Annotated in this window: 61 protein-coding genes (1 of these 61 running past the window's edge); 16 read left to right on the top strand and 45 right to left on the bottom strand. The window is 42.6% G+C overall.

All coding sequences use genetic code 11. The features are described 5' to 3' along the window. Nucleotides 1-91, top strand: partial view of an MFS transporter gene (locus tag ACFPRA_RS04060; RefSeq protein WP_381431038.1) — the final stretch only. It extends 1,085 nt beyond the left edge of the window; 91 of the gene's 1,176 nt are visible here — the last part of the coding sequence; its start codon lies beyond the left edge, outside the window; it ends in the stop codon at nt 89-91. 56 nt (nt 92-147) lie between these two features. Here ACFPRA_RS04060 and ACFPRA_RS04055 read toward each other — a convergent pair whose 3' ends face one another. Then, nucleotides 148-1,473, bottom strand: coding sequence for an L-cystine transporter (locus ACFPRA_RS04055; protein WP_381431092.1), 1,326 nt, complete (start codon nt 1,471-1,473; stop codon nt 148-150). A 228-nt stretch (nt 1,474-1,701) separates the two neighbouring features. Between ACFPRA_RS04055 and cls the strand changes: the two genes are divergently transcribed. Beyond that, nucleotides 1,702-3,153 carry a cardiolipin synthase gene (cls, locus tag ACFPRA_RS04050; protein ID WP_381431037.1) on the top strand — a complete coding sequence of 484 codons (1,452 nt, stop codon included), beginning with the start codon at nt 1,702-1,704 and terminating at the stop codon, nt 3,151-3,153. 105 nt (nt 3,154-3,258) lie between these two features. Here cls and ACFPRA_RS04045 read toward each other — a convergent pair whose 3' ends face one another. The 5 genes from ACFPRA_RS04045 to ACFPRA_RS04025 form a co-directional block, all read right to left on the bottom strand. Then, entirely contained in the window at nt 3,259-4,119 is an 861-nt protein-coding gene (locus tag ACFPRA_RS04045; protein WP_381431035.1) for a M15 family metallopeptidase, read from the bottom strand. Nucleotides 4,120-4,260: 141 nt separating this feature from the next. After that, the gene (locus ACFPRA_RS04040; RefSeq protein WP_381431034.1) at nt 4,261-4,509 is read right to left on the bottom strand and encodes a hypothetical protein; all 249 of its coding nucleotides are present in this window, start codon (nt 4,507-4,509) and stop codon (nt 4,261-4,263) included. A gap of 50 nt (nt 4,510-4,559) precedes the next feature. Next, on the bottom strand, nt 4,560-5,381 hold the full coding sequence (gene yidC / locus ACFPRA_RS04035) for a membrane protein insertase YidC (RefSeq protein ID WP_381431032.1): 822 nt from the start codon (nt 5,379-5,381) through the stop codon (nt 4,560-4,562). A 151-nt stretch (nt 5,382-5,532) separates the two neighbouring features. Continuing rightward, nucleotides 5,533-6,318 carry a helix-turn-helix transcriptional regulator gene (locus ACFPRA_RS04030; RefSeq protein ID WP_381431030.1) on the bottom strand — a complete coding sequence of 262 codons (786 nt, stop codon included), beginning with the start codon at nt 6,316-6,318 and terminating at the stop codon, nt 5,533-5,535. A gap of 172 nt (nt 6,319-6,490) precedes the next feature. Beyond that, on the bottom strand, nt 6,491-6,841 hold the full coding sequence (locus ACFPRA_RS04025) for a hypothetical protein (protein WP_381431028.1): 351 nt from the start codon (nt 6,839-6,841) through the stop codon (nt 6,491-6,493). Between the two features lie 232 nt (nt 6,842-7,073). On the opposite strand from ACFPRA_RS04025, the gene ACFPRA_RS04020 reads away from it, so the two are divergent. Next, the gene (locus tag ACFPRA_RS04020; protein ID WP_381431026.1) at nt 7,074-7,568 is read left to right on the top strand and encodes a GNAT family N-acetyltransferase; all 495 of its coding nucleotides are present in this window, start codon (nt 7,074-7,076) and stop codon (nt 7,566-7,568) included. 54 nt (nt 7,569-7,622) lie between these two features. Here ACFPRA_RS04020 and ACFPRA_RS04015 read toward each other — a convergent pair whose 3' ends face one another. The 5 genes from ACFPRA_RS04015 to mntR form a co-directional block, all read right to left on the bottom strand. Then, a complete protein-coding gene (locus ACFPRA_RS04015) occupies nt 7,623-8,096 on the bottom strand; it encodes a DUF4064 domain-containing protein (RefSeq protein WP_381431024.1) in 474 nt (157 codons plus the stop codon). A 541-nt stretch (nt 8,097-8,637) separates the two neighbouring features. Then, the gene (locus tag ACFPRA_RS04010; protein ID WP_381431022.1) at nt 8,638-8,919 is read right to left on the bottom strand and encodes a GNAT family N-acetyltransferase; all 282 of its coding nucleotides are present in this window, start codon (nt 8,917-8,919) and stop codon (nt 8,638-8,640) included. Between the two features lie 145 nt (nt 8,920-9,064). Next, on the bottom strand, nt 9,065-9,955 hold the full coding sequence (locus ACFPRA_RS04005; RefSeq protein WP_381431020.1) for a DUF1002 domain-containing protein: 891 nt from the start codon (nt 9,953-9,955) through the stop codon (nt 9,065-9,067). Between the two features lie 58 nt (nt 9,956-10,013). Beyond that, nucleotides 10,014-10,871 (bottom strand): CvfB family protein, encoded by an 858-nt coding sequence (locus ACFPRA_RS04000; protein WP_381431018.1) that lies wholly within the window; start codon nt 10,869-10,871, stop codon nt 10,014-10,016. After that, nucleotides 10,871-11,296, bottom strand: a complete 426-nt coding sequence (gene mntR / locus ACFPRA_RS03995) for a transcriptional regulator MntR (RefSeq protein ID WP_381431016.1) — start codon at nt 11,294-11,296, stop codon at nt 10,871-10,873. Before mntR ends, ACFPRA_RS04000 begins: the two co-directional genes overlap by 1 nt. A gap of 178 nt (nt 11,297-11,474) precedes the next feature. Between mntR and ACFPRA_RS03990 the strand changes: the two genes are divergently transcribed. Then, on the top strand, nt 11,475-11,630 hold the full coding sequence (locus tag ACFPRA_RS03990) for a lmo0937 family membrane protein (protein ID WP_381431014.1): 156 nt from the start codon (nt 11,475-11,477) through the stop codon (nt 11,628-11,630). 47 nt (nt 11,631-11,677) lie between these two features. Here the strand turns inward: ACFPRA_RS03990 and ACFPRA_RS03985 are convergent, their stop codons facing one another. From ACFPRA_RS03985 to ACFPRA_RS03975, 3 genes are read right to left on the bottom strand one after another with little or no spacing between them, the layout of a single operon-like run. Further along, entirely contained in the window at nt 11,678-12,790 is a 1,113-nt protein-coding gene (locus ACFPRA_RS03985; protein ID WP_381431012.1) for a GNAT family N-acetyltransferase, read from the bottom strand. Nucleotides 12,791-12,820: 30 nt separating this feature from the next. After that, nucleotides 12,821-14,929, bottom strand: coding sequence for a heavy metal translocating P-type ATPase (locus ACFPRA_RS03980; RefSeq protein ID WP_381431010.1), 2,109 nt, complete (start codon nt 14,927-14,929; stop codon nt 12,821-12,823). Next, on the bottom strand, nt 14,916-15,284 hold the full coding sequence (locus ACFPRA_RS03975) for an ArsR/SmtB family transcription factor (protein ID WP_381431008.1): 369 nt from the start codon (nt 15,282-15,284) through the stop codon (nt 14,916-14,918). Before ACFPRA_RS03975 ends, ACFPRA_RS03980 begins: the two co-directional genes overlap by 14 nt. Nucleotides 15,285-15,661: 377 nt before the next feature. On the opposite strand from ACFPRA_RS03975, the gene ACFPRA_RS03970 reads away from it, so the two are divergent. From ACFPRA_RS03970 to ACFPRA_RS03960, 3 genes are all read left to right on the top strand, one after another. Next, the gene (locus ACFPRA_RS03970) at nt 15,662-16,081 is read left to right on the top strand and encodes a universal stress protein (protein ID WP_381431005.1); all 420 of its coding nucleotides are present in this window, start codon (nt 15,662-15,664) and stop codon (nt 16,079-16,081) included. 146 nt (nt 16,082-16,227) lie between these two features. Further along, nucleotides 16,228-16,794 carry a sigma-70 family RNA polymerase sigma factor gene (locus ACFPRA_RS03965; RefSeq protein ID WP_381431003.1) on the top strand — a complete coding sequence of 189 codons (567 nt, stop codon included), beginning with the start codon at nt 16,228-16,230 and terminating at the stop codon, nt 16,792-16,794. Further along, the gene (locus ACFPRA_RS03960) at nt 16,791-17,894 is read left to right on the top strand and encodes a DUF4179 domain-containing protein (protein ID WP_381431001.1); all 1,104 of its coding nucleotides are present in this window, start codon (nt 16,791-16,793) and stop codon (nt 17,892-17,894) included. The genes ACFPRA_RS03965 and ACFPRA_RS03960 overlap by 4 nt, the downstream gene beginning before the upstream one ends. A gap of 164 nt (nt 17,895-18,058) precedes the next feature. On the opposite strand, the gene ACFPRA_RS03955 is transcribed toward ACFPRA_RS03960, so the two are convergent. From ACFPRA_RS03955 to ACFPRA_RS03925, 7 genes are read right to left on the bottom strand one after another with little or no spacing between them, the layout of a single operon-like run. Beyond that, nucleotides 18,059-18,448, bottom strand: coding sequence for a Na+/H+ antiporter subunit G (locus ACFPRA_RS03955; protein ID WP_381430999.1), 390 nt, complete (start codon nt 18,446-18,448; stop codon nt 18,059-18,061). Then, nucleotides 18,426-18,698 carry a Na(+)/H(+) antiporter subunit F1 gene (locus ACFPRA_RS03950; RefSeq protein ID WP_381431090.1) on the bottom strand — a complete coding sequence of 91 codons (273 nt, stop codon included), beginning with the start codon at nt 18,696-18,698 and terminating at the stop codon, nt 18,426-18,428. Before ACFPRA_RS03950 ends, ACFPRA_RS03955 begins: the two co-directional genes overlap by 23 nt. 11 nt (nt 18,699-18,709) lie before the next feature. Continuing rightward, nucleotides 18,710-19,192, bottom strand: a complete 483-nt coding sequence (locus tag ACFPRA_RS03945) for a Na+/H+ antiporter subunit E (RefSeq protein ID WP_381430997.1) — start codon at nt 19,190-19,192, stop codon at nt 18,710-18,712. A gap of 45 nt (nt 19,193-19,237) precedes the next feature. Further along, nucleotides 19,238-20,722 carry a Na+/H+ antiporter subunit D gene (locus ACFPRA_RS03940; protein WP_381430995.1) on the bottom strand — a complete coding sequence of 495 codons (1,485 nt, stop codon included), beginning with the start codon at nt 20,720-20,722 and terminating at the stop codon, nt 19,238-19,240. Further along, nucleotides 20,715-21,053, bottom strand: coding sequence for a Na(+)/H(+) antiporter subunit C (locus ACFPRA_RS03935; RefSeq protein ID WP_381430992.1), 339 nt, complete (start codon nt 21,051-21,053; stop codon nt 20,715-20,717). The genes ACFPRA_RS03940 and ACFPRA_RS03935 overlap by 8 nt, the downstream gene beginning before the upstream one ends. A 3-nt stretch (nt 21,054-21,056) precedes the next feature. After that, the gene (locus ACFPRA_RS03930; RefSeq protein WP_381430990.1) at nt 21,057-21,479 is read right to left on the bottom strand and encodes a Na(+)/H(+) antiporter subunit B; all 423 of its coding nucleotides are present in this window, start codon (nt 21,477-21,479) and stop codon (nt 21,057-21,059) included. Beyond that, complete coding sequence (locus tag ACFPRA_RS03925) at nt 21,469-23,877, bottom strand: Na+/H+ antiporter subunit A (protein WP_381430988.1); 2,409 nt, start codon at nt 23,875-23,877, stop codon at nt 21,469-21,471. The genes ACFPRA_RS03930 and ACFPRA_RS03925 overlap by 11 nt, the downstream gene beginning before the upstream one ends. 1,010 nt (nt 23,878-24,887) lie before the next feature. On the opposite strand from ACFPRA_RS03925, the gene ACFPRA_RS03920 reads away from it, so the two are divergent. Continuing rightward, nucleotides 24,888-25,562 carry a histidine kinase gene (locus tag ACFPRA_RS03920; RefSeq protein WP_381430986.1) on the top strand — a complete coding sequence of 225 codons (675 nt, stop codon included), beginning with the start codon at nt 24,888-24,890 and terminating at the stop codon, nt 25,560-25,562. A gap of 286 nt (nt 25,563-25,848) precedes the next feature. Here the strand turns inward: ACFPRA_RS03920 and murB are convergent, their stop codons facing one another. Continuing rightward, complete coding sequence (gene murB / locus ACFPRA_RS03915; protein WP_381430984.1) at nt 25,849-26,760, bottom strand: UDP-N-acetylmuramate dehydrogenase; 912 nt, start codon at nt 26,758-26,760, stop codon at nt 25,849-25,851. A gap of 482 nt (nt 26,761-27,242) precedes the next feature. Here murB and ACFPRA_RS03910 point away from each other — a divergent pair, with 482 nt between their 5' ends. Next, nucleotides 27,243-27,770, top strand: coding sequence for a YceI family protein (locus tag ACFPRA_RS03910; RefSeq protein WP_381430982.1), 528 nt, complete (start codon nt 27,243-27,245; stop codon nt 27,768-27,770). A gap of 164 nt (nt 27,771-27,934) precedes the next feature. Here ACFPRA_RS03910 and ACFPRA_RS03905 read toward each other — a convergent pair whose 3' ends face one another. After that, nucleotides 27,935-28,570 carry a DsbA family oxidoreductase gene (locus ACFPRA_RS03905; protein WP_381430980.1) on the bottom strand — a complete coding sequence of 212 codons (636 nt, stop codon included), beginning with the start codon at nt 28,568-28,570 and terminating at the stop codon, nt 27,935-27,937. Between the two features lie 100 nt (nt 28,571-28,670). On the opposite strand from ACFPRA_RS03905, the gene ACFPRA_RS03900 reads away from it, so the two are divergent. Next, nucleotides 28,671-30,047: an FAD-dependent oxidoreductase gene (locus tag ACFPRA_RS03900; protein ID WP_381430978.1), complete on the top strand. Its 1,377-nt coding sequence runs from the start codon at nt 28,671-28,673 to the stop codon at nt 30,045-30,047. A gap of 121 nt (nt 30,048-30,168) precedes the next feature. Here the strand turns inward: ACFPRA_RS03900 and ACFPRA_RS03895 are convergent, their stop codons facing one another. Together ACFPRA_RS03895 and ACFPRA_RS03890 are read right to left on the bottom strand one after the other, a co-directional pair. Beyond that, complete coding sequence (locus tag ACFPRA_RS03895; RefSeq protein WP_381430976.1) at nt 30,169-31,095, bottom strand: manganese-dependent inorganic pyrophosphatase; 927 nt, start codon at nt 31,093-31,095, stop codon at nt 30,169-30,171. A gap of 46 nt (nt 31,096-31,141) precedes the next feature. Beyond that, the gene (locus ACFPRA_RS03890) at nt 31,142-31,585 is read right to left on the bottom strand and encodes an Rrf2 family transcriptional regulator (RefSeq protein ID WP_381430974.1); all 444 of its coding nucleotides are present in this window, start codon (nt 31,583-31,585) and stop codon (nt 31,142-31,144) included. Between the two features lie 161 nt (nt 31,586-31,746). Here ACFPRA_RS03890 and hmpA point away from each other — a divergent pair, with 161 nt between their 5' ends. Further along, nucleotides 31,747-32,934, top strand: coding sequence for an NO-inducible flavohemoprotein (gene hmpA, locus ACFPRA_RS03885; protein ID WP_381430972.1), 1,188 nt, complete (start codon nt 31,747-31,749; stop codon nt 32,932-32,934). 67 nt (nt 32,935-33,001) lie between these two features. Here hmpA and ACFPRA_RS03880 read toward each other — a convergent pair whose 3' ends face one another. The 3 genes from ACFPRA_RS03880 to ACFPRA_RS03870 form a co-directional block, all read right to left on the bottom strand. Next, nucleotides 33,002-34,057: a YkvI family membrane protein gene (locus tag ACFPRA_RS03880; RefSeq protein ID WP_381430970.1), complete on the bottom strand. Its 1,056-nt coding sequence runs from the start codon at nt 34,055-34,057 to the stop codon at nt 33,002-33,004. Nucleotides 34,058-34,279: 222 nt separating this feature from the next. Further along, nucleotides 34,280-34,795, bottom strand: a complete 516-nt coding sequence (locus ACFPRA_RS03875; protein ID WP_381430968.1) for a type 1 glutamine amidotransferase domain-containing protein — start codon at nt 34,793-34,795, stop codon at nt 34,280-34,282. A 59-nt stretch (nt 34,796-34,854) separates the two neighbouring features. Beyond that, complete coding sequence (locus ACFPRA_RS03870; protein WP_381430966.1) at nt 34,855-35,448, bottom strand: DNA-3-methyladenine glycosylase; 594 nt, start codon at nt 35,446-35,448, stop codon at nt 34,855-34,857. Nucleotides 35,449-35,543: 95 nt separating this feature from the next. Between ACFPRA_RS03870 and ACFPRA_RS03865 the strand changes: the two genes are divergently transcribed. Continuing rightward, entirely contained in the window at nt 35,544-35,834 is a 291-nt protein-coding gene (locus ACFPRA_RS03865) for a nucleotide pyrophosphohydrolase (RefSeq protein WP_381430964.1), read from the top strand. A gap of 104 nt (nt 35,835-35,938) precedes the next feature. Here ACFPRA_RS03865 and ACFPRA_RS03860 read toward each other — a convergent pair whose 3' ends face one another. Both ACFPRA_RS03860 and ACFPRA_RS03855 read right to left on the bottom strand, forming a co-directional pair. After that, complete coding sequence (locus tag ACFPRA_RS03860) at nt 35,939-36,586, bottom strand: uracil-DNA glycosylase (RefSeq protein WP_381430962.1); 648 nt, start codon at nt 36,584-36,586, stop codon at nt 35,939-35,941. 156 nt (nt 36,587-36,742) lie between these two features. Further along, nucleotides 36,743-37,090 (bottom strand): DUF6054 family protein, encoded by a 348-nt coding sequence (locus tag ACFPRA_RS03855; protein WP_381430960.1) that lies wholly within the window; start codon nt 37,088-37,090, stop codon nt 36,743-36,745. An 837-nt stretch (nt 37,091-37,927) separates the two neighbouring features. Here ACFPRA_RS03855 and ACFPRA_RS03850 point away from each other — a divergent pair. Then, complete coding sequence (locus ACFPRA_RS03850; protein WP_381430958.1) at nt 37,928-38,215, top strand: DUF3219 family protein; 288 nt, start codon at nt 37,928-37,930, stop codon at nt 38,213-38,215. A gap of 6 nt (nt 38,216-38,221) precedes the next feature. After that, nucleotides 38,222-39,217, top strand: a complete 996-nt coding sequence (locus tag ACFPRA_RS03845; protein WP_381430956.1) for an LLM class flavin-dependent oxidoreductase — start codon at nt 38,222-38,224, stop codon at nt 39,215-39,217. A gap of 45 nt (nt 39,218-39,262) precedes the next feature. Here the strand turns inward: ACFPRA_RS03845 and ACFPRA_RS03840 are convergent, their stop codons facing one another. Both ACFPRA_RS03840 and ACFPRA_RS03835 read right to left on the bottom strand, forming a co-directional pair. After that, nucleotides 39,263-39,709 (bottom strand): hypothetical protein, encoded by a 447-nt coding sequence (locus ACFPRA_RS03840; RefSeq protein ID WP_381431088.1) that lies wholly within the window; start codon nt 39,707-39,709, stop codon nt 39,263-39,265. Between the two features lie 262 nt (nt 39,710-39,971). Beyond that, the gene (locus tag ACFPRA_RS03835) at nt 39,972-41,405 is read right to left on the bottom strand and encodes an alanine/glycine:cation symporter family protein (protein WP_381430954.1); all 1,434 of its coding nucleotides are present in this window, start codon (nt 41,403-41,405) and stop codon (nt 39,972-39,974) included. Between the two features lie 427 nt (nt 41,406-41,832). Between ACFPRA_RS03835 and ACFPRA_RS03830 the strand changes: the two genes are divergently transcribed. Then, nucleotides 41,833-43,152 (top strand): ATP-binding protein, encoded by a 1,320-nt coding sequence (locus tag ACFPRA_RS03830; RefSeq protein ID WP_381430952.1) that lies wholly within the window; start codon nt 41,833-41,835, stop codon nt 43,150-43,152. A 5-nt stretch (nt 43,153-43,157) separates the two neighbouring features. Further along, nucleotides 43,158-44,090, top strand: coding sequence for a response regulator (locus ACFPRA_RS03825; protein WP_381430950.1), 933 nt, complete (start codon nt 43,158-43,160; stop codon nt 44,088-44,090). A gap of 99 nt (nt 44,091-44,189) precedes the next feature. On the opposite strand, the gene ACFPRA_RS03820 is transcribed toward ACFPRA_RS03825, so the two are convergent. From ACFPRA_RS03820 to ACFPRA_RS03760, 13 genes are all read right to left on the bottom strand, one after another. Beyond that, nucleotides 44,190-44,705, bottom strand: a complete 516-nt coding sequence (locus ACFPRA_RS03820) for a hypothetical protein (RefSeq protein WP_381430948.1) — start codon at nt 44,703-44,705, stop codon at nt 44,190-44,192. A gap of 111 nt (nt 44,706-44,816) precedes the next feature. Then, nucleotides 44,817-45,479 carry a response regulator transcription factor gene (locus ACFPRA_RS03815; RefSeq protein ID WP_381430946.1) on the bottom strand — a complete coding sequence of 221 codons (663 nt, stop codon included), beginning with the start codon at nt 45,477-45,479 and terminating at the stop codon, nt 44,817-44,819. Then, nucleotides 45,476-47,818 carry a sensor histidine kinase gene (locus ACFPRA_RS03810; protein WP_381430943.1) on the bottom strand — a complete coding sequence of 781 codons (2,343 nt, stop codon included), beginning with the start codon at nt 47,816-47,818 and terminating at the stop codon, nt 45,476-45,478. Before ACFPRA_RS03810 ends, ACFPRA_RS03815 begins: the two co-directional genes overlap by 4 nt. A 50-nt stretch (nt 47,819-47,868) precedes the next feature. After that, nucleotides 47,869-48,030: a competence pheromone ComX gene (gene comX / locus ACFPRA_RS03805; RefSeq protein WP_381430941.1), complete on the bottom strand. Its 162-nt coding sequence runs from the start codon at nt 48,028-48,030 to the stop codon at nt 47,869-47,871. 17 nt (nt 48,031-48,047) lie between these two features. Beyond that, complete coding sequence (locus tag ACFPRA_RS03800) at nt 48,048-48,962, bottom strand: polyprenyl synthetase family protein (protein WP_381430939.1); 915 nt, start codon at nt 48,960-48,962, stop codon at nt 48,048-48,050. 456 nt (nt 48,963-49,418) lie between these two features. Next, nucleotides 49,419-50,174 (bottom strand): tetratricopeptide repeat protein, encoded by a 756-nt coding sequence (locus tag ACFPRA_RS03795; RefSeq protein WP_381430937.1) that lies wholly within the window; start codon nt 50,172-50,174, stop codon nt 49,419-49,421. A 335-nt stretch (nt 50,175-50,509) separates the two neighbouring features. Further along, complete coding sequence (locus ACFPRA_RS03790; RefSeq protein WP_381430935.1) at nt 50,510-50,719, bottom strand: hypothetical protein; 210 nt, start codon at nt 50,717-50,719, stop codon at nt 50,510-50,512. Between the two features lie 246 nt (nt 50,720-50,965). Next, nucleotides 50,966-52,108 carry an MFS transporter gene (locus ACFPRA_RS03785; protein WP_381431085.1) on the bottom strand — a complete coding sequence of 381 codons (1,143 nt, stop codon included), beginning with the start codon at nt 52,106-52,108 and terminating at the stop codon, nt 50,966-50,968. A gap of 510 nt (nt 52,109-52,618) precedes the next feature. Beyond that, entirely contained in the window at nt 52,619-53,428 is an 810-nt protein-coding gene (gene zupT, locus ACFPRA_RS03780) for a zinc transporter ZupT (RefSeq protein ID WP_381430933.1), read from the bottom strand. Between the two features lie 186 nt (nt 53,429-53,614). Next, the gene (locus ACFPRA_RS03775; RefSeq protein WP_381430931.1) at nt 53,615-54,589 is read right to left on the bottom strand and encodes a siderophore ABC transporter substrate-binding protein; all 975 of its coding nucleotides are present in this window, start codon (nt 54,587-54,589) and stop codon (nt 53,615-53,617) included. 63 nt (nt 54,590-54,652) lie between these two features. Next, complete coding sequence (locus ACFPRA_RS03770; protein WP_381430929.1) at nt 54,653-55,414, bottom strand: iron ABC transporter ATP-binding protein; 762 nt, start codon at nt 55,412-55,414, stop codon at nt 54,653-54,655. Next, entirely contained in the window at nt 55,411-56,361 is a 951-nt protein-coding gene (locus tag ACFPRA_RS03765; RefSeq protein WP_381430927.1) for an iron chelate uptake ABC transporter family permease subunit, read from the bottom strand. Before ACFPRA_RS03765 ends, ACFPRA_RS03770 begins: the two co-directional genes overlap by 4 nt. Then, complete coding sequence (locus tag ACFPRA_RS03760; RefSeq protein WP_381430925.1) at nt 56,354-57,304, bottom strand: ABC transporter permease; 951 nt, start codon at nt 57,302-57,304, stop codon at nt 56,354-56,356. The genes ACFPRA_RS03765 and ACFPRA_RS03760 overlap by 8 nt, the downstream gene beginning before the upstream one ends. Between the last annotated feature and the right edge of the window lie 367 nt (nt 57,305-57,671).

Raw genomic sequence — 57,671 nt, 5'->3', positions numbered from 1 at the left:
CTCCATTCTTGCAGTCCTTTCCATCGGGCTCATCATGGCGTTCAGGAAAACTGCCAAATCACTCCGCAATTTTGAGACTGTTTCAGAATAAAAATGAACCGCCGGAAACGAGGTTTCGTCCGGCGGTATGTTTAGGCTCAAATTCGATTATACTTCCACCGTCTGCTTTTCAAGCGGTTCGTTGTAGATCTTTTTATCGAGTTCCCCCGTCACACGGGCTGTCGTTACACCCGCTGTCATTGAGCCGCTGACGTTCAATGCGGTACGGCCCATGTCGATAAGTGGTTCTACGGAAATGAGCAACCCTGCTAACACAACGGGTAGGTTCATAGCTGATAGTACGAGGATCGCTGCAAATGTCGCTCCCCCTCCGACACCTGCAACACCGAATGAGCTAATCGCTACAATAGCGATCAACGTAAGCAAGAATGTTGGTTCCAATGGATTTTGTCCGACTGACGGCGCAATCATCACCGCTAGCATCGCAGGATAAATGCCTGCACAGCCGTTTTGGCCGATCGACAATCCGAATGAGCCGGCAAAGTTGGCTACTCCATCAGGCACCCCAAGACGCTTTGTTTGCGTATCAATGTTAAGCGGCAATGCACCGGCACTTGATCTTGAAGTAAAAGCGAAAATCAATGCCTCCCCAGCTTTTTTCACGTAGGTGATTGGGTTTAATCCGGATAGGGTAATGATAAGTAGGTGAATACCGAACATGACCAAGATAGCCACATAAGATGCCAACACAAATTTACCAAGGCTGTAAATGGCCGCAAAGTCAGATGTCGCCACTGTTCTTGCGATAATCGCCAAGATGCCATAAGGCGTCAAACGTAAGACGATCTTCACTACTCCCATGATTAGTGAATAAATGGCATCGATCCCTTTTTTCACGGTAGCTGCATTTTTCTCGTCCCTTTTCGAAAGGGCCAAATACGCAAAACCTAGAAATGCGGCAAATATGACCACGCCGATTGTAGAAGTTGGACGTGCGCCTGTAAAATCAAGAAATGGATTCGCGGGCAAGAGATCAATGAGTTGATCAGGCAATGCGCGGTCCGCAACACCTACGGAACGCTCTTCAATCGCCGCACCACGAGCGGTCTCTGCTTCCCCTTGAACAATTTCAGAGGCGTCCAAACCGAACAGAAGCGTCGCTGCGATTCCGACGGCTGCGGCAATAGCTGTCGTCCCGACAAGAATCCCTAAGATCATTCCTGCCATTTTCCCAAAGTTTTTACCGATTGTCACTTTTGTAAAGGCAGCCAAAATCGAAATGAAAACGAGAGGCATGACAATCATCTGAAGCAACTTGACATATCCTGTACCAATCAAGTTGAACCATGGCATCGAATCATTCAACACTGTGGAATCCGCTCCGTAAGCGAAGTGTAAAATGAGACCATAAGCAATTCCAAGACCGAGTCCCGTAAATACACGTTTTGAAAATGAAACCTTTTTACGGTGCATCCCATATAATATACCGACAAGCAGAAGTAACCCTGCTATATTTAACAAAAGAAATAATGTATCCAAATTAATGTTCCTCCTAGCTTCTCAAATCAATACAGTATAGATATTATATCTTCAATACCAATCAGTCAAGTAGGTTTTCTCACCAATAAGCAGATTATCATTATTTCCAAACGATAATTAGGTATACTAATAGAGAAGTACGTTTTGTAAAGGAGGATGCTTATGACCCCATTAATCAACCTTATCGTGACAGCCATTCTAATCTCCAATATCGGCTTGGCCATCGCACTCATTTTTCTTGAAAGAAGAGACCCTACTTCCACATGGGCTTGGCTCCTCGTACTCTTTTTCATCCCCATATTCGGGTTCTTCATTTATCTCCTTCTCGGTAGGCAGCTAAGAGAAAAACATCTTTTCCGTTGGGAAGGAAGACATAAAATTGGTATCGATCAATTGATCGATTATCAGATTGAAGCGATTGAACAAGGTACATTCGATTTTAGGTTGGACGACACGGCCCATTACCGAGATATGATTTACCTTCATCTCAGAAATAACCACGCTGTATTGACCCAAGACAATGATATCCAAATTTTCAATGATGGCAGAGCGAAGTTCGACGCACTTATCCATGACCTTGAACAGGCTAAAGATCATATCCATTTCCAATATTATATTTTGCGACTAGACCATCTTGGGAAAAGGATTTACGACGTATTAATCCGGAAGGCGAAACAAGGCGTTAAAGTTCGCGTTTTATTTGACGATATCGGTTCCCGCGGGTTACACAAGAGACACTTGAAGGAACTCGTCGCGCACGGAGGGGAAGTTGAAGCATTTTTCCCAGCCACCCTCCCACTGATCAATCCGCGCCTCAACTATCGAAATCACCGAAAAATCGTCGTCATTGATGGGCGGATCGGCTATGTCGGCGGCTTTAATGTAGGCGATGAATATCTAGGTCTGAATAGGAGATTCGGCTATTGGCGTGATACACATCTTCGCATCGAAGGAAGCTCGGTGCACCCATTACAGACGCGATTCATCCTTGACTGGAACCAAGCATCTGAAAAAAATGATATTGAATATGCAGAACGTTATTTTCCAATTATTCCTCGCAAAGGCTCGGTCGGTGTACAAATCGTCTCCAGCGGACCGGATGAGCAATGGGAACAGATTAAAGATGGCTATTTAAAGATGATTTTCATTGCGAAAAAGTATATCTATATCCAAACACCATACTTTATTCCGGATGTCAGCTTTTTAGATGCGTTGCGCATCGCTTGCCTTTCCGGGATCGATGTGCGGATTATGATTCCAAACAAACCAGATCATATGTTCGTATATTGGGCGACTTATTCCAATGTCGGCCTATTGCTGAAGGCTGGTGCAAAAGTTTATATTTACGAAAACGGCTTTTTACACACGAAACAGATTGTCGTCGATGACGAATTGTCCACGGTCGGCACTGCCAATATCGATGTCCGCAGTTTTAAGCTCAACTTTGAAATTAACGCTTTCATCTATGATCGTGAAAAATCCCATGAGCTAGCTGAATTATTTGAACAAGATATGCTATTATCTACAGAGCTGACATACGATATGTATTTAGAGCGCTCCCGCATGATCAAAATAAAAGAATCCGTATCGCGATTGCTTTCACCGATTTTATAATGAAGAACAAAAGCGCAGGGCGCCTGCCGCCCGGAGTCTAGACGATGAAAAAGGGGCGTACCATTCACCTGGTATGCCCCTTTTTCGTTTTGCAATTTGAATCGTTTACTTGATGCCTAGGTATTCTTCCAATGTAATATCGCGATTATAAACATCAGTCGCTATTTCAACGCCTACATATCTGTAATGCCAAGATTCATGCATATAGCCGGTAACGTCTTCTTTCCCTTCTGGATAGCGCAATATAAAGCCAAAGCGATGTGCATTTGCAGCTAGCCATTTCCCGGCTTCCGTCTCACCGAACGAGGAAGAGGCCCAATGCTTTTCAAAATTCACTTCGCCAATATCAAATGCGAGTCCTGTTTGATGCTCAGAATAACCCGGACGTGCACTATAAGTATCCGCCGCTTCTTTACCATCGCGTTCCACATAGCGATCATAAAGCGTCTTCTGGTACTCAAACGATCGGTACGTACTGAAAGCAGTGAGGTTAAAACCTGAAAGTTTCGCTTCCGCCGCCATTTTTTCAAACGCTTCGCGCGCCACTGGATCCTCTCCCGGAGCGAACGTCGACGGCAGCGGATTTTTCTTATTGGCGAGTAGAACTTGATTGACATAGGTCGGTTCTTCAGGCAACTGCTGATTGATCATATAACCGCCAGCATCGACAGTCATCTCCTGATGCTCACTGCCAGCATCCCCACCTTGTTCTGTAACGTCTCCAGAGGTTTCCTCTACCTGCCCATTCGTCGTTCCTTCCGCATCCGGTTCGCTCCCCGCCTGCTCGATCGAATCATTGGGTAGACCAAAGAACGTCTGAACCGATTGCGTACTTTTTTCAATATCCCACCCATTGAATCCAAGGATGGCCACCAAACCGCATCCGACCAAAGCCGTCACCAATAAGGTGATGGTCAGCCCTTTTCCCGTTTTCTTCTTTTTTACGTATTTGTTTTTACGTTTCATGAATGATCATTCCTTCTCCAAATCTATCTCTAGTCTACCATCATTTCGATCCGACAGTATTCGTTTGCTGACAAAATATAATAGGTCACTATTCAAAAAGGACGCTCTACGGATTATTCAGTTCCCGCGAACGTCCACATTTCACATGATTACATTAGTGATGAACAATAGGATGCAGGCTACTGCGAAAAAGATCGACATCCAGCGCATCCATTTTGACTCACGTTCCATCCCCTGCTCTTTAAAGGATTTTGCACGGCTACCGTTCGTTAGAGCGAACAAAGCCATTAAGGCAATCACCGCATGATTCAAATCCAGCTTGATAATGAAATATAAAGAAGCAACTGCAGCCACAACGATTCCAATTCCAACTAACCATCTGCCTTGCAAAATCGTATCCCCCTTAAGAAAAAGACCGAAGATCGCTCTCCGGCCTAGTTTCATTTACCATCTTTTCCTTTTTTATCGTCTTCCGCAATTTCAGCTTTGTCAGCTGGTGCCGCTTCCGGGGCAGGCTTGTAATAAAGTTTGCGTCCCAAATACGTTTGGAAGATGAGGAGAATACCGCCGACTGCCCAGTAAAGCGGTAGCGCTGCCATCGCTTTAAAGGAAATGAACATTATCATAATCGGTGACATATAGATGAACATTTTCATCTGTTGTTGTTGCTGTTCAGGCATTGTCCAAAGTGAAATACGCGCCTGTATAAAATAAACAGCACCCGCTAAAAGCATCATCAAAATATCAGGTTCCCCTAGGTTAAACCAAAGGAATGGATGTGACTTCACTTCCGGCGAATGGAGAATTGCAAAGTAAAGACCCATAATGATCGGCATTTGAATGATCAACGGAAGACAACCCATATTGAGCGGATTCACTCCATGCTTCGAATAAAGGCCCATCATCTCTTGCTGAAGTTTCATCTGCTCCTCTTTACTTCCACTTTCCTTCGCTTCTTTCAGCCGTTTTTGAATGTCTTCCATTTCAGGGCGAAGTGCATCCATTTTCACTTTCATATCCTGCTGTGCCCGATAATTTTTCAACATGAACGGCATTAGAATCAAGCGGATTAATACAGTAATTAAAATAATCGCCAAACCGTAACTTCCGTTGAATATGTCACTAAAGAACGTCAGTAACCAATCCATCGGTTTAACAAAAACATTGTAAAATGTACCTTCTTTGTTCTCAACACCGGCACAACCACTTAGAAAGGCAGCGGTTATCAGCAACATTGTTACTAATCCAATTCTCTTTTTCAATAAATTCACCTTCACTAATTTAAACTACTGAAAAGTATACCTCAAACTGTCATTGGATTACAACGAATGTCTGCTTTTGCACTAAAAGCGAAGCATCCACTCCAGATCTTCCCACTGCCTGAACTTTATACTATTCAGGGGGGAACATCCTCTATTTCTCTTTCAATGGAAAACTGAAACGAAAGTACCTGACAGAAAGATTGCTCCTAAATTCCCTCGGCGTCTGCCCCGCATACTTCTTGAATAAGCGCGTGAAATAACTTTGGTTACAAAAGTGATATTGGTCGGATATATCGGATATTTTCCGATTTGTAAAACGCAAAACATATTGGGATTCTTCTACTTTGCGGATATTGATGTATTCAACAAGTGTCACACCTGTATGTACTCGGAAAATCCGGGAAAGATGACTCGTACTAATATTGAATTCCCTAGCTACCTCCTCTACCGTGATAGGCGACTCCAAGTGACAGGAAATATGTAGGATGACTTTGTTCACGATTTGATTTGAAAGGGGAAGTCCATTCTTGTTTTTTAGCGTATACGTATAAAACTCAAGCAGTTCATCCACGAATTCAAGGGTATTTTCTTCATTCAATTTCGTTTTGATCAAGACCATACATGCGTTATTAAAAGCAAATGCTTTTGCCGGCATATGGGAATTTTTCTCTAATTGCATTGCAACCATTGAGGAGAGGCTGATTAAGTAGTATTTGATCGTTTCAAATGGACCCATCTCCGCATAGCGTATCCTGTATTCTAAAAGAAATTGGATTTCTTTTCGCGCTTTCTCTTTTTCCAATAGAAGGATATGGGTCAACAACTTTCTTTCCGTTATGTAATACGTCTCAATTCCTTCGTAATTTCCATTTGACTCACCGTCATGTACCTGATTTCTTACCAACAGGGATTTTTTGATCTTCATCGTCTTCTGCATATTCACAAGCTCCACTCATTTCGCTTTTTCTTCTAAACAGTTTGTTAGTTTTATGATCTATTAGATACCCATAAAAATAATTTTCTAACATCTTTTTAAAAATAAAGTGAATTCACTGGAACTAACGTAAAAAAAAAAGAGGTAGACAAAATAATCTTTGTCTACCTTCCACTTATTGGTTCGATGATTCCTTTTCCAATTCTGACTGTTCTTTTTTATGATAAAGTCCATCTGTATCTTCGCTAGCACCTTTATCTTCTACTTCTTGGTTATAGTAATGAACGCTCGTTTGGGCACCTTCGCTTACCATCTTATTATCCTGTAAATCATATGGGTCCGAATGACCGACTTTCGTATCGGAATCACGGTTCATCTTTTGGGTATTGATGAACGACTCCACTTTGGTTTTCATATTATTGAAAGCGACCTGTGCCTTATCCCGATTTTCTTTTTTGCTAAAATAGGCATACGCTCCAACAGCCATCGTTGCGAGCAATAGATTATTACTTCGTTTACGTCCCATATTCACCATTCCTCTCGCTTTGTTTAAATATCGAATATGTAATGAGTATACCCTTATTTACTGAATTAGAAACTTTTGCTTATCCATTTTGTGATAGGAAACTGTTTCCCAAACCATCGGGATCCCGCGTCATTCCGGTATATTTCCCTTATATGTCATTTTGATTACAGCTGTAGTTTTTGACCTTAAGATTTGTTATGATAGTGAAAATAGATGCAGAGGTGACAGTGCAATGATCCGACACATGACAACCAAGGATTGCGTGCACGTTCAACACATCGCCCGTAAAACTTGGAATGCAACCTATCAAGATATAATTCCAGAAGAAATCCAAAAACAGTTTATCGATCGTTTCTATTCCCACGCGATGATGGAAAAGCGAATGGAAAAAACGAACGTTCTCATCGCTGAAATGCAAGGTTTACCGATCGGCTTTGCCAGCTTTACAAGAAAAGATGAAGATGGCGACTCCGAGCTGACGGCAATGTACATCTTACCTGAATACCAACAAGCCGGTTATGGGGAAAAACTATTCAAGTCCACCCTCACCATGTTGCAGGACGCCCAACAATTATTTGTTTATGTGGATGCACGTAATGCCATCGGAAGAGCTTTCTATGAAAAACAAGGATTTGAATTACTCGATGTTTTTGAAGAAGATTTCCAAGGACTTCCTGTTCTAACTGCGCAATACGTCTACTATATACAAACTCCAGTACTTGTCTAAATTACTATTCAAAAACGCTTTCCACCTATTAGGAAAGCGTTTTTTCTTTTTGACTTATAAAGGTCGCATCGTTCCACCATTCCCATCATCCACATACATCTGTTCGTTAGTTTGTGGCGGCTTTTTTGTAAAGCAAAGAATCCCTGCGATATAGAGAAGGATGGATGTTAAGTTAATAATCCCAGCCAATACACCCGCAATGATAAACATAATTCCTGCGAGTTTCGGATTTTTGTTTTTCCAGATGTTCACAATGCCAATAATGTTCAAGATCAAACTAATAATAAGAAGAATGACGAACAACCAAATCAAACCACCAAGGAAATTAAACATGCCGTAGATCCACTCAAGATCCTCCGGATTAATCGTCGGATCTGCCAACATCTCCGCTTCAAATTCTTTTTGGATCATCGGATCAGACTTCAAAAAGTTATAAAATATCATCATGACTACGGTGGAGATGATTCCAAGTACCGTAAAAACGGCACTGATGATGGATAATACTTTTTCCGCCGTGCGGTTTATCATATTTTACGCACCCTTTCTTTTAATCTTATAATGATTATACGCTTCTTCATAGAAATAGTTTCACTTTTTCTACCTTTTCTTTGTGATTAAGCATTCATTTTTCTAAATCGAAACCGCCAATTTCGCATCAAACGAAAAAGACAATCCGGCGGCATATTCTTGCTACGGATTGTCTTTTTCAATCGGTCCAATCAATTACGCCTCAGCGTAATTGCGTCCAGATTTTGAATTGCGAATCGAAAAGCGAAGGGTTCGATTTGCCGTATTTCTGCGCCTTTTGCAGAAATTAAGGCACTTAGATAAGCGCAATTGATACCTTTCAAAATCTGTGACATCCGCCAGAGGCTTGGGCCAACAGGATTTTGGTCACTCAGGCGTTGCTGCAGGACGCGGCGATCTTAGCCTGAGTTCCTCTAATCAGCAAATCTTTTTGTACTGAAAGCGAAGCGTCAGCTACAGGGAGTTTGAACTCCCTCTGATTGAAATGAATTTTGGCATTCATTCCGCCACTTATGAAAGTGGGGACTTCTGCTGAATCAAGTTATACTTTTACATCTTCATAATCTTTATAGCGTTCGAATGCCGTGACAACATATGAGCAGACAGGCTCCATCTTTAGCTCTTGTTCACGTGCATAGGTTGCCGCGCGATCCAATAATTTCTTCGCTACTCCTTGCCCGCGTAAATCCGTAGAAACAAATGTATGATCCATCACCATGACGTCTCCAAGAATCGTCCATGTAATTTCCGCGAGCAATTTTCCATCCTGCTCATTCCGAAACGCAAATGCGTCTCCACCTAGTTCCACAAATTCAAATTCCATCTACATGACCCCTTTTCTTGCAATGTAAGATTAATGATCAATGTTTCGTGCCTTGAATTCAAGCTAGTATCAGTTTAACACCTAGTGGCAAGCTAGACAATCGTTTCTTTTCGGAAAAGTCCATCTATTCTTAACTTCTAGCTCTTTACTTGAACCAGGATTGAATGGATTCAAACAGTTTTGCAAAGAATTCTTTGACACTTTCCCAAAAGCTCGGATCGATTTCGCCGATTTTCTCTTTGATTTTCGATGTCATATCGGAGAGTTGCTCGGAGAATTTATTGAAATCGATATCCAAGTTTCGGATGCGATCCATCAAATCAATTAATAACTGCCGATCCGCTTCACTTAACTCGATATTCAATTTACTTAGTTGTTCCGTCACGATTTTCTCAACTTCTTCTTTCGTAGCCGGATTTTTCTCTGCAATTTGTTTTTTGATTTCCGTCAGAAGTTCGGAAACTTTGTCGCTATCTACACCCGCTTCTTTTGAAAACTTTGTCGCCAAGTTCAATTCATCGTTGGCAACGTCAGTCCGTTCGGTATCGAGTGTCTCGCCGGTCACTTCATACGCTTTGTAAATGCCGACAAGGGCGGAGTGGCCAGTCACTTTTTTCGGTGCTGCCACTTCTACAATCGCATCTTCGATTCCCGCTGTCAACATAGCGTTGGCATACATTTCCGATGTGACTTGTGTAATATTGTCCTCTGTGACAATGGAGATAACCAAGCCTTTTCCCGCTTCTTGCCGCGTAATCTTAGCCGATGAATACATTCTCGCCTTATCATTACCATCTTTAATATACTTAACAAGGTCGCTACCGGAGACGATAATCTCTTCAACTTCCGCCTCTTCTGCAACTTTTAGGCTTTTCTTAACACTTTCTTTTTCAGTTTCAGATAAATCAGCTCCATAGACGACAATCGGGACACCAAGCCTTTCGTCAACTACTCCTTCATCGGCTTGTGCCGTCAATGGACTCGCTATGCCTATTACAAGCAACATAGCAGTTATTATGATTAAAAATCGCTTCATGTCAATTCCCCCTTCTTATACGATTAGTACGCTTCGTAGTTTGAAAAGTTCCCTCTGATCACTTCAGCGATGTCCAACCATCGTTTTGGACGATTTTCCCTTCTTTCATCAGTTTGCCTAATGCACGTTTGAATGCCGCCTTACTCAAGTCGAACATTTCCTTTATCTCTTCCGGTGTCGATTTATCTGTAAATGGCATCCGGCCACCGACTTCGGTTAAATAGCGGAAGACCGTTTCGGCATCATCTCCCAAACGCTCCTCTTTTCTTGGTAACAGGGAACCATTCAATGTGCCATCGTCCCGTATCCCGATAATCCGGACGTCAACTTCCTGTCCAAGACGCGGTTCTTTCTCCTGTTGCGAGTTATGGATGAAAATCCGGTAATTTTCCGGTACGCTCAGCATAAAAGAACCTACGGGTAGCAAACGGTATGCTCTCGCTTTTACATTTTGATTATGCAAGGAAGTCGGTGCTTCGATCAATTGCTCTTGAACCTTTTCTTCCGTTGCCAATCGCCCAAAAATATTGCCGCCTAAATCAGTTCGGAGTGTCATGTACAAGGCATCATCCACTTGTGGCCATAATGACCGGATGCGTGGCATATCCGCCCGGTTGACGAGCACTTCAAAGGAGGAACCGATATCGACATAGACCCCTTCTCGATCGTCCACGCGAATCACACGCGCCCATCCGAACGTTTCACTTGTCATGTTCGGCATTCGCATCGTCGCAGTCAGTTGGCCCCGGCGATTCGTGTATAAGAAAACTTGCACGTCATCTCCTTCTTGCAATGCCTCATCTGCATCGGATACGTTCATCATAATCGGGTCCTCATCACCCTCTAACACCCAGCGTGATCCTTCACGCCCTACTACTTTTAATTCGGCTGTAAAGCCGGATTTCAATTGCGCCATTAGCAATCCACCTCTTCCTCTTGATTCTGTAGACGTAGTTTTTTTACAAATTCAGGATCCTGTTTCATCGCCTCGACAAGATCTGTAATCCGATCCATGGCATTCCAACTAAGGTGATGTTCAATCCCTTCTACATCGCCGTATATATTTTGTTCTTCGACACCGATAATTCTAAGAAACTGTTCAAGTAGTTCATGTCTCCTGACCAATTTCTTACCAAACTTATACCCTTTTTCCGTCAACTCCAGCCCTTTGTAACGCTCGTAAACAAGATACCCTTCTCGATCTAGCCGCTGGGCCATTTTCGTTACAGAAGAAGGTAGGACTGCCAATGCTTCCGCGACATCCGAAACACGTGCAACCCCTTTCGCTTCAATATGCAAATAAATTTGTTCGAGGTAATCTTCCATACCTGGTGTTGCCATTCGTACCACCTCCAGTATGTATTAACCTGCACAAGGCAGGGGATGTAGCCATCGCGACCGGACATCGCGTTTTTAGCTACCTTCCTTCGTTTCCACACGTATTCCTCCCCAAATGAATTGTTTAGGCATTCTACTTGCAGGGTATTTTCTGAGTACATAACAATTAGGGGGGATATACATGGGCCGAATTCTTTGGCTAATCATTGTAGCATTAATTGTCATTTGGTTACTAGGTGTAGTATTAAAAATCGGTGGAGGACTCATTCATTTCCTCCTCGTGGTCGCTGGCATAATCTTCATCTTCCAACTTGTGACAGGAAGAAGAACTCTGTAACGAAAGGGATGTCGACGTATGTCGGCATCCCTTTTTTTGATCCCTACTCATCCTATTTTCGCATAAATACATGTATTCCGTAAAACATTTCCATCGGGCGATAAGGAGTCTTGATGAAGTATCCCTTCAAGTGTAAAGCCTGCACGTTCCGCAACGCTTCTGCTTTTCATATTGCTTTCATCACAACGGATTTCCACCCGATGTGCGCCGAGTTGCTCGAACGCAAATTGTTCAATCCGCTGCACGGCTTCCGTCATATAGCCATACCCTTCAAATTCTGAAGATAGCCAATAGCCGATTTCAAATTTCGGGATCGACCAATCGATGCGATGAAGACCACATGCGCCGACGAAAGCGCCCGTATCTTTATGGTAAAGATGAAAACGCAAATCCTCTCGTGTGATAAATTGTGCGACAGCTTTTCTTAAACTTTCCTTCGTCGTATCCAATTCTGGTTCAGGCTGTGCCCATGGCATCCATTTGCGAAGGATCGTCAATGATTTACGGGTCGCTTCCCAAACTTCCTCCGCGTCCTCAAGCTTTGGTGCCCGAATCAGTAGTCGTTCCGTTTCAAACGAACTAGGGAAGTCCGCAATCCGTCGTGCTGTTGCTGAACTTCGCGACTTCTCCCCATCTTCCCAGATGACAGGTGTCGTTGTTCCTTCTGTAAAATCTTCCCGTGTAATGCCATATGTCACCGCATCGTAATAAGCATTTTCCTTTGGTGAAAACCATGCATTTCGCAAATGAGCTTCCTTCACGAAACCAGCCCGTTCAAATGTTTTCCGCATGGCAAGATTATCTTGTCGCGTATGACCTTCCAAACGAATTTTCTTGTTCGGAAGGCTGAATACATATTCCGCTACGAGCCGAAGCGCTTTCGGCCCATAGCCATTCCCTCTCGACATATCTGCAATCCGAAGGTCAAACATCGGAATTTCATCCGCTAGATCATAAATTTTCACAATCCCGACTTTTTCCCGGGCATCATTTTCCACCCAGAATGTTTTCACTTCATCCGACTGGTAACCGCCTTCTTCAATAGCCTTTTCAATCAATGCGCGACCCGGATGGGAATTGCCATGATAAGGCCATGTGTTCGTTGTCATAAAATGAATGAGCTGTTCTTGCTCCTCCATCGTCCATTCTTGTAAATGCATTAGAATTCGCCTCCATGCAAGCCTACTTCGTTACTTATGAACCCGCAATAAGCGAAGCGAGTTCAGTACGACAAGAAGCGTCGCCCCCATATCCGCGAAAATGGCAATCCATAGCGTCAGCCATCCCGGAATGATAAGAAGTAGTGCAACTATTTTTAAGCCTAATGCAAACATAATGTTTTCTTTAATAATTCGCAACGTTTTTCTACTTAATTTAATGGAATAAGGTAGTTTTCCTAAGTCGTCGGCCATCAACGCAATATCCGCCGTTTCCAATGCTGCGTCCGTTCCGGCACCGCCCATCGCGATCCCGACAGATGCCGCTGCTAAAGCGGGTGCGTCATTGATCCCATCGCCAACCATTGCGACACGTCCATATTGTTCGTTTAATTGTTTGATGTATACTAGCTTATCTTCCGGCATGAGCCCAGCGCGAACATCCGTTACACCTAATTCTTCTGCAATGGCTTTTGCTGTCGTCGGATGATCTCCTGTTAACATGACCGTGTGTCGGATACCGATTTCCTTCAATTGTTTCAACACTTCGCCACTTTCTGAACGGATCGGATCCGCAACAGCTAGCAAGGCGCTATATTCTGCATCGACGACAACCGCCATGACAGACTTCCCTTCCTGTTGCAAGGCAGCTGCTTGTTGCAGTACATCTTCCGGTACCGAGGCAAGTTCTTGTATCCAACTCAAGCTGCCGATATGGACCGTTTGATGGGCAATTTTTGCGTAAGCCCCTTTTCCGGTGACGGATTGGAATCCGGTTGCCTCCGTCCTTTCTGCTCCTTGCTGATCAGCGTAATTGACAATCGCTTTCGCGAGCGGATGCTGGGACAAAGACTCTACAGCTGCAATGGAGCATAGAAGCGATTGTGGATCCAGCCCTTGGCGGACAATAAATTCCGTTACTTCTGGATACCCTTTCGTCAATGTACCTGTTTTGTCAAAGGCGATCGCCGTCAAATGCCCCGTTTCTTCCAGGTGAACGCCGCCTTTAATCAGCACTCCTTGACGCGCAGCGTTCCCGATCGCTGTGACGATGGCAACAGGGGTGGATACAACGAGCGCACACGGGCATCCTACAACGAGTACGGCCAACCCTTGATAGATCCATGCGTGCCACTCTCCGCCGAGCAGTGGCGGTACGATGGCAACAAGAAACGCGATGGCGATTATGGCTGGGGTATAGTATTTTGCAAACCGATCGACAAACTTTTGGGAAGGTGCTTTCTCCGCTTGTGCTTCTTCAACAAGATGGATGATTTTCGCAATCGTCGTATCTCCGACCAGTTTCGTTACAGTTACCTCAAGCGCACCTTCTTCGTTGAGTGTACCTGCGAATACATCGTCTCCCGTCTTCTTTAGGACTGGCACCGCTTCACCAGTGATCGCCGCTTGGTTAACTGTGGAAGTACCTTTCAAAACGGTACCGTCCATCGCAATCTTCTGACCGGGTTTGATGATTAAGACATCGCCAACCACAATATCTTCCGTTTCCAGTTCCACCACTTCATGGCCACGTCTTACAAAGGCGGAAGACGGGGCAATATCCATTAACTGGCGAATCGACTGACGCGCTTTGTTCATCGAATAAGCCTCTAGCGCTTCACTGATAGCGAATAAAAACACAACGACAGCACCTTCACGCCATTCTCCGATAACTGCGGCCCCGATAATGGCAATCGTCATGAGCGTTTTCATATCGAAATCGAAACGGATTAAGTTGCGAAGCCCAGTTTTAAACATATCCGCTCCACCTATTACGATGGAAATCGCAAACAAGGCGACAGCGGCAGGATGCGTCTCCGAATAGCGAAACGAAAGAATCGTACCTGCCAGTAGAAAAAGGAATGACAGGACCGTCACTACGTTTTCCTTACGAGCGAAAAACGGTTGCTTCGGCTCCGGTTGTCTCTGTTGGACCGGAACTACCTTTATGCCATCAAAAGCACCCGCTGCCTCCAAATCTTCAATCGTGGCATTGCCGCTAAATGATAATTTGGATGCTCCGAAGTTCACTTGAGCATCTCGAACAGCAGGTAAATTTTTGACATTGTTTTCGAATTTCATGGCGCAGCTCGCACAGGATAAGTTTTCGAGTCGATATTCTTGTTTGTCAACTACCGCCATCTTTTGCACCCTCTTCCGCATGCTCATGCGCAATTTTCACGAGTTGGTGAACGTGATTATCCGCGAGCGAATAGTACACCATTTTTCCTTTTCTTTGTGATTTTGCAAGCGCCTGCTCACGTAAATATCGTAAATGATGCGATGCCGTTGCCACGGAAGAACCGATGACCGCTGCAACATCACAGACACACATCTCTTTTTCCAACGTTAAAGAATAGGCGATTTTTAATCTGGTTTCATCGGCCAATGCTTTAAAAATCTGAACCGCCGCGCCCAAATCCGGTAGTGAATCTTGCACGCGTGTCACCACTTCTTCATGCATCGTTGTCACTTCACATACTTCTTTTATCGTCATCATGTCACCTCATTCAAATATTCGTTTGATTGAATTTATTATATGCAAATTTCCGATAATATGCAAGGCGATTCAAATAGGCATTTGATTGTCATGCTATTTCCGCCCATTCTGGACATTCTAGACTGAAATTTCTTTTTCTGCTATCATATACACGGTTTAAACCGCGGGTTGCTCGTGGAGCGATTCAATTATTCTTCATTCCGGCATTAACATCCGTTCCGGTGGACGCGGAAGGCTTTCCAGGGATCGTTCTCATGTTTTTAAACATCGTTCTTGGGGAATGAGTTGTATAAATATCGATGCCGGTTCTAGCGCCATTATGGTCATTGCTTGAACGTCTTTCCATTCCTTATACAAAGTAAAGGGGTGATTCAATGTATAATAGAATTCTTGTTGCGATCGACGGTTCGGAAAACTCACGCCGGGCAGCTGAACACGCTGCCATGCTGGCCGCTTTAAGTCCCAATACCTCTGTTGAAATTCTCTATGTGCTCGACTTTGAGCGTGTCCGTACGGATGCCCTCCATGCTACGGGTAGCGATGATCTCCATATCGATCGCAAAAAGAGACTCGCGCCAATTGAAGGCGCATTTGAACAACGGAAAATCAACTACCAGCTTGTTATTAAGCATGGCGAACCCGGACCGACTATTGTCAGCTTTGCCAATCGAGGTGGCTTCGATCTTATTGTCGTCGGCAGTCGCGGATTGAATTCTTTTCAGGAAATGGTGCTTGGCAGCGTCAGTCATAAGGTGGCCAAGCGTGTCACAGCCCCCGTGTTAATCGTTAAATAGCAGTACCAGACAAGCCCTTTTCTCTTCTTAAGAGGAAAGGGTTTTTTAAATCCTGTATGATTTCTAAGTAAATATGAGAGAAAAACTTTTTAAGTACGTTGTATAAGATGTAAAAGCTTTTACAACAAATGAAGGGGAATCATTAGATGAAGTCGAACGAGAGGAATTTTGTAAAACGATTACAGAAACAAAAAGAAGATGCCTTGGAATTTGTCGTCGATACGTACCTGCCCATCATTAAAGGAATCACGCATAAAGTACTCATTCCGCTTCATGATCAAGGCATCATCGATGAATGCATCAATGATATTTTTCTATCCATCTGGAACAACTCAAAAAAGTTCAAAGGAGATGCGACCGATTTCCGAAAATGGATTTGTACCGTCGCCAAGTTTAAAGCAATTGATTATTACAGAAAAGCAAAGAAAGAGGTTGAGTTTTCGTCAGATTATATGGATATGAATGCGGATTTGTCTGCCGAAGACGAAGTCATTTTACTGGAAGATCAAAGTGAATTGGTGAAGCTTATCAACCAACTGGAGCCAGTGGAACGAGACATTTTTATCATGAAATACTTTCTCGGGCTTAAGACAGAAGAAATCGCAAAGAAGCTGGGTTTAACGAATGCTTCCATCGATAATCGTGTCTATCGTGGGAAAAAGAAGCTAAATAAAAAGGTGGCAAGCCTTGAGTTAGGAGAGAACAGAATATGAAGGACATTTACGAATTATTGAATGACGCTAAAATAGACGACCAGGATATTGAAGAAATGCCCGTTACTGAATTGGAAAAAGCAAAAGTGAAAAACACCCTCAAACAATCGATCTTAAAGAAGAAAAAACGAACAGGCTGGAAAACGAATGTTATAGCCGCAGCCGCTGTGATTGGCTTAACCGTCACAACAATCGGATTAACATTTCCCGCTTATGCCGGCAATATCCCAATCATCGGAGATATTTTCAGATTCTTAGATAATGATAAAACAGGTATGTATGATAACTACAAGGAATTTTCCACTGAAATGAATCTGACACAAGAAAGCAATGGCATCAAAATAACTGTGAATGACGCGGTTTTCGATGGCGAGACAGTCGCCATCACTTATTCCATCGACAGTGACCGTGACTTAGGGGAGGAACTGACGATATTCGATACGATCGATATTAAAGGCGCCAATGGAATGACCGGAAGCTCGCAAATTTCAAAAATAGACGATACGCATTACGTTGGGCTTGATCGTATGACTCCCACGGGGATAGCGTCGGAAAACATTGATGTGAAATGGAAAATAAAACATTTACATCTGCTTGACACGGAGCAAGAAATAAAAGGTAATTGGAAATTTTCCTTTTCTCTCCAAGCGACAGATAGCCAAGTCCAATTAACGAACCAAAGTATCGAGAAAAATGGGGTCACCGTCAATATCGAGAAAATCGCGTTTACACCGATGTCATTTATTGTTCACTACAGCCAAGCAGCGACCCAACAAGTCCAAGACAAATGGCACGAGGCTTCCATTGAGCTCCATGTAACGGATGATCTAGGGAACATCTATTCCGGAGAAGGCAACGGGGGATCGGGATCTGACGCCTACACAATTAGCTGGAGCGACACCTTCGAGAAACTGGATCCAAACGCGACAAAACTGATCATCACGCCCCATGTACTGCTTAGAATTCACGATGCATCCAATTTCGGCGGAATTGAAATAACAGCAGATGGAAAGGAAAAAGAACTCCCTATCCCAACAAAGACCGGTGTCGGAAAAGAAGAATTTGTCATGGAAGATATCGTAATTGAATTGGAGAAATAAATGACTTCCTTAGCACGGGTGGGCTTCCTTTGAGCACGAGTGGATTCACTTTGAGCGCGGGCAGCTTCACTTTGAGCTCGAGCGACTCCACTTTGAGCGCGAGTGCTCCGCTTTGAGCGCGATGAGTAATCACCCATTTTAATCATTAAAAAAGGAGCTGGCTATTACTTGCCAGCTCCTTCTTTTTTCTCTTTTTCATCCTTTTCCTTATGCAGCACCTCATATAGTTCATCGGCAACCGAAATATCTGCCAACTTCACTTTCGAGCGATAGGCCGCTCGGATGATCAGATGCCCAGCAACAGGGGCCGTTAAAAACACGAAGACAATACCCAAAAGAACACGGACGCTAATAAACTGCTCATGGAACCAAAAATAAAGAAATGTTCCGGACAATGTGAGCAAGACTGCCAACGTCGAACTTTTTGTCGCTGCATGGGATCTCGTATAGACGTCCGGCAATCGGATGAGCCCGAACACGCTAATGACACTCGCAATACCACCTGTCAAAATGAGAAGCGCTCCTATGAATTCACCGATCTCGTTTCCGCTCAACGATAACCCCCCTCTCCGTAAATTTGGAGAAAGCAATCGTACCAATAAACGATAAAATGCCCAAAATCAATATGACTTCTAAAAAGGCTTTTGTTTTCAATAAGATGGAAATGACTGCAATGGAAGCAATCAAATTCACACCGATCATATCCAACGCAATCACCCGATCCGGCATAGAAGGTCCGAGGATAATACGGATGACCGCAATGGCGATTGTCGTGGCAAACAAGATAACCGAAATCGTCAGCATCGTCTCAATGATCATCGGGTCACCTCCATAATCGCTTTTTCAAAATTCCCTAGCTGACTTAGCAACGAATCCTTTGACTGCTCCACATCCATCGCGTGAATGTAGAGGACATTCCCTTCAGGCGACACTTCCATCACGACAGACCCAGGCGTCAATGTTAACAAAAGAGAAAGCATCGTCACTTCTACATCACTTTTTAAAACCGTCTCATATTTAAAAATTCCTGGTTTTATTTTCAGTTTCGGACTTAAAATCTGTTTTAACACAATAACGCTCGACAGCGTCAGCTCCCAGATAAATATGAAGAGCAACTTAATGGCCGAATACAATCTTCGCAAGTAAAATTGGGTGCCAAGGAATCGGTGCATGAAAAAGATAATACTAATCCCGACAAGAAAACCTGCAAAAAATGTTGTAAATTTCAACTCGTCTTCATCCATCAACGTCATCCAAAGAAAAGCGATGAATAAATTCAACAATAATTGGGCTGGCACTCGCACTCACCTCTTCTTTCCGCTCGATGTACGGACTGCATCCGATTAGCGATTGCCATTCATCACAGCCTCTATATAGATATCGGGATTCATGAGCGTATGAGCGGCATCGCTCACATAGACTGCAATCCCTTCTGCTCCTAGCCCAAGCGCAATCGTCAAAATACCCAACAACACACAAGGGATCAACATCCCTTTCGGAAGCGGTACATCATCATCTTCGTTAATAATTGTTTCGCCCCAGAAACAGTTCATAAAAATACGCAGCAAGGAGTATAAGACAAATATACTGGATAGGAAAGCAAGCCCCAGCAACACGAACGCTCCTGCTTCAACCGCTCCTTGTCCAACATACACTTTTCCAATGAACCCACTCAACGGCGGAATTCCAGTCAGTGACAACATTGTGAGGAAAAATAACCAACCAAGGATTGGATAGTTTCGGATTAATCCACTCATCCGTTCAATTCTCGCTGTGCCCGTCAAATAGATCATCGTTCCAGCAAGGAGAAATAATAACGCTTTAATGATCATGTCATGAATTAAATAATAGATGGACCCTTGAATGGCCGCCTCGGTCGAAACAGCAAGACCGACTAGGATGAATCCGACCGCTATGACGACATTATAGGAAACAACTTTGCGGACATCATTATAAGCGATAGCTCCGATTCCTCCGCCAATCATCGTTAACGCCGCCATTATACCGATCAGTGTATGTGTAATTTCCGGTTCATGGTAAAAAATGAGTGTGAACACCCGAAACAGCGCGTAAATACCAACCTTCGTCAGCAGTGCACCAAACAATGCAGCGACCGCTGTCGGCGGCGCGCTATAAGATCCCGGCAGCCAGAAATAAAGTAACAATCCCGCTTTCAAACTGAAGACAAGCAGGAATATAATGCCGATAACAGTCAACAAAGGACCTTGACCCACTTCAGCAACCCGCATGGATAAATGCGCCATATTGAGCGTTCCGACTGAACCGTATAAATACGCAATCGCCAACAGGAAAAACCAAGAAGACAATACGTTTATGGATACATATTTAATGGATTCGACAAGTTGTACTTTCCTACCTCCGAGTGTAATCAACACATAAGAGGCAAGGAGCATCACTTCAAAACAAACGAATAAGTTAAAAAGATCACCTGTTAAAAACGATCCATTAACTCCTGCCACTAGAAAAAAGACGACAGGATAAAAGAACATATTTTCATGCGCTTTGCCGATTGAAGAAAATGCATAGAGCAGCAAAATACCTGTTACAACCATAGTCGTAACGACAAGTAATGCAGAAAATGAATCCGCCACAAACAAAATTCCATAAGGCGGCAACCAGCCGCCGAAGTCAAGTTTTAATATTCCTTCCGTTTGGATACGATTCAATATGTAAATGGCGACCCCTAACGTTCCCAATACGGAAAGGAGGCTTACAATACGTTGAATTCTTACATAAGGCCGCAAGAAAACAAGGAAAACCCCTGTCAACAGCGGAATGACCATTGGCATCACTAGTAAATTATTCATCTTTGACCCCTCTCAATGCATCGAGATCGTCCGTCCCAGTCTCTTTATAAGTACGATAGGCAAGAACAAGTAAAAAGGCCGTGACAGCAAAACTGATGACAATTGCCGTCAAAATCAGGGCTTGTGGTAAAGCATCCGTGTAACTTTCCGCGTTCTCCCCAAGTATCGGCACATTGCCTTTTTTCAGTCCTCCCATCGTCATCAACAACAAATGCACGGCATGGGACAATATAGCTGTTCCCAAAATGACCCGGATCAGATTACGGGACAGCAGCAAATAGACGGCAACGGTCACAAGCACCCCAACGAGTATCGTTATTAACGTTTCCATCCGCTACACATCCTCACTAATACTTAAAATAATCGTTACGACTACGCCCACCACGGTAAGTGCTACCCCAGCTTCAAACAAGAGGACAGTCGACAATTCCGTATTTCCGAATACGGGCAAATTGAAATGACTGGCGGTCTGCGTTAAAAATTCCGCGCCAAACAAAACGGACCCGACACCTGTCCCGACCGCAAGCAAGACGCCCAATGCTGCAATCTTTTTATAATCCCATGGGACCCCTTTTTGGACCGTTTCGATATCATGGACCAAGTACAGTAAAACAAAGGCGGAGGAAAGGACAAGTCCGCCGATGAAACCGCCGCCGGGATTATGATGCCCCGAAAGAAATAGCTCCACCCCGAACGTCAAAATGATGAACACAACAATTTTGGTCACTGTTCGTAAAATGACATCATTAATCTTCAACGTCCTGTCCCTCCTTTCTTGCCTTCAATTTAATGAGCGTGAAAACACCAAGTCCGGCAATGAATAGTACAACCACTTCGAGCATCGTATCGAACGCACGGAAATCACCCAATATTGTATTGACAATATTTTTACCCCCTGCAAGCGCATAGGCGTCTTCAAAATACACAGAAATCGATTCGAAGAGTTTATTCCCCTGTACCGTCAAAGCAAGGAGCGTAACAATTGTACCGACTGCAATGGCGATCACAGCATTGATCACCTTCGTCGATCTCGAAGCGATTTCCCGTTTCCAATCAGGCAAGAAATAGAAACAAAGCAAAAACAATGCCGTTGTAACAGTTTCCACTATAATTTGGGTCAGCGCCAAATCAGGGGCACGGAAGACAACAAAGAAAAGGGCGACCGCATACCCGAGCACGCTATTTAAAATGATCGCCGTCATGCGAGACTTCACAAATAAGATGGAAATACCTGCCCCGATCATGACGAATACGAGGACATATTCATTGATTGTAATCGGCGCATCATTCGAAAAGTCGAATGCAAAAGAACCGGTTAATACAAGTCCTCCCCCGACAACTAAGATGAAAAAAGTGAAAATATAAACGAGATAATCGCGCAGATGACCCGTCATATAAAAACGCGTCACCACCGTCGTAAACCGTTCCGTCTGGAGCAATAAACCATTATATAGCCCGTCCAGACTCCAGCGCATCGGCGCAATCGTATAAACACCACGCCAATACCGTAGGGACAGATACAATAGTACTCCGACGACGATCACCCCAAGAGTCAATTGCAAAGGTGCATAATTAAAGCCATGCCATGCGGAGATATGCGGAACCATTCCTTCCGCTCCAGCAAACGGCGGATAGACAGCCGCCATCGCAGGCTGCAATACATAATGGCCAACCATGTTCGGAAAAAAGAAAATACCGACAACTAGCAATCCAAGAATTGACGGTGCGATGAGCATTCCTATCGGAGCTTCATGCACTGGTCGATCAAGCCGATCAGGTTGGTGTTCTCCCAGAAACGTTTTGAAGACGATAATCATGCTGTAAACAAACGTGAACACACTTGCAATCCAAGCGATGACTGGGAACAGAGCACCCCAAGATCCCATCGAAAACAGGTCCAGCTCACGGATGATCAACATTGACTCGAAAAACATTTCCTTACTTAAAAAACCGTTGAACGGCGGCAACCCCGCCATTGAAAAACTTCCGATCAAAGCGATTGTAAACGTCACAGGCATAAGTGACATTAACCCTCCAAGCCGGCGGATATCCCGTGTCCCGGCCTCGTGGTCGACAATTCCGACCACCATGAAAAGGGCACCTTTGAACGTTGAATGATTAATAAGATGGAAAAGGGCAGCAAAAGTTGCTTGTGTGTAGATGACGGAATCTGCACTGTATCCACCATTTAGCGCCACAGAACCTAAACCGAAAAGGCTCATAATCAGACCGAGCTGACTAACTGTAGAATAGGCAAGCAATGCTTTCAGATCCGTCTGTTTCACCGCGTTAAAGGAACCCCAGAACAACGTGAAGATCCCCACACTGCTAACTGTATAAAACCAGATAGCCTCTCCACCGAACACAGGCGTGAAACGTGCAACAAGATAAATCCCCGCCTTGACCATCGTCGCAGAGTGTAAATACGCACTGACGGGTGTCGGAGCCTCCATTGCATCCGGAAGCCAAATATGAAACGGGAACTGCGCAGACTTCGTGAATGCCCCGAGAAGAACGAGCAACATCGCCAGTAAAAACAGCGTATCATCCGTATACTGACCGATCGTCGCAATCACTTCACGTACGCTGAATGAACCCGTCAACGTTTGTAGCATGATAAAGCCCGCGAGCATGGCTACTCCGCCAGTCACCGTTATGAGCATCGACTTTTGCGCCCCATATCTGGACTGTTTACGATGATACCAAAAAGCAATGAGCAAGAAAGAAGAAATACTCGTCAATTCCCAAAACACGTAAAGCACCATCATATTATCTGAAAAGACGACCCCAAGCATCGCACCCATGAACATGAGCAAATAAACGTAAAAACGCCCTAACGCTTCCCTTTCAGATAAATAATATATGGAATAGAGGATAACGAGGGTCCCAACCCCCGTAATTAAAAGACCAAAAATCATACTTAGACCGTCCAAGTATGTGGTGAAATTGATCCCTGCCGAATCGATCCACCTCATCGTGTGGATATACGTTCCTCCCCCTGCAACGGAAGGTATAAGACTCGCAAGCATGATGAATAATGCCAATGGAACGAACAAGACAAACCACCCGATTTTCCGGCTCGGCATCCATTTATAAATGAATGGCACAAAAATGGCGGCTAGAAACGGGATGAAAATGGCGATTGAAATAAACAATTGGAAACCTCCGATACTAAAGGAATACACATGGGACTGAAAAGGTTAGCGCAGGCTACCTGACCAGGCAGGTACGCAGTGAAAGTATGCAAAAAAACCGGGAATTACGATGCAACTTCCCACTGTTTGACCCAAATTGGGCGGACCTCACGCATAAAAGACCGGTGGCAAGGTGAAGTTCACCCGAGGTCTAGTCACCGGTATAGAAGGAACAAAAACACAAGCGGCTGCTCGGTCCGAGAAGCATCGGATACCCGAAAATGGACTCTACAGTCTGTAGTGGCTTATGAGCCAGACGCTGGAGCTTAAGATGAGAATTGGAGCGTAAGACATCTGTTTTAGAAGCAACAAATATATGCCAAGAATAATGGAAGAGCTTCTCCTCTTTTGGTAGTGACGACACGACCTACAAGCAATGTAAGTACAAAGAAGTATGTATGTCACAGCCAAAACAACTGATGGCCCGGCATCCTAAGTCCGGACGTGAAACTTCCAAGTTGCAAGTTACCAATTATCCAAGGCTTTAGCATACCCTAAACAAAAATATTGCTTAACCAACAATCGATTACACCCCGACCTAATCGTCCCTTATGGACGTAGAGCTTCTGTACCTGAACTATCATGATCAGTACAAATAAAGCTGTGCTAATACGGTCAAAAGAATTAAAAATACAGATTTTCTTTATTTAGATGATGACCTACTTGACGCGGAGCATAACTGGAAGGATAATAGGTAGCTACAAGTACCAAATATAAGGGGAATAATCCATTATGCCATGGTGTAATGATGTCCAGATTTCGATTTACGCTTGTGGCTTACAGGATGGAACAAATTAGATGTATACACCAAAAAATTATACACTAAAATGATGTGAGACGCACTTATTGAACTTTCGTATCTTCTTGTCTTGCCAAGCTATACATTTTCATATATAATAACTTGGTTTTCAATCGAAACCCGGCTTCAAAGGGGTATCTTCACAAAAATAATGTAAGAGGTGACAACCGGCATGGGCAAAGTAAAAGGTCGTATGGACGAGAGCATTCTCGTTTGTGTCTACTACGGTCCAAATGGTGAACGTCTCATTCGACGCGGACATAAAATGGCTTCAATCATGGATTGTCCACTATATATTTTAACTGTGGATCCGCTGCCATACGATGAATTTGACGCGGAAAAATCAGAATATGTCGAGCGATGGAAAGAACTTGCTGAGGAACTGGATGTAGAAGCATTCATTATCCGCGATAATGAAAAGCGACCTTCCGCTAAAGTGATCAAGGAAGTGGCACATAACTTTAACATCACTCAAATTATCATCGGACAAACTGCTCAAAGCAGATGGGAAGAAATTACGAAAGGTTCGTTTATGAACGTCTTGTTACGCGAAATCACATTCGTCGACTTTCATGTCGTCTCTGTCGATCGCTCGATCAAAGACGAGATCGATGGGATGTTTGAAAAAGGTGTTCGTGCTTATTTAGTGGAAGATGGCGACGGTTTCCGCATCAACTTCACACTTTCCAAAGAAGCACGCTATGAAGGGATTTTCTTTAAAGAAATCGGCACCGATTTCAATAACGGGATTTTCAAATTTATGAGTAACAATAAAATGTGCCAAGTGCATATTACGGACGATGTAGTAACCGATCCTTCCGTTTTCCACTGCAAAACGGCACAATAATATAGAACATAGATAAACGCGGATAGCCCATTTACGGGACATCCGCGTTTTAGCATTTGTCGAATCGCCTTATGCCTGAGACCTGCACGATGCAGGTTATGCAGTCGTTGCGAATCGAACAGCAAAGGGTTCGATTTGCCTTAATTTCTGCGATCTTTGCAGAAATTAAGGCACTTTTCTTTTAGGACGTCGCGCCCTTAGACTGCGTTTCTTTAATGAGCAGGCGCTCTTCGCTTTTCGTTATTGTCTAGTCTCTGGGCATCTAAACGACGCCCTTCGCTTTTCGTTATTCTTCTCCTACGATTTTCACTTCTAGTTCCAAATCGACTCCGAATTGCTTTTTCACTTCCGCCTTGACCATATTGATCGTCTGAATATAGTCAGAGGCAGTGGCATTGTTTTTATTGATGATGAACCCTGCATGTTTCAAGGATACTTCTGCACCGCCATGCCCTTTCCCTTGCAAGCCACAATCTTGGATCAGCTTTCCTGCAAAGTAACCGGGTGGTCGCTTAAAGACACTTCCCGCAGATGGGTATTCTAGCGGTTGTTTCGATTCACGTTGGTAAGTCAGATCCGCTACTTTAGCGTCAATCGCTTCCTGGTCACCCACCGCAAGCTGAAAATCAGCTGAGAGTACATAATACCCTTCTTTCGCAATGATACTTTGTCGATAGCCAAGTTCCAATTCATCCTTCGACAGCACAAGCCGCTCGCCTGACTGCGTAAGCACCGTTGCCTGAATGATGATATCCTTGATCTCGCCGCCATAGGCACCAGCATTCATAGCCATCGCTCCACCGATCGAGCCTGGAATCCCACAAGCAAATTCAATACCAGTTAAAGATGCAGCGACCGCCTGTTTTGAGACATCAATAATGAGTGCACCCGCTTCCGCATGAACTTTTGTCCCTTCAATCCGAATCGTATCCAACTTCGCTAAATGCAGGACGATCCCCCTAACCCCGCCATCACGGACGACCATATTGGATCCATTGCCTAGCAAAAGTAAAGGGATCTCACGCTCATGTGCATAACGGACAGTCGCTTCCGTCTCCTCCATCGTACCGGGAATCACGAGAAGATCCGCGACACCTCCAAGTTTTGTCATTGTATATTTACAGAGTGGCTCATCTACTTTTAACGTTCCAATTGTAATTACTTTTTGAAGCTCGTCAAACCATTGATGTTTCGACATCAACATTCAATCCTTTCAATTTCTAATACCTTTTGGCATCTTAGGCCCAAATGAATAAATGAAGAACAATTACGTCTCTTTATCATTCAACATTTAACTTGATTCAGCAGAAGTCCCCCACTTCCATAAGCTGGCGGGATGAATGCCAGAATGCATTTTAATCAGAGGGAGTCCAAACTTCTTGTTGATTCAAGTTAAGCCTCCGGCGGATGTCACAGATTTTGAAAGGAGTTAATCGAGCAAGCCCGATTCAAAATCTGGACGCAATTACGCCGAGGCGTAATTGATCATTCATCTTTAATAGTATGCGTGGATTCTTTTCTTTTGACAAGGGATTCTTATCGATTGAAATCAGCAATTTATTCATGTTATTCTGACAATATAAACCTATCAACTTTAACAACAATCTATTATCTTGACTTCGAGATAATTTTAAAATATTGTTAGACCATAACCTATTTTAGAAAGGATGTTTTGTAAAGATGGCTAAATGGACAGTAGACGCATCACACACGAGTGTTGGGTTTTCAGTGAAGCATATGATGGTATCGAAAGTAAAAGGCAGCTTTGGAGCAGTAGAAGGTTCACTGGACGGCAATCCGGAAGATTTAACAGAAGCAAAAATCGATTTCAAAATCGATGCTGCTTCCATCAATACCAATAATACAGACCGTGATAACCATCTTCGTTCCGGCGACTTCTTCGATACAGAAACGTATCCGAACATCACATTCATTTCAACGGAAATTGTAAAAAAAGACAGCGACGAATATAAAATTACAGGCGATATGACGATTAAAGACGTGACGAAAAAAGTGACATTTGAAGTAGAATACGAAGGTAAAGGAACGAATCCTTGGGGCGTAGAATTAGCAGCGTTCGAAGTCAAAGGGAAAATCTCTAGAAAAGAATTCGGCCTGACATGGAACCAAACACTTGAAGCTGGCGGCGTTCTTGTAGGCGACGATATTAAGATTTCCATCGATCTACAACTGAATCCAGCGCAATAATAATAGAAGCGGAGGGCGCCAGGCGTCCTCCGCTTCTATTATTGTCCAGACTCCGGACGCCAGACGCTCGGGTCATAACTCAATTCGACTCTGTGGCAAAGTACGCCACGGCGTCGAATTGCCTTATGCCTGTCGCGTCTAAGCAGGCGTCCTCCGCTTTTCTTTTATTCTTCAGCAGCTACTTTGCGGAGTGCTTCTGCAAATGTTTCGGCAGGTTGTGCGCCTGATATCGCATACTTTCGATTGATGACGAAAAAAGGGACTCCCCGAACACCGATCTTCCCGGCTTCTGCAATGTCATAGCGGACCTCTTCCGTAAATTCGTCCCCCTCCAGCACTTCCTTCACTCGATCACGGGCAAGACCGACTCCTTCAGCAAGATCAAGCAGAACATCATTTGTACCTATTTTTTGACCTTCAATAAAATAGGCCTGTAAAAGCCGTTCCGATAATTCCGCCCCAATCCCTTCCTGTTCGGCCAACTTTGCTAAACGATGCGCACGGAATGTATTGGCTGGGGTCATTTTATCGAAATCATAATCCAAACCAACTGTTTTCGCTTGAACCTTCACATTGTCCGTCATTTTCTTGGCTTCCTCAAGGCTCATGCCATATTTCTTGGCGAGCACAGCTTGCATCGACTCATCGGACGCGTCAGATGAGTTCGGATCGAGTTCAAACGCTTTGAATACGACTTCTGTTTTTTCTTTAAGGCCCGTCTCTTCTAACGCTTCCTCTAACCGCCGCTTGCCAATATAACAAAATGGACATACATAATCCGACCACACTTCAATCTTCATCAGCCACACACCTTTCTTCTTTTAATTTTAAAACCAATCAAAGAAGGCAACAATGAATATGCTTACTACGTTTTCAAGAAGACTTGACGGAGGTTATTCGATGTTCAAATCATTATGGTTACAAACCGCATATTCACGTGATCCCTACCCCGCACTCGATCAAGACGTCACTTGCGATATTTGCATTATCGGAGGAGGATTGGCTGGAATCGCCAACGCCTATTACTTAGCCAAGGAAGGCAAAGACGTAATTCTTGTAGAGAAAGATACCATTTTGGCAGGTGCTACGGGCAATTCCACAGGAAAATTGACTGCGCAACATGATTTCGTTTATGCCAAATTATTGAAACAGTTCGGGCTTGATCAAGCCAAATTGTATTATGGGGTAAATGAGCAAGCCATTGAATTCGCCCGATCCTTTGCAAAAGAGGGAGAAATCAAGGCGGCAGATTCCATTCTCTATTCCCAAACGAAACACGGTACTGAACTGCTACGACACGAAATGCGGGCTTATGAAACACTTGGCATTCCCGGAGAACTAGGTAAAAACTCGGAATTACCGATTCATATCGACGCAACACTAACAATGCCAAATGAAAGTCAAATTCATCCCGTCCGTTTCGGACAGCACCTCGCCCAGCTTGCAGTTGAAGCCGGAGCCCGAATTTACGAACATTCGGATGTTGTGCTCATGGATTTGAAAAAACGACTACTCGCCATGAAATCGGGGCACGAAATCCAATTCACTGAACTTATTTTATGTACTCATTACCCTATAGAAGCATTGCGCGGCCTCCAAGTGATGAAATTGGCCGTTGACCGGTCGTATATTGTAGCCGCAGAAGGAAATATGCCTTTACAAGGGCAGTATATTTCCGTCGATTCGCCGAAAAGGTCCATCCGCACCGCCCAATTTGACGACAAGACATTCTTCCTCCTATCCGGCGAAAGTCATACGGCCGGGGCGGAAAGCAATACCGAAGTGCATTACAAGCGTTTGAATACGGATGTACAAGAGTTGTATCATCTGGATACCTTGACCAACAGATGGTCAGCACAAGATCCACAAACACCGGATCTGATCCCTTATGCGGGCATCATTTCTTCCAGTATGCCTTACGTCTATTTGAGCACCGGGAATCGGAAATGGGGATTATCGAATTCTTTGGCAAATGCCCGAATCATTAGCGATTTGATTGTGGGACGGGATAATAATGCTTCTCAACTGTATGCACCGGACCGAACCGGATTCGGCTCGTTTTTATTGCAAGCATTGAAAATTTCTGGACTTGTTGTCACCGAATTCACAGGCGGGCATCTGACACGGACGAACGCACCGATCTGTACCCATATGGGCTGTCGGACAAGATGGAATGAGGGTGATGAAACTTGGGATTGCCCATGTCATGGCTCCCGCTTCCGGAAAGACGGCTCCGTGCTTGAAGGTCCGGCAACAAAACCGTTGAATTTGAAATAAAAGGGAGTATCCAATCAGGCGGCGATCATCTTGAAGCAGGTTTGCTATTCCCTCTCCTTTCACAATGACATGCAAAAAGGCTGCGCCCTCTATACAGGGGCACAGCCTTTTTCCGCTCTTATTATTTTAACGCTTCCGTCAAAACCGGAACAATTTGCTTCTTACGGGATACAACACCTGTCAATTTCGCTGTATTATTATCGAGCGCGACATTGAATGCCGAACTTGCACGTTCCGCTTCTTTCCCGAGAACAAGGACAACTGAGTCGTTGTTCAATATATCTGTCACAGCGAACAAGAACAGGTCTAAACCTTTTTGGGCAATGACATCGTTCAACAAAGCTTCCAGCTCCGCCTGACGGTTCATGACATCGTTCACGTCAATGGCATTCACTTGGGCAATTTCAACTTTGGCATTGCCCATCACAAATTCTTTTGCATCCAAAGCAATAAGATCTTCGAGCGACTTATCGCTTAGGTCGGCACCGGCTTTCAGCATCGCCAGTCCATACTCTCGTGCATCGACATCAGCGATGGCTGCCAATTCTTCTGCAGCCCGTCGATCCTCTTCTGTAAATGTTGGCGATTTAAACAGTAGTGAGTCCGAAACAATCGCAGACAACATAAGACCTGCAATATTCTTCGGAATTTCAACTCCGTTTTCCTTGTAAAGTTTATTCAAAATCGTTGCCGTACAACCGACCGGCTCCGCACGATAATAGAGTGGATCATTCGTCTCAAAGTTGGCGATTCGATGATGGTCGATCACTTCGATGACTTGGACATCGCTCAGATCATCCACACTTTGCTGTTTTTCATTGTGATCGACAAGAATCACTTGTGCTGCTTCAGGTGCCGCCTTCTCAATGAGACGCGGTGCTTCAAACCCAAAATGCTCCAATGCATATGCCGTTTCATTTGAAACAATACCTAGTCGTACCGCCTCCGCATCCATCCCCAATTGTTGCTTCAAATACGCATAGCTGATCGCCGATGTAATCGTATCGGTATCGGGGTTCTTATGACCAAAAACTAAAACTTTTCCCATGAATAATTGCCTCCCACTTTTTCTTTACTCATCATTTTCAAGTTTATCATAAAGGCTTGTTCAACAAAATCGAAGCAAGGCCTTTATTGTCCACAACAAAATCGGCAAGTGTATAACTGTCCAATACTTTCAAGTAAGCTTCCAGCGCCTCATGCAGCACGCCTTTCAGCTTACATACCGGTGTGATGACGCATCGGTTCGTTGCACAATTGAAACACTCGACGAGATGGAAATCATCTTCCGTTTTCCGTACCACTTCACCGATATTGATCAGGCTTGGATCGATGTGCAGGCGGATCCCGCCGCCACGGCCTCGAATCGTTTCGATTAACCCCATCTTCCCGAGCTCGTGAGTCACTTTCGTCAGATGGTTTTTCGAAATGTCATACGCCTCCGAAATTTCCTGCACAGTCGATAGCTGCTCCGGACCTTTTACGCCAAGAAACAACAACACCCGCAATGAAAAATCCGTATACATTGTCAGACGCATAATTTCACCGCACTTTCCAATACTATTATAGCCTTTGTGGCAATTGCGTGAAAGAAATGTGGCTATTTTTTTAACGTTTCTTAAAGTTGTATTTTATATATAGCTTTAAAAAGATTATTGGTTTATTGTTGAATTAACAAAACAGAAAGGTCGTGTTTTACATGCTTTCTCAAGAAACAATTAACATTATCAAATCGACAGTACCCGTATTGGAGCAACACGGAAAAACGATCACAACGGTCTTTTACAAAAATATGTTCGAAGCACATCCGGAACTGCTAAATGTCTTTAACCATGCAAATCAATCACAAGGACGCCAGCAAACAGCTCTTGCGAACGCAGTATACGCTGCTGCTGCCAACATTGACAATCTTGGCGCCATCATCCCGGCAGTTGTCCAAATTGCCCACAAACACAAATCTCTTGGCATTACACCCGAACAATATCCGATTGTCGGCTACCATCTGTTAGGAGCTATCAAAGAAGTACTGGGCGATGCAGCAACACCGGAAATCATCGGCGCATGGGGCGAAGCTTACCAAGTCATCGCAGATGCATTTATCGGCATCGAAAAAGAGATGTATGACAAAGCGGAACAGATGGACGGCGGTTGGAGAACATTTAAAGAGTTCAAGATTACCGATAAAGTCGTGGAAAGTGATGTCATCACTTCCTTCTATTTAAAACCGGTTGATGGACAGCCATTGCCGACTTACAAACCAGGTCAATACATTACAATCCGTGTGACAATCCCAGGCGAAACGTATACGTTGAATCGCCAATATAGCTTGTCACAAGCACCAACAGAAGATATGTTCCGAATTTCCGTCAAACGGGAAGATGAATGCAATCCAAACGGAAAAGTGTCCGTATTCCTACATCGTGGCATGAATGTCGGCGATACACTTGAAGTGAGTGCACCTGCCGGAGACTTCCACTTGGATACAGAGAGCGATGCACCCGTGACACTTATCAGTGGCGGTGTCGGAATTACACCGATGATGAGCATGTACGAATACATCGCTAATAACACACCGGCACGTCAAGTTGCCTTTTTACACTCTGCACGTACGCGCAAACACCAAGCGTTCAATGATAAGCTTACAGAATTGAATGCATCATTGACTGCTTCCAAGTATGAGGTTCTCTATTCCGAAGAAGGTGATGGTTTCATCAACCGTGACTTCCTTGCAAACAACGTGATCGAAGGCAGCGACATCTATGTCTGCGGACCAATGGCGTTCATGCAAACTGTCATCAAAGAATTGTACGCACTCGGTATTCCTGAAGAAAAAGTTCACTACGAATTCTTCGGACCTGCCGTTCAACTTGAGCTGGCACATGCGTAAAAACCAAAAGACCCAAAAGCCAACAAATAGCTTTTGGGTCTTTTCATTGTTTAGATACAATCGCATATCAGTGCATAGCTTTTTTCGGCATCCTGAACGATGCAACAATAAGCGCCGCTACGAGAAACAGGCCTAAGTAGCCAATGAGCGGATAGAAATACGCAACAAGCTTTGTAAAGCCAAGGAAACTCAAAGCATAACCGATCACTAGCGTAAAAAACACAAACACTTTAAAGCCCTTTGTACCAATAGGGATAAAGCGTGCACCGAATGCATAGAACATGCCGACCGCCGTATTGAAAATCATCCCATACAATACGAATGCCATCAGAACGGCAAGGTAAGGAGAAATGTCGTTAATGATGGCCAACATCGGCAATTCCGCTGTTCCGACCGACTCTATTTTAGAGAAAATCGCCAAATGACTGAGCAGAATGAGAATCCCTAATCCAAGGCCACCGACAAATCCGCCCCATTTTGCAATTTTCTCATCCTTTTCTACCCCACCCATGACAAGCGACATTGATGCACCCGTGGCAATATTGAACGACACATAGTTAACGCTGGAGACAAACCAATTCGGCAAAGTCGTTTTTACATCTTGTGCAATAGGATTGAGTATTGCAAAAGTGGTATCCAACGTCGCCAAGCAATAGATGGAGACCAGCACCACCGCTACAATCAGGAATGGCGTAATACTGCCGATGACTCCAACAACTTTGTCTACATTCAACAGCACAGTCAAAAAGACAAGCACAACCATCAATAAACTGCCGATATAGGATGGCACGCCGAACTGTTGATTCAAGTTGGATCCTGCCCCGGCCAGCATGACAACACCGACTCCGAACAATGTAAAAATGATAACGTAATCCACAATAATCCCTAAATATCGTCCACTAATTTTGTAAATGGCTTCTTTATGCGAAATCGTCCGCATCCGGCTCCCGATCCTTGTTAGCGTCATTCCCAAATAAGCGAACAACGCTGTTGAAACAATAGCCCCTGCAATTCCAAGCATTCCGAAGCTTGTAAAATATTGAAGGATCTCTTGTCCGGATGCAAATCCTGCCCCGACAATGATCCCGATGAAAGCGCTACCCATCTTTAGTATTTTTCCCATAATGTCCCCCTACTCAGTTGCACGACAGAAAAAGACGTCTATCATTTCCGAAAAATCAGAATAAATTAAGTCCTCCGTGTACTTTCCTTCAAATTTATCATTCTTTCGAGAAGTTGACAACCTACGAAATACCTTTAGCGGGTACCGGCTTATTATTATTATCTTGATAACAAAAAAGACCCAGGTCTGGGCCTTTTTTATTCACTATTTTTTTGTATCCTTTTAGCTTTCAAGAAGTTTCAACGATTCCCGATTGAATGCCGGGATGTCGTCCGGTGTCCGGCTCGTAACAAGCTGCTTTTGACAAACGACCACTTCTTGATCTGCATATTTTGCTCCGGCATATTCCATATCGACTTTTATCGATTTATAACCCGTGGCATCTCTACCTTCAAGCGTTTTAGCCGTAATGAGCAGCTGCGGTCCATGGCAGATCGCAAATACCGGCTTTTTCGCATCCATAAAAGCTTTGGCAAATTGGACAAAACGATCGTCCCCCCGCAACAAATCCGGAGAAAAGCCACCAGGGATGAAGAGCGCATCAAAATCTTCCGGTTTGACATCGTCAATCCCCTTATCAATTTTAACGGTCGCTACCCCTTGCTTCCCTGTCACTTCATTGCCTGCTTCTTTCTCAATTGTCACGACTTCATGGCCAACGTCTTGATAGGCTTTCGCCGGCTCTGTGTATTCCGAGTCCTCAAACATGTCTGTCAGTAACGTTGCAATTCTAGCCATTACAAACACTCCTTTTAGTTTGTCCACTCTTACTATTCCACTACTATTATCGACTAAACTTATGGACGGTATTTTGAGACAAAAGGATTATCTTTTTCGTAAAATCGCCATGGATAATGGACCGCTTCCCCTGTGTTGCCGATACCGACACGTGGGCCCACTTCAATTGCCGCTGGTTCCGATCCTTCAGCGATGAAGAGCGGTTCATGCGTCCAATGATGGCCGTAATAATCCATTGTGATCCCCAGCGCCTTTGTCAATTTCCCAGGACCATTCGTCCAATCTTTCATTTTCAACTGACTTCCGCGATTTTCTTTCATCTGTTCCAATCCTTCAACCGGTTCCACAGCCCGGATCAGAATCGCATGTGGCGTACCAATCGGACCACTGACAACATTGAGTAACGTATGCGTGTGCATTTGATACGTGTAGACAAGCCCCGCTTCGCCAAACATGACATCCGTCCGCTTCGTCCGTCGATTCCCAAAACTATGTGCAGCACGATCTTCCGGTCCGTGATATGCCTCCGTCTCCACAATCCGCGCGACGAGTCTTCCTTCCGGTTTTTCGTGGACAATATACTGCCCGAGTAGCTGCGGTGCAAGTTCAAGAACAGGGGTTTCAAAAAATGATTGATTGACCGGTTTATACAACGATCAGACCTCCAATCTCCTTATTATTCTCTCTTCATTTAGTTGAACTCATACCGTATACTTTAATAAACCCTATTGGTTGGAGTGATTTATAAGTGAAAAAACTGCAAGCGGAAATAAAGGAATTTACAGAAGAACGCGGTTGGAGTGGCAATCAGGATGCACGGAATTTAGCTATTTCTATTTCATTGGAGTCCAGTGAACTGCTTGAACACTTCCAATGGATGTCCGGTGAGGAGGCAGTAGCACTGAATAAACAGGAAATTGTCGACGAAGCCGCAGATGTTTTCATTTATTTATTGCAATTCGCGGATCTTCTAGACATTGATTTAGAAGAAGCGGTACGCGGGAAGATGAAGAAGAATGCAGTGAAATATCCTGTATAAACGAAGGACCGGCTCTGAGCATTCAGGACCGGTTTCCGTTCAGAGTCTCCTCTGTGAAAGCCTGGAATGTTCAACTTCCGCTTTGCGATTCTGATTCTTATCCATCATCCCATCTCTCCCAAAATCCGACCAATTTCCAACCAATCTGCATCAAGCGACGGTCGATGGGACGGTCGATAAAAGACAGATGCCGGATGAAATGTTGGCACAATCCGATAGGTCTCTTGCGTCCAGTTGAACGTCGTATCTTCAAGTTCATTCAAATATTGAATAGGACGTTCCAATAATTGCCCATGGAGCTCCGTCACTTTCGCCTCTTTCCCAAGCAACCGTTGCAATCCGACATTGCCGAGTGTAACGATCAATCTTGGCTCAAGGTTTGCCAATTCATAGTCAAGCACGGGGGCATGCGCTAGAATCTCTTTTTGTGTCGGTGGACGGTTGTATTTACGCTCCGTCGTCGTTCCGTCGCGTTCCTTTTTCGTCCCCCATCGATACGGCCTGCTGCGGACCGCACTGGTAATATAGACATTTTCACGCGTCAGCCCGATGGTAGCAAGGGACTTCATCAATTCCTTCCCAGCTCGTCCGATGAATGGGATGCCATCGACCAATTCAAATTCACCCGGCGCTTCCCCGATCAGCATCAATTCCGGCTTTTGCGGCCCTTCCCCATAGACAAACCCTTCCACTGGAAAGCCCTTTATCCGTTCTTTGCCAAGCTTAGCAATCGATTCAGGAATTCGAAACATCGGAGCACCCCTCTCAGTTTTGTTCATTCTAACAAAAGAAGCCTCTCCACTAAAGGAAAGGCACTTATTATCTAGCCATGTAGTAACGGCGGTGTTGCTTACTTTCCACTATCCATTGTCTAGTTCTCCCAGTAAATTGTGAACTAAAGGAACTCTTCATTCCCCTCCAATTATGTACGGTCTCAATGCATGCTCAACACTGTTCGCAAAATTATTGCCCGCTCCCCAGTCAAAGCGGAAGAACACACCTTCCGAACCACCCGATGCAACGGCATGCACTTTTGTTTTCCCTTCAAAATTATCGATCGTCACCGTTAACGAAGCCCGATTGCTCGAGCGCATATAGTATTTCTCCAAAATGACAACATAGACTTCATGTTCACCGATCCGTCTTACGTGCTGATCTACGAGCGTGCCACTTACGCTCCCCTTGACTACATAATTCTCAATCGTGTCCATCGCTTCTTTTGGTGAAACGTTAACCGTAAATTCACGTACTGCCATGTCCTCAACCCCTTTTTATCTTTACCTTCTTTACGGTTGAATAGTCATAGAAGTTTCGTCGTTTTCCGAAGACAAGAACAACAGCTTACTACCTGTCCTATTTGATTGCATTCTTGGAGTGTTTGATTGCATTCGAGAGCGATTTGATTGCACTCATCGTCAATTTGCTTGCAACTCAGGACTTTTGAATCAATCAAATTCTCCACTTCAATACTTCCAGAAACAAAAATAAACTCCACCTAAGTGGAGTTCGAGAGTGTAGACAAAGTTGTTTTTTACTTTGTCTACACTCTTTTTTGAAGTATATGCTGTAAATTAGGGATTCCTTCAGCCTGATTGAAAACGCTTGTCAGCCTAGGCGCGAAGTCGAGCGAAGACGCGAATCGAACTAAAGTTCATGAGCGGACGAGCGAGACGAGCAACAACGGATGCGAGCGTTTGTCAACAGGCTGAAGCTCCACCTAAGTGGAGTTCCGATATTACTTCCTTGGGGGAAGTGGATAATAGCTGCTTTGTGGGGGCCGTTCTTTTTTCATGACAATCCATGCAATTTTTTGCAAAATACTGTTACCATCATGAAATTGTCTCATTCGTTTTCGTGAAGTTTTCAGTTCTACATTCGGTTCGAGCATCGTCAATATACAATCTCCCCTTTTCGATTGAATCCTTCTTTCACATCCTAATCTTAACGCAACTATATGAAGAGGATATGGATGCAATGTAATAAGTTTGTAAAGAATCAAAATCGGAGAAGCGTGCTTACTTACAAATCCAAAATGATTGGTGTATCATTATTTTTCAAGTGAAGGCTTAGAATTTGAAAGAGGAGTGATCTTGTTGACAAGCGAAATGCTATTAAATGACACCGTCATTCATTTGAATCATTACGAAGAAAATAAAATAAATGACTCTTATAAAATTTCAGTTGAGTTTGACGTAACAAGTGAAGATTACCATGACATCACGACGTTGCTGTACAAAGGTACATTTGACGTGAAGGTTCCTGAACGCAACATCGCGTTTAAAGGCACCATTCACGAATACTCCACTTCCCTCACGAATTTGTATGTAAAGGGGCAAATCGGTCAGTATAAATTGACCTTAATAGAAACAGAAAAGGACTGAAATGTAATGAGGTTAAGCATATTAGACCAATCCCCTATTTCTTCATATCAAACTGCCCGTGACGCATTGATGGAGTCGATGCAATTAGCACAAGCCGGAGAAGCATTCGGCTACACAAGGTATTGGATTGCCGAACACCATGATTTACCTGGACTCGCCTGCTCCGCACCCGAAGTTATGTTAAGCTATATCGGCGCAAACACGAAGCGCATTCGAATCGGCTCTGGAGCTATTTTACTACCTCATTATCGTCCCTACAAAGTAGCGGAAGTATTCAATATGCTGGCAACGCTATTTCCAAATCGAATCGATATCGGGATCGGACGAGCGCCAGGTGGATCAGCCGAAGTGACGAATGCTTTATCCGAAAACTTTTTGCAAAAGGTTTGGGCATTACCTGCGTTAGTGAATGAATTGCTTCATTTTCTTGATGATGATTTCCCAGCAGACCACGAGTATTCGAAAGTCTCTGCATCACCCATTCCTGAACATTCTCCTGTCCCTTGGCTTCTCGGTACAAGTGAAAAAAGTGCGCGACTAGCAGCAGAAAACGGCATGCCGTATTCGTTTGGTCATTTTATGAGCGACAATGATGGAGCCGCAATCATCCAGACATATCGAGATCATTTTAAACCGAGAATAGAAACCCAAACCTCACAAGTCATCGTAACGGTGTCAGCAATTTGTGGAGAAACAACAGAACAAGCAGAAGAGCTCGCAAAAAGTCAACTCATCTGGTCTTTGCAAAAAGAAAAAGGGGAAGGACTTCAAGGCATTCCTTCTATAGAAGAAGCGAAGCAATACAAGCTAACCGACAAAGAACAGGATTCGTTCAATAAAATGAGACAGAACATGATCATCGGCAATCCCCATGAAGTGAAACAGCAATTAGTCGAGTTACAAACGAACTATCAAGCCGACGAAATTATGATCAACACCATCACACACTCACCGAAAGATCGAATTCGTTCTTATGAGCTTATTGCAAAAGAGGTACTATAAAAAAGATGCAAGGTTCTAAAACAACTCAGAACCTTGCACCTTTGTTTAATTATGAGGCATCGTTATTCTGACAGCCATTTCGACGATCGGCTTCGAAAAAGCACTCGGGATTACGAGACTTGACATTCCACACTTATAATTAACAAGTCCAAAAGACGCTTCACCTATTTGAATCCACTCTAATTCATCCGCCCCCTGGATATTCCCGACAAAATGATAATCAGCTGTATATGTATCAAAACCATTTTCATTTGAGATAGCTCTCCAAACTTCCGCTTCTTTTGTCGGATCAATGCCAAACTGTTGAAAGAATGCCAACACGTTAGCACTTGCTTGTCCAATTTGCTTCACATAAAGCTGACAATCCGCACAACCGCAATGGGAACTCTCAGCAATCCCCGGTAGTTTTTGATACAATTCAATTGTTTTTTCCCGATCCACTTTCACGACATGATCACTTAAAGAGATTTCTTCCGTAAAATACCCCTCCATCACCCTGTTCCCTCCTTTCGAAAATTATTAAGCTATATATAGACGAAGATCATTTGTATTCGATAATTCCGTTCCAGGACAACATCATTAATATGAAGTGAATAAAATTTGATTCCTTTACAACTTAATTTTCACACAAACACAAGCCGCTGTCACCGTAATCCCTATTGCGGTTTTCCGAAATCTGCATTGCGGTATTCAATCCTTGTATGAAAAAAAGTTCTAAAACAATTTGAATTTGTTTTAGAACCTTTTGGTTTGACTAGCTCTGTTTATTTGATTTTTCTTCTTCAACCCATGCTTCTAAATGTTCCCGTCCTGGGAGGTTTGGAATACTATCCGCACGGAACACAGGATCTAGTCCTTGTTTCTTTTGAGCAAGATAATCTTTTAATAAAGCTTTGGCAACTTTAGATAGACGAGTAATTGCGTATAGATTAATTAAAACCATCAGACCCATGAAAACATCCGCCAAAGACCACACTAATTCGGCGCTGTACAATGCACCGAATAGCACCATTGCAACTACAGCCACTCTGTACAGGAAAATCGATTTTTTGCTATGCTTCATGAAACTAATATTCGATTCACCGTAGTAGTAATTCCCCATAATCGTACTTAAAGCAAATAAGAATACAGAAATGGACACAAATGTTGCAGCAAGATCACCAAGTCCTACACGCAAAGATTCTTGTGTTAAAGGAATACCTGATAACTCCGATGTTTTATAGACGCCTGAAAATAAAACAATCATCGCAGTAGATGAACAGATGACAAATGTATCTAAAATGACACCTAATGCTTGAATAAAGCCTTGTTTTACCGGATGCGTCACATCTGCGGCAGCGGCTGCGTTCGGCGCAGAACCCATACCGGCTTCGTTCGAGAATAATCCGCGACGGATTCCGTGAAGTACAGCAGCCCCCATCACGCCACCGAATAATTGTTTAAGTGAGAGTAAACCCTCAGAAAAAATTGCACCAAAAACACTTGGTAACAGCTCATAATGAGCAATCATAATCCACAATGACAATAAAATATAAACGCCCGCTTTAATAGGTACTAAAACTGTAGAGAATTTAGCTACTGAATGGACGCCCCCGCAAATGATAATCGTAGTAATTATTCCAAGTACAATGGCTGTTGTAGCCGTACTGATCCCGAATTCGTTCTCAAATGAAGCCGCTATGGTATTGGATTGTACAGCATTAAAAATTAGACCAAAGGATAAAGTGAGTAAAATACTAAAAACAATCCCAAGCTTTCTGCTTCCTAAAGCTTTTTCCATATAATAAGCAGGTCCACCACGCCAAGAATCACCATCTTTTACTTTGTAAACCTGCGCGAGCGTACTTTCTACAAAAGCTGATGCTGCACCAATTAACGCTATGAGCCACATCCAAAACACTGCTCCAGGGCCCCCTAAAGCGACCGCTGTTGCCACCCCGGCGATATTGCCTGTTCCAATACGAGCGGCCATCCCAATCATGAATGCTTGTAAGGATGAAACTGTTTTTTTATTTTTATCTTTATTGTTCTTTTCCCGTCCGTTCCATAGTAAACGAACCATTTCAGGGAAGTGTCTTATTTGTAAGAAACCTAAATTGATAGTTAGAAATAAGCCAATTCCAACTAAGAAAATAACAATCAATTTAGCCCACAAATAATCATTAATCATTGATACCCATTCTGCCATAATCCCTTTCACCTCATTCATAATCTTTAATGTAAGAAAGCGCTTCCTATTTTCAGTTAGGAATATCTCTTTTCCTCTAAATACCAAACTAACTAGACTGATTCTATAATCCGGACTACAAAAGAAAACAAAAAGCTACAAAAGATTTTATTTAGCTTCCGTTTTTTTCGAGGACTACGCTGGGACATTGTCTTTAAGATATTCTAACGGTATACTGATTTTCAGAATCAATTACGCCTCGGCGTAATTGCGTCGGGGTTTTGAATTGTGCTTGCGCAATTGATTCCTTTCAAAATCCCTGACATCCGCCGGAGGCTTAACTTGATTCAGCAGGGAGTTTGAACTCCCTCTGTTTGAAATGCATTCTGGCATTCATCCCGCCACTTATGGAAGTGGGGGACTTCTGCTGAAGCAAGTTAAAGAGGAAGTGACGACCTTGAATTTCCAGCCGACAGTCAAAAAAGATCTACTGATTCTACTGTTAATGATGCTGATCGTCCCAATAGCAGGTTTATTGAATTTTTATCCAATCAACGCTACATTTCGGATCAGTTTTGGTGTACCGACTTTTTTATTCTTTTTGTTATTATTTCGTAAAATCCCTGTGATCCTACCTGGTTTTTTAACTGCCATCACGATAGTTGGATTCCGGATGCTAATCGAATTTATCCAAGACGACCACTTTGATTGGACGAGCTCTTTTCAAGCCAATTTTTCTAGTTTTTTCTTTTACTTGGCTTATGCTTGTTTCTTTTATTTAGCAAAAGTCAACCGCTTTTATAACCGAGTCATCATCATTGGCTTACTTGGCATTTTAATCGAATTATTAGCAGATACCGTAGAGTTGACCTTGCAATACTTTGTATTAGGCACAACAATTAAGTGGGCGGCACTAGGTGAAATACTTATGGTGGCGTTTTCACATAGTTTTATTGTTCTTAGCTTTTTCACCTTCATCAAGTTATACGAAACCCAGGAAAGAGAAAGGCAAATTAGACAACAAAATGAGCATATGCTCCTCTTAATTTCCAACCTATATGAGGAGTCGGTTTATTTAAAAAAAACGTTAGTGAACGCTGAAAACATCACCAAAAAATCATACGACCTCTACAAAAGTTTAATGGACCTGAAAATTGAACAAACTACTGCAACTTCAATGGACATATACAGTAAACAGGCTTTGAACATTGCCGGGGAAGTTCATGAGATAAAAAAGGATAATCAACGCATTTTTGCAGGACTATCCAAGCTCATTTCTGTTAAAAGCTCTACGGATTATATGAGCATTCACGAACTGATTTCTATCATTCAGCGAACAAATGAAAAATACGGCAACTTACTTAAGAAAGAAATCCAAATTGAGTATGCAATTAGTGGCGAGCATCCGCCCTACCACGCTTTTACCCTTCTATCCATCATCAATAATATTGTCACCAATGCGGTGGAAGCAATCGATGGTAAAGGAACGATTACCGTTACCATTGAAAAAGATCAAAATTCAATCGTATTCCGTATTGGGGATAACGGTCCCGGCATTCAACAGAAGCGCAAAAATGTAATTTTCAAGCCCGGGTTCACTACGAAATATGATCATTCCGGAAATCCATCCACGGGTATGGGACTTTCCTTTGTCAAAAAATTAATCGAACAATTTGAAGGCGATATAACAGTAGAAGATCAAGAAAAAGGAACGGGAACCCTTTTCATAATAAGACTGCAAACAGATCATTTAATGAAGAAAGAGTGATGTAAATGCTTTTTTACATAACAGATGATGATGAAGTAGTCCGTTCCATGTTGGCTCAAATCATCGAGGACGAGGAACTAGGGGAGGTAGCCGGAGAATCAGAAGATGGGGCAATGATTGATGAAAATATACTGAACATGCTCAACATCGATATATTATTAATCGATCTATTGATGCCCAATCGAGATGGCCTTGAAACCATCCGTCAACTCCAATCGCAATTCAAAGGAAAAATTGTCATGATTTCTCAAGTCGAGTCAAAGGAGTTAATCGCTGAAGCCTATTCACTGGGCAGCGAATACTATATACTCAAACCGATTAACAGAATTGAAGTCCTAACGATCCTTCAAAAAGTAATTGAAAAAATCCAACTGGAAAAATCCATACAAGACATTCACAAATCGCTCCATACCATACTTAAATTGGACCATTCACCAAAAAAACAACAAGGACCCAAAGAAAAAAATATACGAAATTCCGGTCAATTTTTATTGAACGAGTTAGGGATTGCCGGTGAAAATGGCAGTAAAGATTTGCTCGATGTGCTGGAGTTTTTAGATCAAAATCCGCAAATCCATTCGTTAAACAATAGGATGCCTACTCTTAAAGAAATTTTTAAATACCTTGCTACAAGTCGATTGGGAATCTCCGCTTCCGATGCCGAATTAATAAAAGAAATTAAAGCGACTGAACAACGGGTGCGACGAGCAATTTATCAGGCCTTAAATCAATTGGCCTCTTTAGGTCTTGCCGATTATTCCAATTGGAAATTTGAAAATTATGCTTCCAAGTTTTTTGACTTTACATCCGTTCGGACAAAAATGACAGAATTAAAGAATGGTTCACTACCAGCAACACCCCTTCCTCGAATCAACACGAAAAAATTCATTCAAGTCCTTTACTTTGAAGCACAACGACTACAGGCTGAGGATTCATAAAGTATAAGAAAACACCCTCCAACGGAAAGGGTGTTTTCAAAACTTCGCATTGCGGTTTTCCGAAATGCCTTTGCAGCATTTACATTACTTTAGACAAATTCATTTGGAGTCCACCGATTCAATCGTGTTAAATATTTGAGTATAAACGATTTGAATGTTCGATTTACTCTCCTGATCATTTTTCAAATAATATCTCCATGTCCGCTCGTTAAAGCCTTCATCAGCTTCTGTTCTAAGAAAGCCCGTTGCATAACCGGAAGAATCCACATCAGGAAAACTAGCATAGTCCACCCCTTCGTTCGTAAAAGGAACATGGGCTTTCGTAGATTCCATAAAGAATACCGGAATTGTCAAAGCATGATAAACAGCGACATATTGCTCTTGATCCGCTTCAGTTAGACATTCTTTCATGATTAGAATTGCATCTAGTTTCTGCCGTTTTTCCATATCTTCCAAAGTAATTTTTTTAAAATCTACATTTTCTTCTTTGATAGAAGGAATCGAACCAATGACTCCTATTGTTAAGTCTCTTCCCTGATAGATCTCTTCCTCTGGATGTCCATCGCAACCAGCTAGTAAGAAGAGCGCAATAAATAAAAGAAAAACTTTTCTCACCTTCGCTAAAACCACCTTTTTTATAAACATTACTTGAGGATTAAGAAAACACCCTCCACAAACGGATCGGGTGTTTCCAGAGTTTCATATTACAGTTTTTCCGAAGTGCTCTTATGTATCCATTAACTGCATAGATAACAAACCGTATTCCCTTGCTTTAAGTAAAGCCTCTGTTCTTGAGCTCACGCCTAGCTTTGTGAAAATCTTCGTTAAATGATGTTCAATTGTTCGTTGGCTCATTGAAAGGTTTAAAGCAATTGCTTTATTGGTTAACCCTTTGGCCACTTCCTCTAAGATTTGTTGCTCCTTACTGGAAAGGGTCATATCCCCTAGATCCTCTTCTCCTTCGCTAGTCGAAGGTCCAGTGTTCACTCTTCTGAGCTGTTTAAGCAATTGAAGCGGGATAACAACCTCTTCCCTTAACGCACATTTGATACCCGTGATCAATTGCTCTTGTGTAGCAGTTTTACTCATAAACCCTGCAATTCCTGCCTCAATAAGTAAATTATAATGCGCTACTAAATCAAAACCCGTATAGATGAGAATCTTTGCATCAGGGTCTACTTGTAAAATCATTTTCGTCAAATCTACGCCATTGATTTTGGGCATATATAAGTCTATTAAGTATATGGTATAGGAATTTTCTTCAAGATGTGCCATCACTTTTTCCGCGTCTGAAAGGACGGTTGCCTTCATATCCTCTTCTTGATCGATCATCGCTCGGGTACCCGCGCCGACAGCTGGATGATCATCCACAATTAATACATGAATCACGCCGAATCCCCTCCTATTTGTAAACTGATCTGAACTTGCATCCCTTCTCCCGGCGCCGAATGGATGTCAATAGTGCCGCCTATACTTCTGATGCGCTCTTTCATCCCGAATATGCCCATCGTTTTGAAAGAGTCATTCAACTTCAACATATCAATTCCGATGCCATCATCGCAATAGGTTAAAGAAAGGAAGTGATTGTGATTGCGTAATGCGATCTGGACCTCGGATGCTAAGGAGTGCTTCATCGCATTGTTCAACAGTTCTTGGACTACGCGATAAAGAACCAATTCATCTTCCGGATCAAGCGTTCGAATCGATGGGTCCAATTCAGATTTTAATATAAAGTTACTCCGAAGCTTTGTCTGGTCCACTAAATTTTGTAAAGATTGAATGATCCCTAGTTCATTTAAAAATGGTGGTCGAAGCTCATTACACGTTTCGCGTATTAAATGGATGTTGTCAAGCATTCTTTCTTTCAAATCCACTAGATCATGTTTTGCCGATTGATTTTCCACTTTTCCTGATATTTTTTCCACTTCTCTTAACAACTGCAATTGATCCTGAAGGACCGAGTCATGCAAATCAATGGAGAGATTGGCTCTTTCTTTTTCCGCCAAGGAAAACAGTAATCTCGACAGCCAGAAAGGATAATGCTGTTTTTCTTTGTCATTATCTTTCACCTTATAATTTTCAATTTCCTCAATGAGATCTTCGATCAATTGCAAGTTTTCAAAAAGAATACTCGAAATGTGCGCCAAAGTTTCCAACCAGATTCTTTCTTGTATATTGAAGTTGGTCTTCTGTTTTTTCATGCCCAAAAAGAAGATTTTTTTATTTTGGTTGTCCCCGCCAATCACGAGCAAAAAGCCATTCATCACTTCTATTATCGTACCAATACGATAATGGACCCAATTTAATTTTGCAATTTCATACGCTAACGAAGCGGGATATTCATGCTGATCTTTAAGTACCCAATCTCCCTTGACGCCTTCTCGAAAGACTTCAGCATAGACCACTTTTTTCACCAGTAAGACATCTTTAATTTCATGTTCAAGTTTCGTCACCAAACTGGATACTTTTGTTTCGTACTTCGTTTTTTGGAAAAATGTATATAACCCCATCCCGAAATCGCCTTTTTGAGAAAATAAATGATGACGCAGTTTATAATCCAAGTACTCTTTCACATAAATAAACACAAGAGTACAGATGAACAATACAATGAAAACCATTGCCATCGTACTGGTCGGTAATTGAATACCCACTGCAAATCGTAACAATAAAATGATCAAAATCGTGAACAGGAAAGAATTGAACGAGTAGTAGCGTAACCTGTCCAAGAAAAACTCAATATCAAACAACTTTTCCGCGACTTGTAAATAGACAATCGCAATAGGAATGATGATTAAGGAAATCGTTGTGATTTCTGCCGATAGGAATGCTTTGTGAAAGAGAATGGTAGGCATTGCATAAAAAATAGAAAACGGCCCAAAAGCCAGAAATACAGTCGCCCCTAGAATTTTTAGAATTGCTTTTCCTTCTGAGTTCTTATATTTCATATAAAATTGGATCAGATAAAAGAGAAAATAAAACACGAGTGAAGAAAAAAACAACAATTTAAACTCGCTTATATACTTGTTGATCACCGGAAAGAATGGATTGCCAACTAGAACAAACAAAAAAAACAAATAAATCATATATAACCGAACAAGTGATGGCGTTCGAATAAACACTAAACCGTATTTTGAAAAATACCTATTTAGAAAATGCATAAATAGAATAATGGTGCTCGGCAACGTAATGTTTGTTGAAACTCTTCCAATGACGTCTCCCCTGGCAGACATGGAAGCCCCCACAAAGCAAAGTCCTAACGATAATAAAAAATAAATTAAAATAATGGCAGATTGATCACTCTTCATTTTTACATAAAGGAAAATGCTTAACGAAATCGTCACCGCAGCGTATAACAGCGGAAATAGTAGATAAAACAATTCCTTCGGCGTCATATTCCCATAAGAGATATCAAACGTCCTACTTTTTAAATCATTGTCCAAAATCGTCACGGATTTAGCCATTTCAACTCTTCCAAACCGTCTGACAGTCGAATGCTTTTCCGTTTCTTCCCCGTCGACAAGCTCCACGATGTTCCCTTCTTCAATCGGTTGACTCGAAGCCCAACCATGTTCATATATCTGTTCGACGACCCAATACTGATCTTCTTGTTTCACCTTCATACCGACTAGGGGACATTGTAAAATAGTCACCGTGAAATAAACCGTCAGTCCCAATACCATTAAAAACAGCAGTGCGTGTGTAATAGTCATTTTACGATTCGATTTCATTTGATCTCCTTAAAAAAAAGCCGGAGAATAATTCCTCCGACTTTGAACTCTTATTCCCAATAATAAACCTTTGGAGCAATTTGTTCATCAAAGAACACTTCCAAAATTGCTTTTACTTCTTCCCCAGTAACCCCAACTAGACTTGCTGTCCCCTCTTTCACTTTCTCTACTACATCGGCATTACTGATTAAAAACTCAATGATATCCTGCATGCCTTGCATCCCCTTTTTTATTGTATGTATTCTATCAATCGATCCATATAATGCTGATCAATTGTTAGTTTTTTCACTTCGTTCAATGCCCGATTTTGATGCATCTTCTTAATCACTTCGGTATATGTAATGGCTCCCGTTTCCACTAACTTACGACTAATCAATTCCCGATTATGTATGATTTCATCAACACTTAACTGATCATGGTAGTAATCACGGATCAATTGCAGTTCTTCGTCAGGATGATTGAGTAAATAGATGATCGGAAGAGTATATTTCTTATTCAGTAGGTCATTTTTCTCATTCCACGTTGTTACATCTTTTAAATCATTGGAGATTTGCCCAACTAAACCAATGAGTTCGGAGTAAATCGCAATCTCCTTCGGATAATCATCCGTTGCTAAAACGGCACCGATTAGACAAGCAAGAGCTGTTAAGGATCCTGATTTCTCTATCGTCATCTCGATGTAATCCTTTTCATTTCTACTGTTGTTTAAAAGATCTCGATGTTGACCATTTATGGACCGAAGCGAATAGTGGATCAAAATAGCAATCGCTTGATCCTTATTCGGAAAATCGGTAGCACGAATTGCATCTACACTTAAGAAAAGGAGGGCAGTTGTTGAATTTAACGCCAAATTAGTCTGGATTGACCACGGCTTGTCGGTACAGTCCTCATCCTCAAAATCATCTAACATGTCAAAGGATAATATCAAGGCTTCAACGGCAGCTGCAACTGCGTAAATTTCTTCAGTAGCGATTCCATTGAATTGGTTATAGTGCAAAACGAGCAATTCCCCAAAGGGTAATCCTTGTTCTGCATGATAACCGACATATCCTAAAAGCTGTTCTTTCAATTGTTGTTGATTGACCTGTGTGTGTACAGCTTGTTCGATTGATTTTCTGATCAAAACGGACTTTGGCGTTTTCAACTACTTTCCTCCCCCCTAAAGCGTAGTTTATTTGACCTACTACAACTGTAGCATACTTCATCTACAGAAACACCGTAATGTTGATTGCGGTTTTCCGTAATAAGCATTGCGGTATTTCTAATTTCAGGAAATTAAAATGGTTTTTTGTGCCTATTTTATTCAGTCTAACAAAATGTCCACTTTCTGAAGTGAGCGGATATATAGATTAAAGGACCTATTTATGACATGAATTAGTTTTGCGTCATGAATAGGCCCTTTTCACCATACCATTCTACCAATGTATTGAAATTTTTACTTTTTGCTTCGTATTATGAATATCTATTTTTCTATAACTTCTTAAGTGAATTTTCATGATCCTTATATGTTAAAACCGGACATATATTATGCGATACCGCAAGCCTATTTGGTGCGCTTTTTTGCTAAATAGGGAACAATAGATATGAAAAATATGGGGTGTCACAGTAATACTTCCCATTGGTCGGAATCCGTTAATCTCTCTAGCATACTTTTCACTGCATTACTAGCAAGAACAGTTCTTAATATGGATTCTTTTTTCAGCGTATGATAGGTAGGTACATAATTAGTCGGAACATCGATCATTCCTTTAAAACAATCACCTAAGTAAGGTTTCACAGTTGCTATATCAAAAGATTCATCCACTAGATAGATCTTTTCTACGTTTTTCAACGCTTTACGAATGAAAGATTTTTCTTTATCCGACTCCCCTCTATTCCGATAAAAGTTTGCCAGTTCCAGGAAATTATCAACATACGTGTCATTACTCTCAACAGACTTTTTCAAAAATAAATGATATTGCTTTTCGTCAATTTCGTCACTCCAAGATTTCGCTAAATAGATTAGTGATAGCGAAAGCGAATCCATTTCTACGTTCGCTAGTAATTTATCTAGTACCGTCAATGTGCTTGCATTCACATATCCCCGATTAAGGTATTGAAGCCATGATAGGTATATCGCTGCCTCTATGTTCGTTTTGTCATAAGTAAGGATTTTTTCCATACACTCAATGCTCTGAAGAAAGTCGACCTCTGGTTCCTCTAAGACGACTACAGCTAATTTGAAATATAGCTCTGGATGAGTCGTCTCTATATCCAGTTGTTCAGTTAACATTTTTTCTGCATGTAAAACTTTTTGTGACTTTGTTAGTGAAGTTGACGTGAAGATTTCCTTTAATGTCAAGTCGATGTTATTCACGAAAAATCCCCTCATTCATTATTATTTTGCAAATTACATTCCTCCTATCAATTGTTCCATACTTCAAATCTGAGTTCACCGTAATTCCATTGCGTCTTTCCGAAATATCCATTGCGGTACCGCGATGATCCCCAGTACAAAATCAAAAAGACCCCACCTTTAAAAAGGAAGGCCTCACATTCATTCCAATTGTTTCGTTTCCGTTCCTAAAAACACCACTGCGAGCAATGAACCGACAAGTAACGCCCCGAAAATGCCAACAACTACAACAATTTAGATACAAAATTCCACTCCAGTAATAAAAACAAGACAAAAGAGTAGCCGAAGCCACTCAATTATTTATCTTCTTTTTTAACCTTTGGAGGTTCAGTTCTTTTCGCTGCCACATTATCTTTCCCACTAATCAAATATAAAGCCCCTAGAAAACCTACCAATAAAACCACTTTTGTAGCAATTGGATTTTCTTTCAAGTAGTTGTTAACTATAAGATAAACATCTAATATTATCCATACTATACAAATAATTATTAATAATTTTTTCTTCACCTATTCCCCCCCTCTATATGCCCTACTTCCTTTAAGATTATCTCTAGCTACATTTGCCTTGTGATAAGTATTAACTCCAATCTTGTACACACTTCCCATATCCAATTCCTCCCTTTCCATTTCAATTGTACACATTTTCAACCAGATGTCACCGTAATGGGCATTGCCGTATTTCAATTTTAAGGAAATAATATTTATTCTTTCCAAACAAAAAAGCCCATCTTCCGAAGAAGACAGGCCTCATATTCATTCCAATTCCAATTGTTTCGTTTCCGTTCCTAAAAACACCACCGCCAGCACCCCGATGATAATCGCTCCGCAGAAGATGCCGAAGATGGTCCCAAAACCGGTCCCTGCTGCAAGCAATGAACCAACAAGGAGTGGACCGAATATCCCGCCAATCCGTCCAACTGCAGCGGCCATCCCGGAACCTGTTGCACGAACAGCTGTCGGGTATTGCTCAGGTGAATAGGCGTACAAAGCACCCCATGCACCCAGGTTGAAGAACGATAGCAATGCTCCGAAAATGAGGAGTGGCGTAAGGGTTTCTGCATTTCCAAAGAATAATGCGCTTGCCGCAGTACCTAGAAGATACGTCGCCAATACAAATTTTCGGCCTGCCCTTTCAATTAACCATGCAGCCGTGAAGTAGCCCGGCAATTGAGCGAGTGTCATGATGAGTACGTATTTAAAACTATGAATTAAATCAAAACCTTTCATCACCATCACACTCGGCAGCCATAGGAACATGCCATAATACGAAAATACGACCGTAAACCAAACAATCCACAACATTAGTGTCCGTCGCGCATATTTTTTTGTCCAAATCAGCTGCAGTTTTGCAAACGCGGACTCTTTTGGTTTGCCTTCTGATTCAAACTTAGGCGAATCCGGCAATTTTCTCCGCAAATAAATGGCATAAAATGCAGGAAGTGCCGTGATAATCAGTGCGAGCCTCCAGCCATAGTGTGGAATGACAAAGTAAGCAATCAGTGCAGCGAGCAACCAACCGGCAGCCCAAAAACTTTCTAGCAGAACGACGACTCGTCCACGTTCTTTCGCTTCCACACTCTCTGATACTAAAGTAGATGCGACCGGCAACTCTCCTCCAAGTCCAGCTCCGACTAGGAAACGTAAAATTAGGAAAGCGATAAGCGTTGTCGTCAATGCGGATAATCCGCTCGCAAGTGAAAATAAGACGAGTGTCATCATAAACACATTTTTCCGACCGATGCGATCCGCCAAAAGACCAAAACCGAATGCACCGACAGCCATCCCGATAGAATTGACACTCCCGATCCATCCCATTTCGGATGGCGTCAAATGCCATTCCGCTGCAAGCGCGGCAATGACAAAGGATAGAATACCAACATCCATTGCATCAAACATCCAGCCTGTCCCAGCAAGCGCTAGTAATTTATTTCGTGAGATTCCTTGCTTGTTATTTTTCACAGCGTTATCCCCTTGATGTCTATTTGATTGTCTTGACACCTGTAATTATACTATACAGCAATCAAGAGCACAAACTGTATTTTCACCGAATTGACATATCGTTATACTCCGTAGATTTGTGTATGAGATTTTTCGTTAGCCAAGGATGATTTTTATTGAGCGTGGGTGATGCCACTTTGGGCACATGAGGCTTCGCTTTGAGCGCGGGTGACTTCACTTTGAGCACACGAGCTGCAATTTGAGCGCGGGAACCTCACTTTGAGCACACGAGCTGCAATTTGAGCGCGGGAACCTCACTTTGAGCACACAAGCTGCAATTTGAGCGTGAGCGACCTCGCTTTGAGCACACAAGCTGCAATTTGAGCGCGGGGGACCTCACTTTGAGCACGAAGTCATAATATCAAAAAAAGCCCCCAAGCATTGTTCATACTTGGAAGCTCTTTAGCATTACGCGACAAGCACAAGGCTGATTGCCATGACGGCCATTCCTGCCATCATGCCGTAGACGGAGAGATGTGCTTCGTCATATTCCCTTGCTGCGGGCAGCAATTCATCGATAGAGATGAACACCATAATTCCAGCTACTGCTGCAAAAATAATACCGAACATAATGCCGTTCAAAAATGGCATTAAAATTAGAAAAGCTACAAGGGCTCCAATTGGTTCAGCCAAGCCCGATAGGAAGGACAATTTAAAAGCTTGCTTGCGGTTTCCTGTTGCAAAAAAAATCGGAACAGCGACTGCAATCCCTTCTGGTATGTTGTGGATCGCTACCGCAATAGCGATGGCCACACCGAGGGTCGGATCTTGTAATGCGGATGTGAATGTGGCAATGCCCTCTGGAAAGTTATGGATCGCAATGGCCAATGCCGTAAACATCCCCATTTTCTTCAGCCTGGCATATTCATCGTTTGTTGGTCCTGCGTTTACATCCTCTACACTTTTCACTTCATGTGGATTGCCCATTTCCGGGATGAAATGGTCGATCAAGGCGATCAGTAACATCCCGCCAAAAAAGCCGGCAATGGTCACCCAATAGCCATTATTCAATCCTAGTTCTAAGACAAGCTCATCTTTTGCTTTCACAAATATTTCAATCAATGAAACGTAAATCATAACACCTGCCGAAAAGCCAAGTGCAATTGACAAAAATTTTGTATTGGTCCTCTTCGTAAAAAAAGCGAGCAAGCTGCCAATTCCTGTTGCCAGTCCTGCGAACAAGGTTAATCCAAATGCAAATAGGATATTTCCGTCCATGTACACATCTTCTTTCTATAGCTCTAATTATTGCTATTGTATGCTACTTGTTTCCCTAGGACAACAAGTTAGCAATATAATTTTCTGAGAAGTGCCTTAACGAGACAGATTTCCTTTATAAAGACCGTTTCAACCACAAAAAAAGAACCAATCCACTTTTCCGTGAATCAGTTCTTTTTTCGTTTTTTACAATACTTCTTCGACTTCTGCAACCATTGCTTTCACGGATTGAAGTCCGCCACCAGATAGGTACCAAAAATCTGGATCTAAGTAAATGATTTTGTCGTTTTCATAAGCTGTTGTTTTCTTAACTAATTCGTTTTCAATTGAATCTTTCGCACTTGCATCGCCGCCGACAGCAGCGTCACGGTCTACGACAAATAGGATATCTGGGTTCGTTTCAGCGATGTATTCGAATGATATGCTTTGACCATGTGTAGATACTTCAATTTTTTCATCAGCTGGTTTAAAACCGAATACATCATGGATAATACCGAAACGTGAGCTCGGACCATATGCACTTACTTTTCCTTCGTTTCCAAGAATGATCAAAGATTTGGCATCACTGTTTGTTGCTTTTTCATTAATCGTAGCGATTCTTTCGTCAATATCTGCAAGTTCTGCTTTCATTTCATCTTCTTTGCCAAATAGTTCAGCAACCATTTCCATATTTGCTTTGAATGATTCCATATAGTTCGTTGTATCTACGCCAACAAAGATTGTTGGAGCAATTTCATTTAGCTCTTCGTACATAGCAGATTGACGCCCAGAAATGAAGATCACATCTGGTTTCATCGCATGAATCGCTTCAAAATCAGGTTCTTTCAGACCACCGACGTTTGTATATTTTGCATCTTCATATTTTGATAAATAAGAAGGAACGTTTTTTTGTGGAACTCCTGCTACTTCTACACCAAGCTCATCTAATGTATCAAGCATACCAAAGTCAAATACAACAACTGTTTCAGGGTTTTTCTCAAGCGTCGCTTCGCCCAAATCATGTGTAATTGTCATTGTTTCCGGTTCTGCAGTTTCAGTCTCTTTAGGCTCTGTTTTGTCAGCAGCTGTTTGATCTTCTGCTGCGCCATCGTCTTTTCCGCCACAAGCGACGAGTAAAGCCATTAAAGCAATCATCATGAATGCAATTGTGAGTTTCTTCATCTTGTACCATCCTTTTAAGTTGTATTTAGATATTTTACACCGCACATCCTGCGCATTCCCTTATTAGGAATTGAAGTACACACATATACGGCAATTGCTCAATTGTTTAATGGGGATATCCATATCGTAAATTTCTTTCAATGCATCGGAATTGATGATGTCATTGGTCGGTCCATCTTTGACGACGCGGCCATTTTTCAGTGCGACGATTCGATCCGAATAGACAGACGCAAAGTTGATATCGTGCAAGACGATAACAACTGTTTTTCCTAGATCATCGACAAGCCTTCTTAAAATCTTCATGATTTGAACAGAATGCTTCATGTCCAAGTTGTTTAGCGGCTCATCCAAAAGGATGTAATCCGTATCTTGCGCGATGACCATCGCGATAAATGCGCGTTGGCGTTGTCCTCCTGATAATTCGTCCAAGTATTGATGTTGCATATCCATCAAATCCATATATTCCATCGCCTGTTCCACGAGACGCAAATCCTCCGCGTTGAGCCTCCCTCTAGAATGTGGGAATCGTCCAAACGAAACGAGTTCACGGATGGTTAATCGGACATTCATGAAATTCGACTGTTTTAGAATCGATACCCTTTTGGAAAACTCATTCGGTTTCATTTGGTGGACTTTGTCATTATCTACAAGCACTTCACCCGTGTCCGCGTCCAACAGACGGCTCACCATTGAAAGAAGCGTCGATTTTCCTGCACCGTTAGGACCGATGAATGAAGTGATTTTCCCGCGATGAATATCAACGCTCACCTTTTCAACAACCGCTTTTTTACCATACAACTTCGTTAGCTCACGGACTTGGATCATGTAGATCGACTCTCCTTTAATAGTAGATAAATGAAATACACACCGCCGATGAAGTTAATGATGACACTGAGTGTCGTCGAGAACGTGAAGACGCGTTCGACCACCCATTGCCCGCCGACAAGGGCGATCACACTCATGACGGAAGCACCGGCAATTAAAATGGAATGCTTATACGTTTTGAAAAACTGATAGGACAAATTCGCAACGATCAAACCGAAAAATGTAATCGGTCCGACAAGTGCAGTTGACACTGCAATCAATACTGAAGATAAGACCAACATCGTCTTGACAACTTTATCGTAGGATACGCCCAAGTTGAAGGATGTATCTCTACCGAGTGATAAGACGTCGAGCTCGGGAAAGTATCGCCAACCGAGCAATAAAGCCAGTGTTATGAAACCGAGCGCCCACCAGACAAGCTCTCCACTGACGTTATTGAAACTCGCAAACATCTTATCTTGCACAAGCATAAATTCATTCGGATCAATAAGTACTTGCAGGAATGTCGAAATACTTCCGAAAAAGGTTCCGACAATAATTCCAACAAGCAATAAGAAATAAATCGGTCGCTTTCCTCCGCGGAATAAAAACCGGTAGAGGAGCAGTGCAAATATAATCATTGCACTCACAGACAGTATGAAATTCACTTGTTTGTTGACGATTGTCACGTGATTTGAACCAAGAAAGAAAATAACAACTGTCTGTAATAGTAAATACAAAGAATCCAGACCCATAATGCTTGGTGTCAAAATTCGGTTATGTGTAATCGTTTGGAAGATGACTGTCGAATAAGCAACAGCGACACCTGTCAAAACCATTGCCATCACTTTAATGGCACGGCGTGGTAGCGCATAATCAAAGCTTCCATTCAATCCTTGGAAAAGATACAATCCGCAGAAAATAGTAGCAAATAGAACGAGTATGATGAGTTTCGTCGAATTACGCATAAGCCTTCCTCCTAAACAGCAAATAGAGGAAAATACCGCTGCCGATGACGCCAACCATCAAACTGATTGAAATCTCATAAGGGAAAATGAGTATTCTACCCAAAATATCACAGATGAGTAAGAAAATTGCACCCAGTAAAGCTGTGTGTGGCAATGTCTTCTGCAAATGATCTCCTTTAAATATAGAAACGATATTCGGAATGATCAATCCAAGAAATGGGATCATTCCAACCGTCAATACAACAGTTGCTGTCATAAGCGCTACTAATATAAGCCCAATATTAACAATTCGCCTATATGCAAGCCCTAGGTTTTTTGAGAAATCCTCACCCATTCCAGCTACCGTGAATCGATTCGCATAGAGATAAGTGATGATGAGCACAGGGATGCTTATGTATAGAAGTTCATAACGTCCTTTCATGATCATCGAAAAATCGCCTTGAAGCCATGCCGACATATTTTGGATGACATCTGCCCTGTAAGCGAAGAACGTCGTAATGGATGACAAAATGTTACCGAACATCAATCCCACAAGTGGAATGAAAATCGCATCCTTGAACTTGATTCGATCAAGAATTTGCATGAACAACAGTGTACCAGCAAGCGCAAATGCAAACGCGACAATCATCTTTTCCAATGTAGATGCGTTCGTAAACAACAACATTGAAACAAGAATCCCGAGCTTTGTTGCATCCAGAGTTCCCGCTGTCGTCGGTGAAACAAATTTGTTCCGGCTAAGCTGTTGCATAATAAGACCTGCGATACTCATCCCAGCTCCTGCAAGGAGAATAGCAAGAAGTCTTGGCAATCTGCTAATGAGAAAAATTTCAGTTTCTTCCGATTTGAAATCGAGCAGATCCATCGGTGTAATATGGCTCACTCCCACGAACAACGATAGGAATGAAAGTACGATAACTGCGACAATCAAATAACGTTTCTTCATTGCAATCCCCGATATCGAATATTTGCTGTCGTTGAGAATCATAGAATGAAAACGATTATCAATTGACTGCAACTTCAATTGTAGCATGATTGAAGGTACTGTCAACGGTTAATTGAAATTGATTATCAACCAAATTGAACAATGGTGTGGGTTCAGAGATTTTTCTGACCTCCGCCTGTTCTGCTAATCCTTGTCACGAAAGGGATCATGCTACTCCCACTCGGTAAATGAAAAGTTTTTGAACGATTCGGTACAATTTGAAATAATATCTCCCATCGGAAATAAAAAAACACCGGATTTGATCTGCCCCGTAAATGTTAGACACCAAACTAACATTTATGGGGTGTTTTTATGTCTAAATATACAG

It is taken from the genome of Sporosarcina soli, from assembly GCF_042655805.1.
In the GTDB taxonomy this organism is placed as follows: Bacteria; Bacillota; Bacilli; order Bacillales_A; family Planococcaceae; genus Sporosarcina; species Sporosarcina soli.
The sequence above is the reverse complement of the archived record's forward strand: the minus strand, read 5'-3'. Positions and strand labels throughout refer to the sequence as shown.

Bases quoted from the DNA above. Each gene is read 5' to 3' on its own strand.
- ACFPRA_RS04015 (WP_381431024.1), bottom strand. From the start codon at position 8,096: ATGATAAACCGCACGGCGGAAAAAGTATTATCCATCATCAGTGCCGTT.
- murB (WP_381430984.1), bottom strand. From the start codon at position 26,760: ATGTCGAAACATCAATGGTTTGACGAGCTTCAAAAAGTAATTACAATT.
- ACFPRA_RS03770 (WP_381430929.1), bottom strand. From the start codon at position 55,414: ATGATCCAAGTCCGTGAGCTAACGAAGTTGTATGGTAAAAAAGCGGTT.
- ACFPRA_RS04030 (WP_381431030.1), bottom strand. From the start codon at position 6,318: ATGCAGAAGACGATGAAGATCAAAAAATCCCTGTTGGTAAGAAATCAG.
- ACFPRA_RS04005 (WP_381431020.1), bottom strand. From the start codon at position 9,955: ATGAAGCGATTTTTAATCATAATAACTGCTATGTTGCTTGTAATAGGC.
- ACFPRA_RS03845 (WP_381430956.1), top strand. From the start codon at position 38,222: ATGAGGTTAAGCATATTAGACCAATCCCCTATTTCTTCATATCAAACT.
- ACFPRA_RS03875 (WP_381430968.1), bottom strand. From the start codon at position 34,795: ATGGCTAGAATTGCAACGTTACTGACAGACATGTTTGAGGACTCGGAA.
- zupT (WP_381430933.1), bottom strand. From the start codon at position 53,428: ATGGACGGAAATATCCTATTTGCATTTGGATTAACCTTGTTCGCAGGA.
- ACFPRA_RS03775 (WP_381430931.1), bottom strand. From the start codon at position 54,589: ATGAAGAAACTCACAATTGCATTCATGATGATTGCTTTAATGGCTTTA.
- ACFPRA_RS03905 (WP_381430980.1), bottom strand. From the start codon at position 28,570: ATGAAGATTGAAGTGTGGTCGGATTATGTATGTCCATTTTGTTATATT.
- ACFPRA_RS04020 (WP_381431026.1), top strand. From the start codon at position 7,074: ATGATCCGACACATGACAACCAAGGATTGCGTGCACGTTCAACACATC.
- mntR (WP_381431016.1), bottom strand. From the start codon at position 11,296: ATGGCAACACCAGGTATGGAAGATTACCTCGAACAAATTTATTTGCAT.
- ACFPRA_RS03990 (WP_381431014.1), top strand. From the start codon at position 11,475: ATGGGCCGAATTCTTTGGCTAATCATTGTAGCATTAATTGTCATTTGG.
- ACFPRA_RS03975 (WP_381431008.1), bottom strand. From the start codon at position 15,284: ATGACGATAAAAGAAGTATGTGAAGTGACAACGATGCATGAAGAAGTG.
- ACFPRA_RS03860 (WP_381430962.1), bottom strand. From the start codon at position 36,586: ATGTTTCGAATTCCTGAATCGATTGCTAAGCTTGGCAAAGAACGGATA.
- ACFPRA_RS03940 (WP_381430995.1), bottom strand. From the start codon at position 20,722: ATGAATAATTTACTAGTGATGCCAATGGTCATTCCGCTGTTGACAGGG.
- ACFPRA_RS03880 (WP_381430970.1), bottom strand. From the start codon at position 34,057: ATGGGAAAAATACTAAAGATGGGTAGCGCTTTCATCGGGATCATTGTC.
- ACFPRA_RS04055 (WP_381431092.1), bottom strand. From the start codon at position 1,473: ATGCACCGTAAAAAGGTTTCATTTTCAAAACGTGTATTTACGGGACTC.
- ACFPRA_RS03810 (WP_381430943.1), bottom strand. From the start codon at position 47,818: ATGAAATCGAATCGTAAAATGACTATTACACACGCACTGCTGTTTTTA.
- ACFPRA_RS03965 (WP_381431003.1), top strand. From the start codon at position 16,228: ATGAAGTCGAACGAGAGGAATTTTGTAAAACGATTACAGAAACAAAAA.
- ACFPRA_RS03980 (WP_381431010.1), bottom strand. From the start codon at position 14,929: ATGGCGGTAGTTGACAAACAAGAATATCGACTCGAAAACTTATCCTGT.
- ACFPRA_RS03855 (WP_381430960.1), bottom strand. From the start codon at position 37,090: ATGGCAGTACGTGAATTTACGGTTAACGTTTCACCAAAAGAAGCGATG.
- ACFPRA_RS04025 (WP_381431028.1), bottom strand. From the start codon at position 6,841: ATGGGACGTAAACGAAGTAATAATCTATTGCTCGCAACGATGGCTGTT.
- ACFPRA_RS03950 (WP_381431090.1), bottom strand. From the start codon at position 18,698: ATGCTGACGATTTCGGTTATCTTGTTTGCCACGACAATCGCCATTGCG.
- ACFPRA_RS03900 (WP_381430978.1), top strand. From the start codon at position 28,671: ATGTTCAAATCATTATGGTTACAAACCGCATATTCACGTGATCCCTAC.
- ACFPRA_RS03895 (WP_381430976.1), bottom strand. From the start codon at position 31,095: ATGGGAAAAGTTTTAGTTTTTGGTCATAAGAACCCCGATACCGATACG.
- comX (WP_381430941.1), bottom strand. From the start codon at position 48,030: ATGCAGGATATCATTGAGTTTTTAATCAGTAATGCCGATGTAGTAGAG.
- ACFPRA_RS03960 (WP_381431001.1), top strand. From the start codon at position 16,791: ATGAAGGACATTTACGAATTATTGAATGACGCTAAAATAGACGACCAG.
- ACFPRA_RS03840 (WP_381431088.1), bottom strand. From the start codon at position 39,709: ATGGAGGGGTATTTTACGGAAGAAATCTCTTTAAGTGATCATGTCGTG.
- ACFPRA_RS03760 (WP_381430925.1), bottom strand. From the start codon at position 57,304: ATGAAGAAACGTTATTTGATTGTCGCAGTTATCGTACTTTCATTCCTA.
- ACFPRA_RS03985 (WP_381431012.1), bottom strand. From the start codon at position 12,790: ATGCATTTACAAGAATGGACGATGGAGGAGCAAGAACAGCTCATTCAT.
- ACFPRA_RS04010 (WP_381431022.1), bottom strand. From the start codon at position 8,919: ATGGAATTTGAATTTGTGGAACTAGGTGGAGACGCATTTGCGTTTCGG.
- ACFPRA_RS03785 (WP_381431085.1), bottom strand. From the start codon at position 52,108: ATGTTTGATGCAATGGATGTTGGTATTCTATCCTTTGTCATTGCCGCG.
- ACFPRA_RS03765 (WP_381430927.1), bottom strand. From the start codon at position 56,361: ATGCGTAATTCGACGAAACTCATCATACTCGTTCTATTTGCTACTATT.
- ACFPRA_RS03935 (WP_381430992.1), bottom strand. From the start codon at position 21,053: ATGGAAACGTTAATAACGATACTCGTTGGGGTGCTTGTGACCGTTGCC.
- ACFPRA_RS03910 (WP_381430982.1), top strand. From the start codon at position 27,243: ATGGCTAAATGGACAGTAGACGCATCACACACGAGTGTTGGGTTTTCA.
- ACFPRA_RS03970 (WP_381431005.1), top strand. From the start codon at position 15,662: ATGTATAATAGAATTCTTGTTGCGATCGACGGTTCGGAAAACTCACGC.
- ACFPRA_RS03890 (WP_381430974.1), bottom strand. From the start codon at position 31,585: ATGCGTCTGACAATGTATACGGATTTTTCATTGCGGGTGTTGTTGTTT.
- ACFPRA_RS04000 (WP_381431018.1), bottom strand. From the start codon at position 10,871: ATGGCGCAATTGAAATCCGGCTTTACAGCCGAATTAAAAGTAGTAGGG.
- ACFPRA_RS03825 (WP_381430950.1), top strand. From the start codon at position 43,158: ATGCTTTTTTACATAACAGATGATGATGAAGTAGTCCGTTCCATGTTG.
- hmpA (WP_381430972.1), top strand. From the start codon at position 31,747: ATGCTTTCTCAAGAAACAATTAACATTATCAAATCGACAGTACCCGTA.
- ACFPRA_RS03835 (WP_381430954.1), bottom strand. From the start codon at position 41,405: ATGGCAGAATGGGTATCAATGATTAATGATTATTTGTGGGCTAAATTG.
- ACFPRA_RS03920 (WP_381430986.1), top strand. From the start codon at position 24,888: ATGGGCAAAGTAAAAGGTCGTATGGACGAGAGCATTCTCGTTTGTGTC.
- ACFPRA_RS04045 (WP_381431035.1), bottom strand. From the start codon at position 4,119: ATGAAACGTAAAAACAAATACGTAAAAAAGAAGAAAACGGGAAAAGGG.
- cls (WP_381431037.1), top strand. From the start codon at position 1,702: ATGACCCCATTAATCAACCTTATCGTGACAGCCATTCTAATCTCCAAT.